The sequence below is a fragment of the uncultured Phycicoccus sp. genome, assembly GCF_947495705.1.
Taxonomy (GTDB): domain Bacteria; phylum Actinomycetota; class Actinomycetes; order Actinomycetales; family Dermatophilaceae; genus Phycicoccus.
Genome location: NZ_CANLZR010000005.1, coordinates 54778 through 111584 on the forward strand (window position 1 = coordinate 54778; position 56807 = coordinate 111584).

52 protein-coding genes and 1 tRNA gene (2 of these 53 only partly in view) are annotated in these 56807 nt (G+C 73.2%); 12 read left to right on the forward strand and 41 right to left on the reverse strand.

Translation table 11 applies throughout. The features are described 5' to 3' along the window. The 4 genes from Q0963_RS08885 to Q0963_RS08900 form a co-directional block, all read left to right on the forward strand. Nucleotides 1–1109, forward strand: partial view of an alpha/beta fold hydrolase gene (locus tag Q0963_RS08885; RefSeq protein WP_299445068.1) — the 3' portion only. The gene continues 262 nt to the left of window position 1, outside the view; the window shows 1109 of its 1371 coding nt (coding positions 263–1371); its start codon lies beyond the left edge, outside the window; its stop codon occupies nt 1107–1109. A 106-nt stretch (nt 1110–1215) separates the two neighbouring features. Then, nucleotides 1216–2667, forward strand: coding sequence for a DUF4389 domain-containing protein (locus Q0963_RS08890; RefSeq protein WP_299445069.1), 1452 nt, complete (start codon nt 1216–1218; stop codon nt 2665–2667). A gap of 4 nt (nt 2668–2671) precedes the next feature. Further along, nucleotides 2672–3274: a hypothetical protein gene (locus Q0963_RS08895; RefSeq protein ID WP_299445070.1), complete on the forward strand. Its 603-nt coding sequence runs from the start codon at nt 2672–2674 to the stop codon at nt 3272–3274. Continuing rightward, nucleotides 3271–3633, forward strand: coding sequence for a hypothetical protein (locus Q0963_RS08900; RefSeq protein ID WP_299445071.1), 363 nt, complete (start codon nt 3271–3273; stop codon nt 3631–3633). The genes Q0963_RS08895 and Q0963_RS08900 overlap by 4 nt, the downstream gene beginning before the upstream one ends. 103 nt (nt 3634–3736) lie before the next feature. Here Q0963_RS08900 and Q0963_RS08905 read toward each other — a convergent pair. From Q0963_RS08905 to ald, 10 genes are all read right to left on the reverse strand, one after another. Next, a tRNA-Pro gene (locus Q0963_RS08905) sits at nt 3737–3810 on the reverse strand. 85 nt (nt 3811–3895) lie between these two features. Then, nucleotides 3896–5365: a ribosome biogenesis GTPase Der gene (gene der / locus Q0963_RS08910; RefSeq protein WP_299445072.1), complete on the reverse strand. Its 1470-nt coding sequence runs from the start codon at nt 5363–5365 to the stop codon at nt 3896–3898. Nucleotides 5366–5406: 41 nt separating this feature from the next. After that, nucleotides 5407–6108, reverse strand: a complete 702-nt coding sequence (gene cmk / locus Q0963_RS08915; RefSeq protein WP_299445073.1) for a (d)CMP kinase — start codon at nt 6106–6108, stop codon at nt 5407–5409. Nucleotides 6109–6131: 23 nt separating this feature from the next. Then, the gene (locus tag Q0963_RS08920) at nt 6132–7214 is read right to left on the reverse strand and encodes a prephenate dehydrogenase (RefSeq protein WP_299445074.1); all 1083 of its coding nucleotides are present in this window, start codon (nt 7212–7214) and stop codon (nt 6132–6134) included. Then, complete coding sequence (locus tag Q0963_RS08925; protein WP_299445075.1) at nt 7214–8113, reverse strand: pseudouridine synthase; 900 nt, start codon at nt 8111–8113, stop codon at nt 7214–7216. Before Q0963_RS08925 ends, Q0963_RS08920 begins: the two co-directional genes overlap by 1 nt. Continuing rightward, entirely contained in the window at nt 8110–8739 is a 630-nt protein-coding gene (gene scpB / locus Q0963_RS08930) for an SMC-Scp complex subunit ScpB (RefSeq protein WP_299445076.1), read from the reverse strand. The genes Q0963_RS08925 and scpB overlap by 4 nt, the downstream gene beginning before the upstream one ends. Continuing rightward, on the reverse strand, nt 8732–9631 hold the full coding sequence (locus Q0963_RS08935; RefSeq protein WP_299445077.1) for a ScpA family protein: 900 nt from the start codon (nt 9629–9631) through the stop codon (nt 8732–8734). The genes scpB and Q0963_RS08935 overlap by 8 nt, the downstream gene beginning before the upstream one ends. A gap of 4 nt (nt 9632–9635) precedes the next feature. Continuing rightward, nucleotides 9636–10490 carry a ParA family protein gene (locus tag Q0963_RS08940; RefSeq protein WP_299445258.1) on the reverse strand — a complete coding sequence of 285 codons (855 nt, stop codon included), beginning with the start codon at nt 10488–10490 and terminating at the stop codon, nt 9636–9638. 115 nt (nt 10491–10605) lie between these two features. Beyond that, on the reverse strand, nt 10606–11466 hold the full coding sequence (xerD, locus tag Q0963_RS08945; protein WP_299445260.1) for a site-specific tyrosine recombinase XerD: 861 nt from the start codon (nt 11464–11466) through the stop codon (nt 10606–10608). Between the two features lie 89 nt (nt 11467–11555). Then, entirely contained in the window at nt 11556–12671 is a 1116-nt protein-coding gene (ald, locus tag Q0963_RS08950) for an alanine dehydrogenase (RefSeq protein WP_299445078.1), read from the reverse strand. Between the two features lie 120 nt (nt 12672–12791). On the opposite strand from ald, the gene Q0963_RS08955 reads away from it, so the two are divergent. Beyond that, nucleotides 12792–13418, forward strand: coding sequence for a hypothetical protein (locus Q0963_RS08955; RefSeq protein ID WP_299445079.1), 627 nt, complete (start codon nt 12792–12794; stop codon nt 13416–13418). Here Q0963_RS08955 and hisS read toward each other — a convergent pair. Together hisS and Q0963_RS08965 are read right to left on the reverse strand one after the other, a co-directional pair. Further along, nucleotides 13402–14751, reverse strand: a complete 1350-nt coding sequence (gene hisS / locus Q0963_RS08960; RefSeq protein WP_299445080.1) for a histidine--tRNA ligase — start codon at nt 14749–14751, stop codon at nt 13402–13404. The genes Q0963_RS08955 and hisS overlap by 17 nt on opposite strands. Further along, complete coding sequence (locus tag Q0963_RS08965) at nt 14748–15449, reverse strand: MBL fold metallo-hydrolase (protein WP_299445081.1); 702 nt, start codon at nt 15447–15449, stop codon at nt 14748–14750. Before Q0963_RS08965 ends, hisS begins: the two co-directional genes overlap by 4 nt. A 66-nt stretch (nt 15450–15515) precedes the next feature. On the opposite strand from Q0963_RS08965, the gene Q0963_RS08970 reads away from it, so the two are divergent. After that, entirely contained in the window at nt 15516–16331 is an 816-nt protein-coding gene (locus tag Q0963_RS08970) for a peptidylprolyl isomerase (protein ID WP_299445082.1), read from the forward strand. Between the two features lie 2 nt (nt 16332–16333). Further along, a complete protein-coding gene (locus tag Q0963_RS08975) occupies nt 16334–17692 on the forward strand; it encodes a DUF349 domain-containing protein (RefSeq protein ID WP_299445083.1) in 1359 nt (452 codons plus the stop codon). A gap of 170 nt (nt 17693–17862) precedes the next feature. Here the strand turns inward: Q0963_RS08975 and Q0963_RS08980 are convergent, their stop codons facing one another. The 10 genes from Q0963_RS08980 to pdxT form a co-directional block, all read right to left on the reverse strand. Next, nucleotides 17863–20211 (reverse strand): bifunctional (p)ppGpp synthetase/guanosine-3',5'-bis(diphosphate) 3'-pyrophosphohydrolase, encoded by a 2349-nt coding sequence (locus Q0963_RS08980; RefSeq protein ID WP_299445084.1) that lies wholly within the window; start codon nt 20209–20211, stop codon nt 17863–17865. A 20-nt stretch (nt 20212–20231) separates the two neighbouring features. Beyond that, nucleotides 20232–20771, reverse strand: a complete 540-nt coding sequence (locus tag Q0963_RS08985) for an adenine phosphoribosyltransferase (RefSeq protein WP_299445085.1) — start codon at nt 20769–20771, stop codon at nt 20232–20234. 7 nt (nt 20772–20778) lie between these two features. Continuing rightward, on the reverse strand, nt 20779–21936 hold the full coding sequence (gene secF / locus Q0963_RS08990) for a protein translocase subunit SecF (RefSeq protein ID WP_299445086.1): 1158 nt from the start codon (nt 21934–21936) through the stop codon (nt 20779–20781). Continuing rightward, nucleotides 21933–23705 carry a protein translocase subunit SecD gene (gene secD, locus Q0963_RS08995; RefSeq protein WP_299445087.1) on the reverse strand — a complete coding sequence of 591 codons (1773 nt, stop codon included), beginning with the start codon at nt 23703–23705 and terminating at the stop codon, nt 21933–21935. Before secD ends, secF begins: the two co-directional genes overlap by 4 nt. Further along, a complete protein-coding gene (yajC, locus tag Q0963_RS09000; RefSeq protein WP_299445088.1) occupies nt 23705–23983 on the reverse strand; it encodes a preprotein translocase subunit YajC in 279 nt (92 codons plus the stop codon). The genes secD and yajC overlap by 1 nt, the downstream gene beginning before the upstream one ends. A 173-nt stretch (nt 23984–24156) precedes the next feature. Further along, nucleotides 24157–25278: a Holliday junction branch migration DNA helicase RuvB gene (ruvB, locus tag Q0963_RS09005; protein ID WP_299445089.1), complete on the reverse strand. Its 1122-nt coding sequence runs from the start codon at nt 25276–25278 to the stop codon at nt 24157–24159. Beyond that, nucleotides 25275–25880: a Holliday junction branch migration protein RuvA gene (ruvA, locus tag Q0963_RS09010; RefSeq protein ID WP_299445090.1), complete on the reverse strand. Its 606-nt coding sequence runs from the start codon at nt 25878–25880 to the stop codon at nt 25275–25277. Before ruvA ends, ruvB begins: the two co-directional genes overlap by 4 nt. Next, the gene (gene ruvC / locus Q0963_RS09015) at nt 25877–26389 is read right to left on the reverse strand and encodes a crossover junction endodeoxyribonuclease RuvC (protein WP_299445091.1); all 513 of its coding nucleotides are present in this window, start codon (nt 26387–26389) and stop codon (nt 25877–25879) included. The genes ruvA and ruvC overlap by 4 nt, the downstream gene beginning before the upstream one ends. Nucleotides 26390–26513: 124 nt before the next feature. Then, complete coding sequence (locus Q0963_RS09020) at nt 26514–27272, reverse strand: YebC/PmpR family DNA-binding transcriptional regulator (RefSeq protein ID WP_299445092.1); 759 nt, start codon at nt 27270–27272, stop codon at nt 26514–26516. Further along, complete coding sequence (gene pdxT, locus Q0963_RS09025; protein ID WP_299445093.1) at nt 27269–27889, reverse strand: pyridoxal 5'-phosphate synthase glutaminase subunit PdxT; 621 nt, start codon at nt 27887–27889, stop codon at nt 27269–27271. Before pdxT ends, Q0963_RS09020 begins: the two co-directional genes overlap by 4 nt. 42 nt (nt 27890–27931) lie before the next feature. Between pdxT and Q0963_RS09030 the strand changes: the two genes are divergently transcribed. Further along, nucleotides 27932–28459, forward strand: a complete 528-nt coding sequence (locus Q0963_RS09030) for a GNAT family N-acetyltransferase (protein ID WP_299445094.1) — start codon at nt 27932–27934, stop codon at nt 28457–28459. 38 nt (nt 28460–28497) lie between these two features. Here the strand turns inward: Q0963_RS09030 and Q0963_RS09035 are convergent, their stop codons facing one another. Beyond that, complete coding sequence (locus tag Q0963_RS09035; RefSeq protein ID WP_299445095.1) at nt 28498–32337, reverse strand: CARDB domain-containing protein; 3840 nt, start codon at nt 32335–32337, stop codon at nt 28498–28500. 228 nt (nt 32338–32565) lie between these two features. On the opposite strand from Q0963_RS09035, the gene Q0963_RS09040 reads away from it, so the two are divergent. Beyond that, nucleotides 32566–34170: a LuxR family transcriptional regulator gene (locus Q0963_RS09040; protein ID WP_299445096.1), complete on the forward strand. Its 1605-nt coding sequence runs from the start codon at nt 32566–32568 to the stop codon at nt 34168–34170. 13 nt (nt 34171–34183) lie between these two features. On the opposite strand, the gene Q0963_RS09045 is transcribed toward Q0963_RS09040, so the two are convergent. From Q0963_RS09045 to Q0963_RS09055, 3 genes are all read right to left on the reverse strand, one after another. After that, entirely contained in the window at nt 34184–35284 is a 1101-nt protein-coding gene (locus Q0963_RS09045) for a class I SAM-dependent methyltransferase (protein ID WP_299445097.1), read from the reverse strand. A 101-nt stretch (nt 35285–35385) separates the two neighbouring features. After that, nucleotides 35386–37023, reverse strand: coding sequence for a LuxR C-terminal-related transcriptional regulator (locus Q0963_RS09050; protein ID WP_299445098.1), 1638 nt, complete (start codon nt 37021–37023; stop codon nt 35386–35388). A 79-nt stretch (nt 37024–37102) separates the two neighbouring features. After that, nucleotides 37103–38677 (reverse strand): GGDEF domain-containing protein, encoded by a 1575-nt coding sequence (locus Q0963_RS09055; RefSeq protein WP_299445099.1) that lies wholly within the window; start codon nt 38675–38677, stop codon nt 37103–37105. A 116-nt stretch (nt 38678–38793) separates the two neighbouring features. On the opposite strand from Q0963_RS09055, the gene kynU reads away from it, so the two are divergent. After that, complete coding sequence (kynU, locus tag Q0963_RS09060; protein WP_299445100.1) at nt 38794–40032, forward strand: kynureninase; 1239 nt, start codon at nt 38794–38796, stop codon at nt 40030–40032. 18 nt (nt 40033–40050) lie between these two features. Here kynU and pdxS read toward each other — a convergent pair whose 3' ends face one another. The 5 genes from pdxS to pgsA are packed head-to-tail and all read right to left on the reverse strand — an operon-like array spanning nt 40051 to nt 44329. Continuing rightward, a complete protein-coding gene (gene pdxS / locus Q0963_RS09065) occupies nt 40051–40953 on the reverse strand; it encodes a pyridoxal 5'-phosphate synthase lyase subunit PdxS (protein WP_299445101.1) in 903 nt (300 codons plus the stop codon). Nucleotides 40954–41005: 52 nt separating this feature from the next. Next, nucleotides 41006–41599, reverse strand: coding sequence for a hypothetical protein (locus Q0963_RS09070; RefSeq protein ID WP_299445262.1), 594 nt, complete (start codon nt 41597–41599; stop codon nt 41006–41008). A 2-nt stretch (nt 41600–41601) separates the two neighbouring features. Then, complete coding sequence (locus Q0963_RS09075) at nt 41602–42786, reverse strand: glycosyltransferase family 4 protein (protein WP_299445102.1); 1185 nt, start codon at nt 42784–42786, stop codon at nt 41602–41604. Continuing rightward, the gene (locus Q0963_RS09080; protein WP_299445103.1) at nt 42783–43718 is read right to left on the reverse strand and encodes a phosphatidylinositol mannoside acyltransferase; all 936 of its coding nucleotides are present in this window, start codon (nt 43716–43718) and stop codon (nt 42783–42785) included. Before Q0963_RS09080 ends, Q0963_RS09075 begins: the two co-directional genes overlap by 4 nt. Continuing rightward, nucleotides 43715–44329: a phosphatidylinositol phosphate synthase gene (pgsA, locus tag Q0963_RS09085; protein ID WP_299445104.1), complete on the reverse strand. Its 615-nt coding sequence runs from the start codon at nt 44327–44329 to the stop codon at nt 43715–43717. Before pgsA ends, Q0963_RS09080 begins: the two co-directional genes overlap by 4 nt. Nucleotides 44330–44415: 86 nt before the next feature. Between pgsA and Q0963_RS09090 the strand changes: the two genes are divergently transcribed. Then, the gene (locus tag Q0963_RS09090) at nt 44416–46521 is read left to right on the forward strand and encodes an elongation factor G (protein ID WP_299445105.1); all 2106 of its coding nucleotides are present in this window, start codon (nt 44416–44418) and stop codon (nt 46519–46521) included. Between the two features lie 14 nt (nt 46522–46535). On the opposite strand, the gene Q0963_RS09095 is transcribed toward Q0963_RS09090, so the two are convergent. The 10 genes from Q0963_RS09095 to Q0963_RS09140 form a co-directional block, all read right to left on the reverse strand. After that, on the reverse strand, nt 46536–47075 hold the full coding sequence (locus Q0963_RS09095) for an HIT domain-containing protein (RefSeq protein WP_299445106.1): 540 nt from the start codon (nt 47073–47075) through the stop codon (nt 46536–46538). A gap of 31 nt (nt 47076–47106) precedes the next feature. Beyond that, nucleotides 47107–47928: an SDR family NAD(P)-dependent oxidoreductase gene (locus tag Q0963_RS09100; RefSeq protein WP_299445107.1), complete on the reverse strand. Its 822-nt coding sequence runs from the start codon at nt 47926–47928 to the stop codon at nt 47107–47109. 10 nt (nt 47929–47938) lie between these two features. Further along, entirely contained in the window at nt 47939–48379 is a 441-nt protein-coding gene (locus tag Q0963_RS09105; protein ID WP_299445108.1) for an SRPBCC family protein, read from the reverse strand. A 46-nt stretch (nt 48380–48425) separates the two neighbouring features. Continuing rightward, a complete protein-coding gene (locus tag Q0963_RS09110) occupies nt 48426–48905 on the reverse strand; it encodes a GNAT family N-acetyltransferase (protein WP_299445109.1) in 480 nt (159 codons plus the stop codon). Nucleotides 48906–49281: 376 nt separating this feature from the next. Then, the gene (thrS, locus tag Q0963_RS09115; protein WP_299445110.1) at nt 49282–51267 is read right to left on the reverse strand and encodes a threonine--tRNA ligase; all 1986 of its coding nucleotides are present in this window, start codon (nt 51265–51267) and stop codon (nt 49282–49284) included. Nucleotides 51268–51373: 106 nt separating this feature from the next. Next, nucleotides 51374–52552 (reverse strand): PP2C family protein-serine/threonine phosphatase, encoded by a 1179-nt coding sequence (locus Q0963_RS09120; protein WP_299445111.1) that lies wholly within the window; start codon nt 52550–52552, stop codon nt 51374–51376. A 7-nt stretch (nt 52553–52559) separates the two neighbouring features. Beyond that, nucleotides 52560–53360 (reverse strand): alpha/beta fold hydrolase, encoded by an 801-nt coding sequence (locus tag Q0963_RS09125; protein WP_299445112.1) that lies wholly within the window; start codon nt 53358–53360, stop codon nt 52560–52562. A gap of 75 nt (nt 53361–53435) precedes the next feature. Next, on the reverse strand, nt 53436–54449 hold the full coding sequence (locus Q0963_RS09130) for a phosphotransferase enzyme family protein (RefSeq protein WP_299445113.1): 1014 nt from the start codon (nt 54447–54449) through the stop codon (nt 53436–53438). 70 nt (nt 54450–54519) lie between these two features. Then, nucleotides 54520–54840, reverse strand: a complete 321-nt coding sequence (locus Q0963_RS09135) for a hypothetical protein (RefSeq protein WP_299445114.1) — start codon at nt 54838–54840, stop codon at nt 54520–54522. 178 nt (nt 54841–55018) lie between these two features. After that, nucleotides 55019–55828, reverse strand: a complete 810-nt coding sequence (locus tag Q0963_RS09140; protein WP_299445115.1) for an MBL fold metallo-hydrolase — start codon at nt 55826–55828, stop codon at nt 55019–55021. Nucleotides 55829–55946: 118 nt separating this feature from the next. On the opposite strand from Q0963_RS09140, the gene Q0963_RS09145 reads away from it, so the two are divergent. Continuing rightward, nucleotides 55947–56807, forward strand: the 5' portion of a protein-coding gene (locus Q0963_RS09145; protein WP_299445116.1) for an adenylate/guanylate cyclase domain-containing protein. The gene runs 2907 nt beyond the window's last position; 861 of the gene's 3768 nt are visible here — the first part of the coding sequence; it begins with the start codon at nt 55947–55949; its stop codon lies beyond the right edge, outside the window.

The following is a 56807-nucleotide window of genomic DNA, read 5'->3' on the forward strand; positions in this document are numbered from 1 at the left end:
GCCGCCGTCGTGGGCCCGGTCAGGTCGAGCCGCGCCCACACCTCGTCAGGCGCACCGGACTGGGGATCGCCACCGTGGCCGTGCTGGCGCTGCTGGCCGGTCTGCTGCGTCCCGCCTCGACCACCCCCGTCGTGGATGCCGACGGCGATCCGATCCCCGGGAGCATCGCCGAGCTCGTCGATGTGCCGATCGGCGGGCACGACCAGTCGATCATGCTCCGCGGGGTCTCGGCCGACATGCCGGTGCTCTTGTACCTCGAGGGTGGACCGGGCGGGACCGGCATCGGCCGGATCCGGAACTCCGGGGAGAACCTGGAGCAGTCGTTCGTCGTGGCCACCTGGGACCAGCGCGGCACCGGGAAGTCGTACGACGCCCTGGAGCCGGCCGTCACGTTGACCCTGGACCAGATGGTGCAGGACACCATCGCGGTCACGGCCTACCTGCGTGAGCGCTTCGACGAGGACAAGATCTACCTGGTCGGCAGCTCCTGGGGCACCGTCATCGGCACCCTCGCGGTGCAGCGCTCCCCCGAGCTCTTCCACGCCTACGTCGGCACCGGCCAGATGGTCGATCCGTTCGCCACCGACAGGCTGATGTATGCCGAGTCCATCGCCGACGCCGACGCACGAGGCGACACCGGCACCGCCGACACGCTCAGGGCGATGGGGCCACCGCCCTACGACGACACCCTGGACTACCCGGTCGCGATCGCGTCGAACCCGAGGTGGATGAACTTCGACCACGGAGCCGACTACCACGCCGACTCGGAGTACCCGATGAGCCTGTTCGTCTCCGAGTACGCCCTCATCGAGCAGCTGCGCGGGATGGCCGCGATCGCCGAGACGTACGCCGTGCTCTACCCGCAGCTGTCCGAGATCGACTTCCGCAGCCAGGTGACACGACTCGACGTCCCGGTCTACCTCGTCCAAGGACGCCACGAGGCTGCCGGCCGCGGGACCTTGGCCGACGAGTGGTTCGAGCTCCTGTCCGCCCCGCGCAAGGAGTACGTCTCCTTCGACCGTTCCGGCCACACCCCGCCCTACGACGAGCCGGGCCGGTTCGCCGACCTGATGTCCGGCGTGCGTGCCGCGACCGAGGGCGAACCGTGATGAGCCTCGTGCGTGAGCTGACGGCCAGGACTCCCCCACCTCACCGGGCCGCCAGGACGGTTGCACCTCTCGAGCTTCATCGACAACACCCAGGAAGGTGATCATCATGCGACCGGCACGCATCGCTGCGCTCATCGTGGGGTGCCTCCTCGCACCTCTCGCGTTCGCGCTCTTCCTCGGGGGAGGTGCTCTCGGCCTGGGATATCTCACCCAGCGCGACGCCGACGGCTATGTCACCACTGACACCAGGCCCCTTGGCACCGGCACTGCCGCCGTCACCGCGGAGAACGTCACGCTGATCTCAGACGGCGACGCCCCTCGCTGGCTGCTGCGCGTGCTCGACAGCGATCTGCGGGTGACGGTCACAGGACCGGAGTCAGCAGCCGTGTTCGTCGGCTTGGCGTCCACCGCGGACGTCGCCGCCTATCTCGACGGCGTCGCCCACGACCGCGTCGTCGAGCTCGGCCCCGACGCGACCCCGGTCTACGAACGGGTCGCGGGTGACGCCACGGCCGCGCCTCCCCTCGAGCAGTCCTTCTGGGTGGCGCAGGCGAGCGGGCCAGGAGAACAGCAGCTCGAGTGGCAGCCTCGGGCCGGCAGCTGGGCGCTGGTCGTCATGAACCCGGACGGCCGCACACCGGTGAGCGCCGATGCCAGCGTGGCGGTCGCATCTGGCGCCATCGCTCCCTTGCTCACCAGCATGGTGGTCGCCGGCATCCTGCTGACGATCTCCGCGGTCTGGCTGGTCCTCTGGGGAGCCACCGGTGCCGGCTCCCTTCCGCCCGCAGATGCCTCCGCGTCGGCATCTGCCACGGGGCAGGCCACGGCACCGGCCACCGCCGGCCGCTACCCCCTGACCCTCAACGCGCGTCTCGACCCCGACCTCTCCCGGTGGCTCTGGCTGGTCAAGTGGTTCCTCGCGATCCCCCACTTCGTCCTGCTGGCGTTCCTCTGGATGGCGTTCCTGCTGCTGACCGCCGTCGCCGGGGTCGCCATCCTCTTCACCGGACGCTATCCGCGGGGGATCTTCACCTTCAACGTCGGAGTGTTGCGGTGGTCCTGGCGCGTCGCGCACTACGCCACGACCGGAGGGATCGGCACCGACCGCTATCCGCCCTTCACCCTCGAGCCGATGCCGAACGACCCGGCCACCCTCGACGTCGTCTACCCCGAACGGCTCTCCAGGAGCCTGGTGCTGGTCAAGTGGTGGCTGCTGGCGATCCCGCACTACCTGATCGTGGCACTGCTGGTGGGCTCGGTGCGGTGGACCCGGCTCGGAGACAACCCGCTCAATGTCGACGCCACCGGCGGCGCAGGGATCCTCGGTCTGCTGGTCCTGGTCGCCGGCGTCGTGCTGCTCGTCACGGCGCGGTACCCGCACGCGCTGTTCGACCTGATCGTCGGGCTGAACCGCTGGGTCTACCGGGTGATCGCCTACGCCGCCCTCATGACCGACGAGTACCCACCCTTCCGGCTCGATCAAGGCGGGACCGAGCCGCCACCGAGCCTGTCTCCTTCCCCGACCCAGGGCGCGTCGTTGGTCGAGCGAGCGAGGTGAGGCGGTGAACACAGGCAGCGCCGTCCACCTCTTCTGGATCCCACTCGGCGCCGGAGGGCACGTGGTCCGCTGGAACGGCCGGATCTACGAAGCCATCGCGGCCAGGGCGGCCCACCGGCCCCCGCGCGACATCTACCATGCAGCGCTCACCGTCGGCCTCGACGGCATCACCACGAGCATCGAGATGGGCCCGGTCTGGAACGTCCCGGACGCGGACCGTGGGGTCGTCGGCACAGGACCGGTCGGCTCACCGCTGCTCGGTCGCGTCCGGATGTTCCGGTACGAGATCCGCTGCTGGCCGGGCGGACGCATCCCGGACCTCGACGACGCCGTCGAGTCGTCGCAGGTGAGCGCGGACCCAGCGCGTGCCACCCGAGTGCTGGAACTCACCCGCGAGGTCCCCCTGGCCACGTGGGGTCGGGACGAACACCGAGCGGGCGAGATGTGGAACTCCAACTCCATGATCTCGTGGCTCCTCTCGCGCAGCGGACACGACCTCTCCCGGGTGCACCCACCGGCCCGCGGACGAGCCCCGGGCTGGGACGCCGGCCTGGTCGTCGCCGCCAGAGCCACATCAGCCGGTCAACGGGAAAGGGAGACGTCATGAAGGTGACCGAAGCACTGAGCACGACGAGGGACACCCTCACCGTCAAGCGGGTGTTCGCCGAGCCCTACGAGCGGGACGGCATCACCCTCATCGCAGCCGCAGCCGTGCTCGGTGGTGCTGGCGGGGGCCATGGCACGGACCCGAAGGGTCAGGAGGGCGAGGGCGGCGGCTATGCCGTCCACGCTCGACCCGTCGGCGCCTACATCCTCGAGAACGGGCGGGTCGCCTGGAGGCCGGCACTCGATCTGAACAGGCTTCTGACGCTCCTCGGCGTGGTGGCCCTCGCGTTCGTCCTGCGTCGGCCACGCTCAGGAGGCAGCGTGCGCCGAGCCTCTGCCGACGCGAGCTCGGATTCGTAGGCCTCGAAGTCGTTCACGCCCAGTCCCGACCATGCTGAGGATCCCCGTCAAGACCGGAACTGCCTCTGACCCGCGTTTCTGCAGGTCAGAGGCAGTTCTTCGGTCGGGCTGACAGGATTTGAACCTGCGACCCCTTGACCCCCAGTCAAGTGCGCTACCAAGCTGCGCCACAGCCCGTGGCTCGCTCCCGGAGGAGCGGTGGAAACCATATCCCACGCCCTCGGGCCGGACCCAATCGCCCGGACCCCGACGGCGGCTGGCCTCAGCGGCGGGCGCTGCGCTTCTCCCGGACCCGCACCGAGATCTCGATCGGGGTGCCCTCGAAGCCGAACTCCTCACGCAGCCGGCGCTCGATGAAGCGCCGGTACCCGGCCTCGATGAACCCCGACGCGAAGAGGACGAACCGGGGCGGTCGGGTGCCCGCCTGGGTGGCGAAGAGGATGCGGGGCTGCTTGCCGCCGCGCACCGGGTGCGGGTGGCCCGCGACGACCTCGCCGAGGAACGCGTTGAGCCGGCCGGTGGAGATCCGGCTCTCCCAGGACTCCAGCGCCCGGTCGATCGCCGGCACGAGCCGCTCGAGGTGGCGCCCGGTGCGGGCCGACACGTTGACCCGCGGGGCCCACGGCACCTGGACCAGGTCGCGCTCGATCTCGCGCTCGAGGAAGTGCCGCCGCTCCTCGTCGGTGAGGTCCCACTTGTTGTAGGCGATGACGAGGGCGCGCCCGGCGTCGATGACCTGCTGGATGACCCGGACGTCCTGCTCGGCGATCCGGTCGCTCGCGTCGACGAGGACGACCGCGACCTCGGCCTTCTCGAGGGCCGTCTGGGTGCGCAGCGAGGCGTAGAAGTCGGCGCCACGGGTCTGGTGGACCCGGCGGCGGATGCCCGCGGTGTCGACGAAGCGCCACGTGCGCCCGCCGAGCTCGACGACCTCGTCGACGGGGTCGCGGGTGGTGCCCGCGACGTCGTCGACGACGACCCGGTCGGTGCCCGTGAGCTTGTTGAGCATCGAGGACTTGCCGACGTTCGGCCGGCCCAGCAGGGCGACCCGTCGCGGCCCGCCCGGCTGGTACTCCGAGACCTGCGAGACCTCCGGCAGCACCTCGAGCAGCGCGTCGAGGACGTCGCCGCTGCCGCGCCCGTGCAGGGCGGACACGGGCCACGGCTGACCGAGGCCGAGGTTCCACAGCGCCGCCGCGTCGGCCTCGGTGCGCTGGTCGTCGACCTTGTTCGCCACGAGGATGACGGGCTTGCCCGACCTCCGCAGCATCTTGACGACGGCCTCGTCGTCGTCGGTCGCGCCGACGGTGGCGTCGACGACGAACATGACGGCGTCGGCGAGCTCGACGGCGATCTCGGCCTGCTCGGCCACCCGCAGGTGGATGCCGGTGGCGTCGACCTCCCAGCCGCCGGTGTCGACGACGGTGAAGCGGTGACCCGTCCACTCGGCGTCGTAGGCGACCCGGTCACGGGTGACCCCCGGCACGTCCTCGACGACGGCCTCGCGGCGGCCGAGGACCCGGTTGACGAAGGTGGACTTGCCGACGTTGGGGCGCCCGACGATGGCGACGACCGGGACCGGGCCGCGCGGCTGTCCGTCGTCGTCGAGCAGGCCCTCGGAGTCGAGCAGCGAACGGTCCTCGTCGCTGAGCTCGAAGTCGTCGAGACCGGCCCGCAGGGCTCGCTCGACCGCGGCGGGGTCCTGGGTCTGGGTCGGGTCGTCGGTGCTCACCGGGCCATCCTCCCGCACCGGGGCCCACTCCCCCGAATCGCTCAGTGGGCGGCGTCGTCCGCGGTGGCGCCCGCGACGACGTCGAGCACCGCCTCGATGCTGCCCTCCAGGGACAGGTCGGAGGTGTCGACGACGACGACGCCCTCGGCCGCGTCGGTGAAGTCCGAGACCGTGGAGTCGTCGCGGTCGCGCCGGAGCACCTGGTCACGGGTCGCCTCGACGGCTGCGGCGTCGGCGGTGCCGTGCAGCTCGGTGGAGCGGCGCCGCAGCCGCGCCTCCTCGGAGGCCGTCAGCAGGATGCGCACCCGGGCGTCCGGGGCGACCACCGTCGTGATGTCGCGCCCTTCGGCCACGACTCCCCCGGTCTCGGCCGCGATCCGCGTCACCTCCTCGCGCTGCAGCTGCTGCAGGATGCCGCGGACCTCCTGGTTCGTCGCGACCGTGGACACCGCCGTGCTGACCTCGGAGGTGCGGATCGCCGCGGTCACGTCGGTCCCGCCCACGACGACCACCGGATGCGCCGGGTCGGTGCCGAGCTCGAGCGGCATGGTGCGAGCGGCGGCGGCGACCTCGGCCCGGTCCTCGAGGTCGACGCCCTGGTCGACGCACCACCAGGTGAGCGCCCGGTACATCGCACCGGTGTCGAGGTACCCGATGCCGAGACGCTGCGCGGCGGCGCGCGCGACGCTGCTCTTCCCGGATCCGGAGGGGCCGTCGATGGCGATCGTGAGGGCGGCGGTCATGGCCGAGAAGCCTAGTGGCGGTCTCAGCCGTGGATGCGCCACCCCCGGGTGGCGAGGGCGTCGGCGAGCCCGGCCGCGGCGGCGGGGACGACGTCGACCTCGGCGAGCCCGAAGTCCTGGCCGAGCCCGTGGTCGAGGTGGAACTCCTCGATGTTCGTCCCGATCTCCCCGATGTCCGCGAAGAGCCGCCCCAGCTGCCCGGGCTCGTCGGGAACGAGGACGCGCACGGTCTCGTAGATGGTCGGTGCCGCACCGTGCTTGCCCGGGATCCGGGCGTGCCCGGCGTTGCCCGCGGCGATCGTCGTGGCCAGGGTGCCGCGGGCACCCGGGGCGTCCGCGCCCGCCTCCAGCGCCGCGAGGGCGTCGACGACGGCGCCGAGGTCGGCCGCCAGCCCGTCGAGGACCTCCCGGACGGCGCCCGCGTTGCCCGCGAGGATCTGGGTCCAGAGGTGGGGGTCGCTCTCGGCGATGCGGGTGACGTCGCGCAGGCCCTGGCCGGCCAGCGCGACGGCGGCCTCGTCGAGCGCCTCGAGGCGGGCCGCGACGAGGCTCGCGGCGAGCTGGGGCACGTGCGAGACGGCGGCCACGGCCCGGTCGTGCTCCGCCGGCGGCAGGCGGCGCACCGCGGCGCCGGCGGCGCGGGCGACGTCGCTGACCAGGGCCGTCACCTCGGGCAGCGTCTCGGGGGTCGGAGTGACGACCCACGCGCGGCCGTCGAACAGGTCATGGCGCCCGGACACCGCCCCGGAGCGCTCGCGCCCCGCCATCGGGTGCGACCCGCAGTACCGCGCCAGCTCGGCCCCCGAGGCGCGCACCGCGGCGAGCACGGAGCCCTTGACCGACGCGACGTCGGTGACCGCCGCCCCGGGGAAGCGCGCCAGGGCCGCGACGACGCAGCCGGCGGTGACGTCCGGCGGTGCGGCGACGACGACGAGGTCGGGCTCGAGCACCTCGTCGGGGCCGGGCAGTCGCCCCGCCCCGAGGTCCCGGGCCAGGGCGGCGTGGGTCGGGACGGCGTCCTCGAGGGTCACCTCGTCGCCGTGCCGCGTCAGGGCGAGCCCGAGGCTCGTCCCGATGAGGCCCGTGCCGACCAGGTGGACCCGCATCAGAGGCCCGCGGCCTTGTAGAGCGCCGCGACCTCCGCCGACGACAGCGCCCGCCACTTGCCGGGCTTGGTCTCACCGAGCCGGACCGGCCCGACCTCGGTGCGCACGAGCGAGATGACCGGGTGCCCGACCTCCGCGAGCAGCCGCCGGACGATGTGCTTGCGCCCCTCGTGCAGGACGACCTCGACGATGGCCTTGCCCGGCTGGGAGTCGACGATCTTGAACGAGTCGACGACGACGGGTCCGTCCTCGAGCTCGACACCCTCGCGGAGCCGGCGGCCGAGGTCGCGCGGCACCGGGCCGGGGATCTGCGCGAGGTAGGTCTTCAGCACCCCGTACCGCGGGTGCTGGAGCCGGTGCGCGAGGTCGCCGTCGTTGGTGAGCAGCAGCAGGCCCTCGGTGTCGGCGTCCAGCCGGCCCACGTGGAAGAGCCGCTCCTTGCGCGCGCCGAGGTAGTCGCCGATGTCGACCCGCCCGAGGTCGTCGCTCATCGACGTCACGACGTTGAGCGGCTTGTTGAACGCGAGGTACACCCGCGACTCGTCGAGCTGGACGCGCTCGCCGTCGACGTGAACGACCTGCGTAGGCCGGATCCGGACGCCGAGCTCGGTGACGACCTGGCCGTCGACCTGCACCCGGCCCTGGGTGATGAGGTCCTCGCACACCCGCCGCGAGCCGACGCCGGCAGCGGCGAGCAGCTTCTGCAGCCGGACGCCGTCGGGGTCGTGCACGTCGGTGCCGGGCCGGACGGGCTCGCGCTTGGTCTGGGTCGGCTGGCTGGGACGGGTCGTCCCGGTACCCCGGGCCCGCTGCTGCGGCCCGGCGGTGGGTCGTCCACGGCCTGCTGCTGGGCGCTTGGGGCCCTTGCCCCGCGCACCTCGGTCCTTCGGCGGTGTCATCCGCGGCCTCCTTCGGCGATCTCGTCGAGCACGTCGACCTCGGGCAGGTACGGCGCGAGGGCGGGCAGCTCGTCGATGCCCTGGAGCCCCAGCCGTTCGAGGAAGTAGGACGTCGTTCCGTACAGGATGGCAGTGGACTCCTCGTCGTGGCCGACCTCCTCGATGAGCCCCCGGCTCAGGAGGGTCCGGATGACGCCGTCGACGTTGACGCCACGGACCGCGGCGACCCGCGAGCGGGACACCGGCTGCCGGTAGGCGATGACGGCGAGGGTCTCGAGCGAGGCCTGGGTGAGTCGGGCCTGCTGGCCGTCGAGGACGAACCGCTCGACGACCGGGGCGTACTCGTGCCGGCTGTACATCCGCCAGCCGCCGCCGACCTGGCGCAGGGTGAAGCCGCGGCGCTGCTCCTCGTACCCGGCCTCGAGGTCGGCGAGGGCGGCCTCGACGTCCTGCACCGGCTGCTCCAGCGCGGACGCCAGCGACGCCGTCGTGACCGGCTCGTCGACGACCATGAGCACGGCCTCCACGGCCCCGTGGATCCCGCCGGGGAAGTCGGCGACGTCGAACGCGAGCTGCTCCTCGGGCAAGGGGGGCTCGGGCGGGGCGAGCTCGGGGGGCTCACTCATCGGGGGTCTCCTCGGGGGTGGGCTGGGGGGCGGCGTCCTGCGGCTCGTCGAACTCGTCGGTGACCTCGATGTCACCCTCCTCGGGCCCGGTCCACCGGACGGTGAGCTCGCCGAGCGCCTCGGCCTGCTCGAAGCCGATGGCCGACTCCCGGAACAGCTCGAGCAGGGCCAGGAACCGCGCGACGACGACGAGGGTGCTGTCGGCGTCCGCCACGAGGGTACGGAACGACGCGACCCGCTCGCGCCGGAGCCGGGCCCCGATGATCGTCGCCTGCTCGCGCACGCTGACCGCGGGGGCGTGCAGGTGGCCGAGCCCGACGGTGGGCGGGATCTTCGGGGTGAGGGCCGAGGCCGCGATCATCGCGAGCTGCTCGGGCGAGACGGTCATGACGAGCTCGGGCAGCAGCGCGGCCAGGTGCGGCTCCAGGGCGACCGACCGCGGATGGCGGCGGCCGGCCGTGGCCATCCGCTCCGCGAAGGTGTGGGCGATGTCCTTGAAGGCCCGGTACTGCAGCAGCCGGGCGAAGAGGATGTCGCGGGCCTCGATGAGCGCGAGGTCGTCCTCGTCCTCGGGGCCGCTCTGCGGCAGGAGCCGCGCGGCCTTGAGGTCGAGCAGCGTCGAGGCGACGACGAGGAACTCCGTGGCCTGCGACAGGTCCCACTCGCCGCTGGCGTCGCGGGCCGTGCGGATGTGCGCGATGAACTCGTCGGTGACCGTGGCCAGGGCGATCTCGGTGATGTCGAGCTTGTGCTTGCTGATGAGCCCGAGGAGCAGGTCGAAGGGACCGGAGAAGACGTCGAGGTGCACCTCGAACGGGGTGGCCGCGGCCCGCCGGGTGATGACCCCGCCGGGGACGGCGGTCTCCTGCCGGGCCCCGGGGGGCGTGGTCACCGGCTCAGGCCGCCCCGCCGCGCGCGATGAGCTCGCGAGCGAGCTGGCGGTAGGCGTCGGCCCCCTTGTGGCGTGACTCGTACGTCGTGATCGGCTCGGCGGCCAGGCTCGCGTCGGGGAACTTCACGGTGCGCGAGATGACGGTGTGGAAGACCCGGTCGTCGAAGTGCTCGACGACGCTCGCGACGACCTCGCGCGAGTGCAGCGTGCGGCCGTCGTACATCGTCGCGAGGATGCCGTCGACGACGAGGCGCGGGTTGAGCCGGTCGGTGATCTTCTCGATGGTCTCGACGAGCAGGGCCACCCCGCGCATGGCGAAGAACTCGCACTCGAGCGGGATGATGACGCCGTGCGCGGCCGTGAGGGCGTTGATGGTGAGCAGGCCGAGGGAGGGCTGGCAGTCGACGAGGATGACGTCGTAGTCGTCCATGACCGGGCGCAGGACGCGGGCGAGGATCTGCTCGCGGGCGACCTCCCCGACGAGCTGGACCTCGGCCGCGGACAGGTCGATGTTGGCGGGAAGGACGTCGAGGCCCTCGACCCTCGTGTGCTGGATGACGTCGCGCACGTCGTGCCCGCGCTCGACGAGCAGGGTGTAGACGGTGACGTCGAGCTCGTGGGTGGGGATGCCGAGCCCGACGGACAGGGCCCCCTGGGGGTCGAAGTCGACGAGCAGCACCCGGCGACCGATCTCGGCCAGCGCCGCCCCGAGGTTGATCGTGGTCGTCGTCTTGCCGACGCCGCCCTTCTGGTTGCACATCGCGATGATGCGCGCGGGCCCGTGGCTCGTCAGAGGCGCGGGGTCCGGAAAGTCTGGGAGGGGTCGGCCGGTGGGCCCGACCTGCCCGTCGATGCGGATACTGAACGCCGCCTCGGTCTCGCCCAACTCGTCTCTCCCCGGTGCCAGTGCTGCCACGGTCAGCCTCCCGCTGATCGGGCTCGACCCTATCAGCGGTGGGGGCCCACTCCGGGGATCACCGGGCCCGGGGGTGGGACTGCGCGTACACCTCACGAAGCTGCTGCACCGTGACGCGGGTGTAGATCTGGGTCGTCGTCACCGAGGCGTGCCCCAGGAGCTCCTGGACGACCCGGACGTCGGCACCCCCCTCGAGCAGGTGGGTGGCGAAGGAGTGGCGCAGCGTGTGCGGCGACAGATGGCCCTGCAGCCCGGCCCGTTCGGCGCTCTCGCGCAACGCCGCCCAGGCGCTCTGCCGCGACATCCGCGCCCCCCGGACGCCGAGGAAGACCGCCGGCGTGCCCCTCCCCCGGCGGGCCAGCTGCGGCCGGGCCCGGACCGTCCAGGCCTCCAGGGCCCGGGACGCGTAGGACCCGAGCGGGACGATGCGCTCCTTGCCGCCCTTGCCCCGCAGGCGCACGACCCCCTCGTCGGTGTCGAGGTCGTCGACGTCGAGCCCGACGGCCTCGGAGATCCGGGCTCCCGTGCCGTACAGGACCTCGAGCAGGGCGCGGTCGCGCAGGGATGTCGGGGTGTCGCCCAGCGACGCGGCCTCCAGGAGCCGTTCGACCTCGTCGACGGAGATCGCCTTCGGCAGCCGGTCCGGGGTGCGCGGCGGGGCGACGTCCCGGGACGGGTCGGCGTCCAGGACGCCCTCGAGGGCGAGGAAGCGGTGCAGCCCGCGGACCGCGACGAGGGTACGGGCCGCGGACGAGGCCGCGAGCGGGCCGTGGGTGTCGTCGCCCTCCCGGAGCCGGGCGAGGAACTCGGCGACGTGAGCGGGGGTGACGTCCTCGGGCCGGTCGACCGCCTGGGTGGCGAGGAACCCGGTCCACCGGGCGAGGTCCCGGCGGTACGCCGCCAGGGTGTTCGGCGACATGCCCCGTTCGACGTCGAGATGGGTGAGCCAGGCGTCGGCGGCCCGCCCCACGGGGGTGGGAGGGGCCGCCGGCCGGGGAGCCTGCTCGGTCAGGACAGGACCTCGTCGAGGCCGACCGAGTCCATCCCGAAGGCCTCGGCGACCGCGGCGTAGGTGACCTGCCCGCCCTGGGTGTTCAGGCCCAGCGCGAGGGCCGGGTCGTCCTGCATGGCGTCCTTCCAGCCCTTCTCGGCCAGCTTCGTCGCGTAGGCGAGCGTCGCGTTGGTCAGCGCCCAGGTCGAGGTGTGCGGGACCGCGCCGGGCATGTTGGCGACGCAGTAGTAGATCGAGTCGTGGACCTCGAAGATCGGGTCGGCGTGCGTCGTCGGCCGGGAGTGCTCGAAGCAGCCGCCCTGGTCGATCGCGACGTCGACGAGCACCGAGCCCGGCTTCATCTCGGCGACCATGTCGTCGGTGACCAGCTTGGGCGCCTTGGCGCCCGGGATGAGGACGGTGCCGATGACGAGGTCCGCCTGCAGCACCTGCTCACGCACCGACATCGCCGACGAGGCGATCTGGGCGACCCGGTTGTCGTAGCGCCAGAAGCTCATCCGGAGCTTGTCGAGGTCGGTGTCGAGCAGGGTGACGTCGGCTCCCATCCCGAGGGCGATGTTCGCGGCGTTCTGCCCCGCCACACCGGCGCCGAGGACGACGACCTTGGCGTTGGCGACGCCGCCGATCCCGCCCATGAGGACGCCGCGCCCGCCCTGCGCCTTCATCATCGAGTGGGCGCCCACCTGGGGGGCGAGGCAGCCCGCCACCTCGGACATCGGGTAGAGCAGCGGCAGGAGCCCGGACGGCAGCTGCACCGTCTCGTAGGCGATCGAGGTGACCTTCTTGGCCACGAGCTCCTCGGTGAGCGGCTGGTCGGCCGCGAGGTGGAGGTAGGTGAAGAGGGTGAGGTCCTCACGGAGGCGGTGATACTCCTCGGCGACCGGCTCCTTGACCTTCATCACCATGTCGGCCTCGCCCCACACGTCGTCGGCCGAGTCGAGGATGCGGGCACCCTGCGAGACGTACTCGTCGTCGGTGATGGAGGACCCGAGCCCGGCGCCCTGCTGCACGAACACCTCGTGCCCGCGACGGGTGAGCTCGTTGACACCAACGGGGGTGATGCCGACCCGGAACTCGTTGTTCTTGACCTCGGTGGGGATTCCGACCTTCACAGATATCTGCCTGTCTCGTGTCGAGATCCGGGGCGTCGTTGCCTCGGAGCCGCCTCCTGGAGGAGGGCGATGGAAGTCTAGTGGCGGGCGACCCGCGCCCCTACCCCCCAGGAGGTCACCGTGAGGCTCTACAGCGACATCACCGGTCGTCGGCTCGCTCAGGTGGCCGCCGACCTCGGGGTCGTGCTGTGGGTGTGGCTGTGGGTCCGGATCGCGATGCGCGTCCACGAGACCACGCTGCTGCTGGCCGAACCCGGCCGGCGTCTCGAGGAGGCGGGGGCCGGGTTCCGGGGGCGGATGACCGACGCCGGCGACTCGGTCAGCGGCCTGCCGCTCCTCGAGGACCGCATCGCGGCCCCGTTCCGGTCCGCGGCCGGTGTCGGTGCGGACTTCGAGACAGCCGGCCAGGACCTCGTGACGGCCGTCGAGCGCTTCGCCCTCGTCCTCGGCCTCACGACGGGGCTGGCGCCGATTCTCCTCGTCGCCGGGACGTGGCTGCTGCTGCGCCTGCGCTTCGTCCGGCGAGCGAGCGCGGCCCAGCGGTTCATCGACGCCGACCCCGACCTCGACCTGTTCGCGCTGCGGGCGATGGCGAACCAGCCGATGCCGCGGCTCGCCGCGATCAGCGAGGACCCCGCCGGGGCGTGGCGGCGCGGCGACCGCGACGTCGTCCGGGCCCTGGCCGTCCTCGAGCTCAAGGAGGCGGGCCTACGCCCCCCGCCCCCGGGGGTCAGCCCTGCGACGTGAGCAGGGTGGGGCGGAGGTCTGCGGCCGGGCAGTCCCAGGTCGTCGCGTCGGCGTCGGCCTGCTCGCCCGAGCGGATGTCCTTGACCTGGTCCTGGCCGCTCTCGCCCGCGCCGGGGAACCAGACGTAGGGGATCCCGCGACGGTCCGCGTACCGGATCTGCTTGCCGAACTTCGCGGCGGTCGGGGCCACCTCGCATGGCACCCCGCGGGACCGTAGCGCCGCCGCCACCGCGTCGGAGCGTGTCCGGGACTCCTCGTCGACGACGGCGACGAGGACGGCGGCCGGGGTGGACCGGCTCGCGGTGAGTCCGCGCTTGGTGACGAGCAGGTGCACGAGCCGGGTCAGCCCGATGGAGATGCCGACGCCGGGGTAGGTCGTGCGCCCGTCGGAGGCGAGGGAGTCGTAGCGGCCGCCGGAGCACACCGAGCCCCAGTCCTCGGAACCGACGAGCTGGGTCTCGTACACCGTGCCGGTGTAGTAGTCGAGGCCGCGGGCGATCCGCAGGTCGGCGACGAGCGTGCCGGGCGCTCGCTGCATCCCGACGGTGATGACGGCGGCCAGCGCCTCGAGCCCGGCGTCGAGCGTCGGGTGCGACACCCCGAGGGCGCGGACCTCGTCGACGAAGGACAGGTCGCTGCTGCGGATGTCGGCCAGGGCCAGGGCGAGCCGCGCCTGCTCCGGCGTCGCTCCCGCCTCGACGAGCAGGGCGGCGACCTTCTCGGGGCCGATCTTGTCGAGCTTGTCGACGATGCGCAGCGTGCCGGCCACGTCGGTGAGGCCGATGCCGAGGTAGAAGCCCTCGGGCACCTGGCGGTTGTTCACCTGGATGCGGAACTCCCCGACGGGCAGGCGACGGAAGGCCTCGGCGATGACGAGCGGCATCTCGGCCTCGAGGTGCGGGGCGAGCTCGCCGACGTCGACGACGTCGATGTCGGCCTGGGTGAACTCACGGAACCTGCCCTCCTGCGGGCGCTCACCACGCCAGACCTTCTGGATCTGGTAGCGGCGGAACGGGAACTGGAGCCGGCCCGCGTGCTCGAGGACGTAGCGGGCGAACGGCACGGTGAGGTCGAAGTGGAGGCCGAGCGCGGCATCCCGGCCGCTGTCGTCCCCGGCCAGCCGGCTGACGCCGTAGATCTCCTTCTCGGCGTCCCCGCCCTTGCCGAGGAGGCGCTCCACCGGCTCGACGGCTCGGGTCTCCAGCGGCGCGAACCCGTGCAGCTCGAAGACCTCGCGGATCGTGTCGAGGAAGTGCAGCTCGGCGAGCCGCTCGGCGGGCAGGAGCTCGGGGAAGCCCGAGATGGGGGTCACCTTGTCGGCGGGAGGTCTCACGCACCCAATCCTTGCAGGTACGGGTTGGTCGCCCGCTCCCGGCGCATCGTCGTGGCGGGGCCGTGGCCGGTGAGCACGAGCGTGGAGTCGGGCAGCGGCAGCACGACGTCCCGCAGCGACGCCCGCATCGCCACGTCGTCGCCACCGGCGAGGTCGGTGCGCCCGATCGAGCCGGCGAACAGGACGTCCCCGGACACGACGGTCCGGTCCAAGCCCTCCTCGTCGGGCAGGCCGGCCGGCACGACGTCGAGGGTGAACATCACCGAGCCCTCGGTGTGCCCGGGGGCGTGCAGGACCTCCAGGGACAGCCCGGCGAGCTCCAGGTGCTGCCGGTCGGCGAGGTCGACGAGGTGCTCGGGCTCGCTCCACGTGGCCGCCCGCCCGAACTGCGCCTCGAGCATGGCGAGCATCGCGGGGTCGACGCTCCCCAGCGGGTCCGCCATCCGGTACCGGTCGTCGGTGTGGATGTACGCCGCGGTGTCGCCCCCGCACACCGGGGTGACGGAGTACACGTGGTCGAGGTGCCCGTGGGTGAGCAGGACGGCGGCGGGCCGCAGCCGGTGCTCGCTCAGCACGGTGGCCAGGGTGTCCTCGACCCCGATGCCGGGGTCGACGACGAGGCACTCCTCCCCCGGCCCTGGGGCGAGGACGTAGCAGTTGGTCCCGAAGGCGGCAGCGGGGAAGGCGACGGCGAGCACCCGGCGAGCCTAACGAGCGCGATGCCTACACTGGGCCCGGCCGGACCGACGACGAAGGACCTCGGGGTGACGAAACAGCAGGAACGGGCCCGCGCGCGGCGCCGATGGGAGAAGCGCCAGGCGGCGCTCGCCCGCAAGGAGGAGCAGCGCGCCCGGGTGCGCCGGGTCGGCGCCGTCGTCGGCGTCGTGGCGCTCGTCGTCGGGCTCCTGGCCGTCCTCGGCGTCACCCTCGGCAACCTCGGCACCGACGAGGCAGCCCCCGCGGCCACCCCGTCGCCGGGCGGCACCACGCTCGCCGGCTGCGAGCAGCCGCCGCAGCCGCTCGGCACCGGTGCCGAGCTCGAGCTGCCGGACGCGTCGGCCGCCGAGGGCAAGACCTTCGAGGCGACGCTCACGACGAACTGCGGCGACATCGTCCTGGCCCTGGACGGCACCAAGGCCCCGCAGGCCGTCGCCGCGTTCACCGAGCTGGCGCGCACGAACTACTACCAGGACTCCCCCTGCCACCGCCTGACGACCACCGACGCGCTCAAGGTCCTCCAGTGCGGTGACCCCACCGGCACCGGCCAGGGGAACCCCGGCTTCGGCTACGGCGTCGAGAACGCCCCCGCGGACGGGACCTACCCCCGCGGCACGGTCGCGATGGCTCGGACCTCCGATCCCGAGGAGGGCACCGGGGCCCAGTTCTTCCTCGTCTACGGCGACTCGACCCTGCCCGACCCCGACGGGTACACCGTGGTCGGCACGGTGACCTCCGGGTTGGATATCGTCGACCGGGTCGCCGCTCAAGGCGTCGCGCCGAACGCGGCAAGTCCGCAGGACGGCGCGCCCGCCGCACCGATCAGCATCCTCCGGGTTGCTGTCACCGAGGAGAAGTCCTGACCGTGTCCGAGGACCAGCCCACACCCCGTCCCCCCATCCCCTCGCCCGCCGCTCTCGCCGGACGGGTGGCCCCCCGGCCCCCGGCCGCCGCGGCGCCCGAGTCGCACTCGGAGTCGGCTCGCTTCGGCCGCGTCGACGAACAGGGGCACGTCTTCGTCACCGTCGGCGACGAGGAGCGCGAGGTCGGCGCGTACCCGGGCGCCACGCCCGAGGAGGCGCTGCAGTACTTCGCCCGCAAGTACGACGAGCTCGCGGCGTCCGCCGACCTCCTCGAGACCCGGCTGGCCAGCCCCGAGGTCTCCGCCAAGGAGGTGGCCGACGGTCTGAAGACGCTCAAGGAGCACATCGAGCAGGCCAACGTCGTCGGGGACATCCCCGCGCTGCTCGCCACGGTCGAGCGGGTCGAGGCCGGGCTCGGCGCCAAGCGGGCCACCGAGACCGCTCAGCGTCAGGCGGCGCGTGCTGCGGCGGCCGCCGAGCGCGAGGCCATCGTCGCCGAGGCCGAGGCGATCGCCGACCAGCCCCCGGGCAGCACCCAGTGGAAGCAGAGCGGCGACCGGATGCGCGCCCTGCTCGAGGACTGGAAGCGGCACCAGCGCACCGCCGCGAAGCTCGACAAGCCCACCGAGTCGGCGCTCTGGCACCGCTTCAGCCACGCGCGCAACACCTTCGACAAGGCGCGCCGGGTGTGGTTCGCCGAGCTCGAGACGACCCGCGCCGACGCCAAGCACGACAAGCAGCAGCTCGTGGCCGAGGCGGAGGCCCTGTCCAGGTCCACCGACTGGGGCCCCACCGCGCGGGCCTACAAGCAGCTCATGGACCGGTGGCGCGCCGCCGGGCGGGCGTCCCGCTCGGACGACGATGCGCTGTGGGAGCGGTTCCGCGCCGCCCAGGACGCGTTCTTCACCGCGAAGGACGAGGCCGCTGCCGCCGAGGACGAGGCCTTCCGGGGCAACCTCGCGGTCAAGGAGGAGCTCCTCGTCGAGGCCGAGGCGATCCTGCCGATCACCGATCTCGAGGCGGCCAAGGCCGCGCTGCGCTCGGTCCAGGACCGCTGGGAGGCGGCGGGCAAGGTCCCGCGCGCCGACCTCGAGCGGGTCGAGAAGCGGATGCGCCGGGTCGAGAACGCGGTCCGCGAGGCCGAGGACGCCAAGTGGAAGACCTCGAACCCCGAGGTCGCTGCCCGGGCCCGCTCGATGGTCGACCAGCTCGAGGCCTCCGTGACCGCCACCGAGGCCGAGGTCGCCAAGGCCGAGGCCGCCGGCAACGAGAAGAAGGCGTCGGCGGCGCGCGACCGGCTCGCGGCTCAGCAGCAGTGGCTCGAGCAGGCCCGAGCGGGCCTCGACGAGTTCGGCGGCTGACGCCGGGTCTCACTGGTGCGCCGGCCCGGCCCCTCCCCGGGCCGGGTGCGCTTTCTCGGGTCACCCGAGAAACCCTCGCCTCACCCGGGAAGCGTTCCCGGGTGAGGTGATGGGTTCTCGGGTGAAGCGGCGCGTCAGGACCAAGCGGCGCGTCAGGACCAAGCGGCGCGTCAGGACCCGGCGCGGTCGGCGTCGCGACGCCCGCCGGTGACCCGCTCGGCGTCCAGGACGCCGTCGACCTTCTGGACCGCCCGGATGACGTGCCCGAGGTGCCCGGGGTCGCCCATCTCGAAGGTGAACCGCAGGATCGCGACCCGGTCCCGTGACGTCTGCACCGACGCGGACAGGATGTTGACCCCGTGGTCGGAGATGACCCGGGTGACGTCCGAGAGCAGGCGCGACCGGTCGAGGGCCTCGACCTGGAGCTGGACGAGGAACAGGCTGCCGGAGGTCGGCGCCCACTCGACCTCGATGATCTTCTCGGGCTGCGCGAGGAGCGAGGAGGCGTTCGTGCAGTCGCGGCGGTGCACCGAGACCCCGTTGCCGCGGGTGACGAAGCCGAGGATCTCGTCACCGGGGACGGGCGTGCAGCAGCGGGCGAGCTTGACCCACACGTCCGACATGTCCTTGACGACGACCCCGGGGTCACCGGAGCGCCGGGACGTCGGCCGGGTGAGCACCGGGGAGGCCGCCTCGGCGATGTCCTCGCTCGCGCCGTCCTCGCCGCCCATGGAGGCCACGAGCCGCGCCACGACGTGCTGGGCGGAGACGTGCCCCTCCCCCACGGCGGCGTAGAGCGCGTCGATCCCGGGGTAGCGCAGCTCCTCGGCGACGCCGGTGAGCGACTCGACCGAGGTCATCCGCTGCAGGGGCAGGCCCTGCTTGCGCATGACCTTCGCGAGGGCGTCCTTGCCCTCCTCGATCATCTCCTCGCGGCGTTCCTTGGTGAACCAGTGCTTGATCTTGTTGCGGGCGCGCGCCGAGCGGACGAAGTTGAGCCAGTCGCGGGAGGGCCCGGCCGAGTCGGCCTTGGAGGTGAGGACCTCGACGACGTCGCCGTTGTCGAGCCGGCTCTCGAGCGGGACGAGCCGGCCGTTGACGCGGGCGCCGATGCAGTGGTGGCCGACCTCGGTGTGCACCGCGTAGGCGAAGTCGACCGGGGTGGCGCCGGCGGGCAGGCCGACGAGCTGGCCCTTGGGGGTGAAGACGTAGACCTCGCTCGCCGTGATCTCGAAGCGCAGCGACTCCAGGAACTCGCCCGGGTCGGAGGTCTCCTTCTGCCAGTCGAGCAGCTGGCGCAGCCACGCCATGTCGTTGACCGGCCCGGTCTGCCCGTCGCGCACCTGGGCACCCGGAGTGGCACCGGCGCCCTTGGTGGCCGGGTCCTCCTTGTACTTCCAGTGCGCCGCGACGCCGTACTCGGCGCGCCGGTGCATCGTGTGGGTGCGGATCTGGATCTCGACGGCCTTGCCGCCCGGGCCGATGACCGTCGTGTGCAGCGACTGGTACATGTTGAATTTCGGCATCGCGATGTAGTCCTTGAACCGCCCCGGGACGGGGTTCCATCGCGCGTGGAGGGCGCCGAGCGCCGCGTAGCAGTCGCGCACCGTGTCGACGAGCACGCGGACCGCGACGAGGTCGTAGATCTGCTCGAAGTCGCGGCCGCCGACGATCATCTTCTGGTAGACGGAGTAGTAGTGCTTGGGCCGCCCGGTGACGGTGGCCTTGATCTTCGCCGCCCGCAGGTCGGCGCCGACCTCGTCGCGGACCCCGGCGAGGTACTCCTCGCGGGCGGGGGCACGCTCGGCGACGAGCCGGACGATCTCGTCGTACACCTTGGGGTACAGGGCCTGGAAGGACAGGTCCTCGAGCTCCCACTTGATGGTGTTCATGCCGAGCCGGTGCGCGAGCGGCGCGTAGATCTCGAGGGTCTCCTTGGCCTTGCGCTGGGCGCTCTCCTGGGAGACGTACCGCCAGGTGCGGGCGTTGTGGAGCCGGTCGGCGAGCTTGATGACGAGGACCCGGATGTCGCGGGCCATCGCGACGACCATCTTGCGCACGGTCTCGGCCTGGGCGGCCTGGCCGTAGGTGACCTTGTCGAGCTTGGTCACCCCGTCGACGAGCATCGCGATCTCCTCGCCGAAGTCGCGGCGGAGGGCCTCGAGGCTGTACGCCGTGTCCTCGACGGTGTCGTGGAGGAGCGCCGCGGCCAGGGTGGTGGGCGTCATGCCGAGCTCGGCGAGGATCGTGGTGACGGCGAGCGGGTGCGTGATGTAGTCGTCGCCGCTGCGGCGCTTCTGGCCCTCGTGCGCGCGCTCGGCCACGGCGTACGCCCGCTCGACGAGGGCGATGTCGGCCTTGGGATGGGTCGTGCGGACCACCTGGAGCAGCGGTTCGAGCACGGGGTTGGTGGGCGGCTTGTTGCGCCCGACGCGCGAGAGCGCAGCCCGGGCCCTGGCCCGGGACCCCGCTCCGGTGGGGGTTCCCCCGGCAGCGGCGGTCGTCACGTTCTCCGCCATGAAGGGAGTCTAGTCGCGGGTCAGTCCACCCGATGCAGCGACCGGACCGGGCGGCCGGCCAGGCGCTCACGGCCGCCGAGGAAGGCCAGCTCGACGATGCAGTCGAACCCGACGACCTCCGCCCCGACCCGCTCGAGCAGCTCCCAGGCCGCCAGCGCGGTCCCCCCGGTGGCGAGGACGTCGTCGACGAGCACGACCCGGGCCCCGGCGCCGACGGCGTCGGCGTGCACCTCGATGGTCGCCGAGCCGTACTCGAGGTCGTAGGAGGCGGCGACGGTGTCGCCCGGCAGCTTGCCCGCCTTGCGGACCGGGACGAAGCCGACCCCCATGGCGTGCGCCAGGGCCGCACCCACGACGAAGCCGCGAGCCTCGACGCCCGCGACGAGGTCGACCTCGCCTCGACGGCCCGTCGCGAGGGCCGCGACGACGGCACCGAACGCGACGGGGTCGGCCAGCAGCGGCGTGATGTCCTTGAAGACCACGCCCGGCTGCGGGAAGTCGGCGATGTCGCGCAGCGACCGGCCGACGACGCCGGAAACGTCGTCAGTGGGCGGTGTCATCGCCCGCCTAGCGCTTGGACTTCGGGGGGCGTGTCGGCTGGTTGCGCGGGCCACGGGAGGCGTACTGGTGGACGGCCCGCCCGGTGAGGGTGGACCCCTCCTCGCGCTCGGCCGGCTGGCCCGTCCCGACGCCCGCGCCCGCGGGCGCGTTCTCCCCAGCTCTCGCGCCCCGCTCCTTGGCCATCCTGGCCTGGTACCGGGCGGACCGCTTGTCGAGCTCGAGGACCGCGGGGTCGTTGCGGCGCAGCGTGACGAGGAACGGGGTGGCGATGAAGATCGAGGAGTACGCGCCGACGAGGATGCCGACGAACAGCACGAGCGAGAGGTCGAGCAGCACGCCCGGGCCGAGGAAGATCGACCCGACGACGAGCACCGCCGTGATCGGCAGCAGGCCGATGACGGTGGTGTTGATCGACCGGACGATGGTCTGGTTGACGGCGAGGTTCGCGGCCTGCGCGTAGCTCATCCGCCCGTTCGCGAACGCCTCCGTCGTGTTCTCACGCACCTTGTCGAAGACGACGACCGTGTCGTACAGGCTGTAGCCGAGCACGGTGAGGAAGCCGATCAGTGTGGCTGGCGACACCTCGAAGCCGCTCAGCGCGTAGACGCCGACGGTGATGAACAGGTCGTGCGCCAGCGCGAAGAGCGCCGCCATCGCCATCTTCCAGTTGCGGAAGTAGATGCTGAGCAGCACGACGACCGCGATGAGGAAGATGACCAGCGCTCGCAACGCCTGCTGGCTCACCGACGCACCCCACGACGGGCCGATGAAGGTCGCGCTGACGTCCTGGGTGGGCACGTCGAACGCCTCGGCGAGCGAGGCGCGCACGTCCTGGCTGTCGGTGTCCGAGAGGCGCTCGGTCTGGACCCGGACCGTGTCGTTGCCGACGAGGGTGACATTGACGCCGCGCTGGTCCTCGGCGGCCCCGACGGCCTGCCGGGCGGTCTGCTCGTAGTCCTGCGGGGCGACGCTCGTGGCGACCCGGAACTCCGAGCCGCCCCGGAACTCCAGCCCGAGGTTGAGCTGCTGGACCGCCAGGCCCAGCATCGCCACGAGGAAGAGGACGACGGAGCCGGCGTAGAAGCGGCGGCGGTGGGCGACGACGGGGACCGAGCGCCGGCCGGTGTAGAGGTCGTTGCCGAGGTCGGAGAAGCTGCGGCTCATGCCCGGCTCCCTTCGGGCTCGCGGACGGAGGAGGGCGGGGTCGTCTCGAACCTCCCGCGGCCGAGGTACCGGGTCGTGGTCGACCCGAGACGGCGCGGGTCCAGACCGGACCAGGGGTGGCCCTCACGGAAGAACTTGCGGCGTGCCAGCAGCGTGAGCATCGGGTGGGTGAACCAGAAGACGATGAGCACGTCGATGATCGTCGTGAGGCCGAGGGTGAACGCGAAGCCCCGCACGCTCGAGCTCGCGAGCACGTAGAGGACGATCGCGGCCAGGAAGTTGACGGCGTCGGCGATGAGGACGGTCCGCTTGGCCCGCGCCCATCCCGTCTGCACGGCGCTCTCGAGCGAGCGGCCCTCGCGCAGCTCGTCCCGGACCCGCTCGAAGTAGACGATGAACGAGTCCGCGGTGAAGCCGATGGCGACGATGAGGCCGGTGACGCCCGCCATGTCGAGGCGGTAGTTCTGCGCCCAGCCGAGCACCGTGATGGTGAGGTAGGTGAGGAGGCCCGCGACGAGGATCGAGGCGATCGTCACGAACCCGAGCGCCCGGTACTGGAGCAGCGAGTACACGACGACGAGCAGCATGCCGAAGAGACCGGCGATGACGCCGTAGCGCAGCTGCTCGCTGCCGAGGGTGGGGCTGATGTCGACGCTCGACTGCTCCTCGAAGGACAGCGGCAGGGCGCCGAACTTCAGCTGGTCGGCGAGGGCGCGCGCCGACTCGAGGGTGAAGCTGCCCGTGATGCTCGCCTGGCCGTTGGGGATCGCCTCGTTGAACTGGGGGGCCACGATGACCCGCGAGTCGAGTGTGGCGGCCAGCTGGTTCTGCGGCGAGGGCAGCGGCACCATCTTGCGGCTGATGTCGGCGTACTGGCGGCTGCCCTCGCCGTTGAAGGACAGGGCGATCTCGACGGTGCCGGTGACGGCGCCCTGCTGGTTGGCCTGGTAGCCGGCGGTGGCGTCGTCGATCTTGTCGCCGGAGACGACGACCGGCCCGAGGATGAACTTCGCCGTGCCGGTGTCGTCACACGTGACGAGCGGGGCCTCGGGGTCGTCCTGGAGGTTCTCCAGGGCCGTGGGGTCCGAGCAGTCGAGCTCGGTGAAGCGCTGCTCGATCTCGGGGGTGATCCAGGCGAGGTCGGTGGCGTCAGTGGGCGTCGCGCCGTCGCCACCGGTGGCCGACGGGGGCGGGCTGGCCGTCGCGGACGGGCTCGGCGACGGGGACTCGGCAGTCAGCACCTCGTTGACGGCGCTGTTACTCGTCGAGGTGGGGCTCGGGGCCGGGGACGCGGACGACTCCGCGCTCGCCGACGGGCTCGGGCCGGCGCTGGGCTCCTCGGACGGCGACGGGCTCGGCTCCGGCTGCGGGACGCCGTCGGCCACGGCCAGGACCGGCCGGAACTGCATCTGGGAGGACTTGCTGATCGCGTCGCGGACCTGCTGCGTCGGGATCTCGGGGATGCTCACGACGATGTTGCGGTCGCCCTGGGTCGTCACCTCGGCGCCGGAGACGCCGTTGGAGTCGACGCGCTGGACGATGATGTCGCGCGCCTGGTTCAGCTGCTCGGCCGACACGCTCTGGCCCGAGTTGCTCTTCGGCTCGAGGATGATCTGGGTCCCGCCCTCGAGGTCGAGCCCGAGCTTGGGGGCGGCCTGCCCGTCGCTCCACACGATCGACCCGGTGAGCAGCCCGCCGAGGGTGACGGTGAGGACGGTCAGGGCGATGAGCGCCCGCCGCGCCAGGACCTTGGGGGCCGTCGCCGCCATCAGACGACCTCGGTGGCGCGCATACCGACCGCGCGGCGGTCGAAGCGCAGCGTGACGCCGTTGCCCACGTCGAGGGTGGCGACCGCGTCGTCCAGGGCCGTGATGGTCCCGTACAGCCCCGAGGTGGTCACGACCTCGTCACCGACCTCGAGCGACGCCTGGAGGGTCTGGACCTGCTTGGCCCGCTGCCGCTGGGTGAAGAACAGCCAGAGGATGAGGAGGAACGGCAGTCCCAGGATGAGGAGGTAGGCGAGGCCGGAGCCGGAGCCGTCAGACATCGGAGTTGGTCCTTCTGATGCGGGTGGTCCCGCGGTGGCGGGCAGTGGTGCGGCCCGGATGGTTCCCCGGGCCGAGGCCCCACTGTAGGCGAGAGCCGGACACGTCACCAACGAAGGAGAGCGGCCTGTCGTGCCCGGTCTCGTGCCCCGGACGGCCCCGGCACCCGAGGCGCTCAGGCTCCGAAGCGCCCGGGGCCCTCGTCCTCGAGCGGCAGCGCTGCCTGCTGGGCCGCCTGCGGCGGCACCTGGAGGCCGAGATGACGCCAGGCCGCCGCCGTGGCCGCGCGCCCGCGGGGGGTGCGCTGCATGTAGCCCTCGCGCACGAGGTAGGGCTCGGCGACGGTCTCGACGGTGTCGGCCTCCTCCCCGACGGCGACGGCGAGCGTGGAGAGGCCGACGGGGCCGCCGCCGAAGCGGCGGCACAGGGCCTCGAGCACCGCGCGGTCGAGCCGGTCGAGGCCGGCCTCGTCGACGTCGAAGAGCGCGAGGGCCTCGCGAGCGGCGAACCGGTCGACGACGTCCTCGCCGTGCACCTGGGCCCAGTCGCGCACCCGTCGCAGCAGCCGGTTCGCGATGCGCGGGGTCCCCCGGGAGCGGCCCGCGACCTCGGCGACCCCCGGCTCGTCGGCGTGGACCCCGAGGAGGCCGGCGGACCGATGCAGGATCGTGATGAGGTCGTCGACCTCGTAGAAGTCGAGGTGACCGGTGAAGCCGAAGCGGTCGCGCAGGGGCGCCGGCAGCAGCCCGGCACGGGTCGTGGCGCCGACGACGGTGAACGGGGGCAGCTCGAGCGGGATGGCCGTGGCTCCCGGCCCCTTGCCCACGATGACGTCGACCCGGAAGTCCTCCATCGCGAGGTAGAGCATCTCCTCGGCGGACCGGCTCATCCGGTGGATCTCGTCGAGGAACAGCACCTCGCCCTCGTCGAGCGAGGACAGCACCGCCGCGAGGTCGCCGGCATGCTGGATGGCCGGCCCGCTCGTGATGCGGATCGGGCGCTCGAGCTCGGCGGCGACGATCATCGCCAGGGTCGTCTTGCCGAGCCCGGGAGGCCCCGAGAGCAGGACGTGGTCCGGGGGGCTGCCGCGGCGGCGGGCCGCCTCGAGGACGAGGCCCAGCTGCTGGCGGACCCGCTGCTGGCCCGGGAACTCCGCGAGGCGCCGGGGGCGCAGGGCCGCCTCGACGACGCGCTCGTCGTCGGTGCCGCTCGGGTCGACCACCCGCGCGGTGGCGTCGAGCGAGCCGTCGGCCTCGCGCAGCTCGCTGCGGAAGCCGTCGGGCTGGGCGGCCGTCATCGGCGCATCTCCCGCAGCGCCAGCCGCAGGCGGGTGGCGACATCGGCATCGGCGGGCGCCGTGTCGGCGACCCGCTCGACGGCGTCGGCGGCCTGCTTGGCGCTCCACCCGAGGCCGACCAGGGCCTCGGCGACCTGCTCACGCCACGGCTCCCCGACCGGAGCGGGCGGCACCCGGCCGGTGCCGGGCCCGCTGCCGTGGATGGCCGCCACCTTGTCCTTGAGCTCGAGGACCAGCCGCTGGGCGGACTTGGCGCCGATGCCCGGGATGGCCGTGAGGGCCTTGGTGTCGCCGGTCGTGAGCGCCGCCGCGAGCTCGCCGGGACCCATGACCGAGAGCATCGCGAGGGCGAGCCGGGGGCCGACCCCCGAGACGGTCTGCACGGTCTCGAACATGTCCCGCTCCGAGGCGGCTGAGAAGCCGTACAGCGTCAGGGAGTCCTCGCGGACGACGAGGGTCGTCGCGAGAGTTGCCTCGCGGCCGCGGTGGCACGCCGCCGCGGTGGCCGGGGTCGTGTGCACGAGCATCCCGACGCCACCGACCTCGACGACCACGTGGTCGAGCCCGACGTGCCCGACCGGGCCGCGCACCGAGGCGATCATCGGCCGGGCCCCTCGACGAGCGCCGCGAGCCGGGCGGTCTGCGCGCCGCGCCAGGCGTGACAGATGGCCAGGGCCAGCGCGTCGGCGGCGTCCGCGGGCTTGGGCGCGGCGCCGAGCCCGAGGATGCGGGCGACCATCGCCGCGACCTGCGCCTTGTCGGCGCGCCCGGAGCCCGTCACGGCGGCCTTGACCTCGGTGGGGGTGTGGAAGACGACGGGGATCCCGCGCCGCGCCGCGCTGAGGAGGGCGACCGCGGTCGCGTGGGCCGTCGTCATGACGCTCGCGACGTTGACGTCGGCGAAGACCCGCTCGACGGCGACGACCTCGGGCGCGAAGCGGTCGAGCCAGGCCCCCATCTCCTGCTCGAGATAGAGGAGCCGCTCCCCCGGGTCGGCGCCTCCGGGGGTGCGGACCACCCCGACGGCCACCATCGAGGCCCGGCCGGGTCGGCCGTCGATGACCCCGAGACCGCACCGGGTGAGGCCGGGGTCGACGCCGAGGACGCGCACGCTGGACTCCTGCGAAGTGGGTTAGAACACCTGTTCGGAGGACACGCTACACATCGGACGCGGGCCTGCCGGGCAGCAACACGCGGGACGGCGCCGCTCCCCCGCTTCCCACTCCTGGGGCGTGCTACTCGTCGTTCTCGAGCTCGGCGAGGACCGCGTCGGGGATGTCGCCGTTGGCGTAGACGTCCTGGACGTCGTCGGAGTCCTCGAGCGCCTCGATGACCCGGATCATCTTCTTGGCCCCGTCGAGGTCGAGCGGGATCTGGAGGTTGGGGACCCACGACGCCTCGGCCGAGTCGTAGTCGACGCCGGCCTCCTGCAGCGCGGTGCGCACCGCGACGAAGTCGGTGGCCTCCGAGACGATCTCCCAGGTGTCGCCGTTGTCGTTGACCTCCTCGGCGCCGGCCTCGAGAACGATCTCGAGCAGCTCGTCCTCGGACTTCTCGCTCTTGGGGACCACGACCACGCCGCGGCGGTCGAAGACGTAGGACACCGACCCCGGGTCGGCGAGCTGGCCGCCGTTGCGGGTGAGGGCGGTGCGGACCTCGGCCGCGGCCCGGTTGCGGTTGTCGGTGAGGCACTCGATGAGCACCGCCACCCCGCCGGGCGCGTACCCCTCGTACGTGATGGTCTCCCAGTCGGCGCCACCCGCGGTGGCGCCGGAGCCGCGCTTGACCGCGTTGTCGATGTTGTTGTTGGGGACCGAGGACTTCTTCGCCTTTTGGATGGCGTCGTAGAGGGTCGGGTTGCCGGCGGGGTCCCCACCGCCCTGCCGGGCCGCGACCTCGATGTTCTTGATGAGCTTGGCGAAGAGCTTGCCGCGCTTGGCGTCGATCGCCGCCTTCTTGTGCTTGGTGGTCGCCCACTTGGAGTGGCCGCTCATGAACGCTCCCTCAGACTCTGTCTCACGATGTCGACGAACAGCTGGTGCACCCGGTGGTCACCGGTCACCTCCGGGTGGAAGGAGGTGACCAGCAGGTTCCGCTGACGCGCGGCGACGATCCTACCCGCGGCCGGGCCGTCCTCGACCCGGGCGAGGATCTCGACGGCCTCCCCCGCCTCCTCGACCCAGGGGGCCCGGATGAACACCGCGCGCACCGGCTCGCCGCCGAGCTCGCGGATGTGGAGGTCCTCCTCGAAGGAGTCGACCTGCCGACCGAAGGCGTTCCGGCGCACGAGGATGTCCATCCCGCCGAGCGTCTGCTGGCCCACCGCCCCGTCGGCGAGGCGGTCGGCGAGCAGGATCATCCCGGCGCACGAGCCGTAGACGGGCAGGCCGTCGGCGATGCGCTCCCGCAGCGGTTGCTGGAGGTCGAAGGCCCGCACGAGCTTGTCGATGGTCGTCGACTCCCCACCGGGGAGGACGAGCCCGTCCACGGCGGCGACCTCCGACGGGCGGCGTACCCGCACCGCCTGCGCGCCGCCGGCCTCGAGCGCGACGAGGTGCTCGCGCACGTCTCCCTGGACGGCGAGCACACCGATGGTGGGGGTCGTGGTCACGGGCACCGATGCTACGGGCGCGCACCGCCTACCCTCACGCAGGTGCCTTCCCTCGTGACGGTCCGCCCGCGACGCCCGACCGACCTGCCCGTCCTGCGCGAGCTCCTCGCGGCCCAGCAGGCCGGGTCGGGGTACCCGGTGCGGTGGCCGCTGCCGTTCCCGGTCGAGGAGTTCCTCGTGCGGCCTGGCGAGCTCGGCGGGTGGGTCGCGCTCGTCGGCACCCGCGTCGTCGGTCACGTGGCGCTCCTGGAGGTGCGACCCGGCTGGGAGGCGGACGGCTGGGCCGCCGGCACCGGCCGGCCGCCGGAACGGCTCGCGGCCGTCGCCGTCCTCTTCGTGGCACCGGGCCACGGCGGGCGAGGCATCGGCACCCGGCTGCTCGACACCGCGGTGGCGCGGGCCCGCCACCTCGGCCGGCTGCCCGTGCTCGACGTCGTGCAGGAGCACTCGATCGCGGCGGACCTCTATCGGCGCCGCGGCTGGACGGTGGTGGGCGAGGCACGCCCGCCCTGGCTGCCGCCGGACCGCCGCCCGGTGCTGCTCATGGCCCTCGACGGGCCACCCGGCTGACGGCCCGACCCCCTGCGGGCGGGCCGTCAGCCGGGACGTCACCAGACCCAGACGTCGTCCAGCCAGATCGTCGTCCCGGGCGCCTGCGTCGCGGGTGCGGCCAGGGTGAGCCGCATCGTGCTCGCGCCCGCCGGGACCGCCAGGGTGCCGCTGATCTTGCTCACCGTCCCGTCGATCTTGCTCACCGACGAGCCGATCTTGCTCACCGACGCGTCGATCTTGCTCACCACGACGTCCACGGAGTCGATCTTGCTGACGACCGACCCGGTCTTGTCGAGGAAGGTGACCGCCACGGCCGGCGTCCCGTCGACCGCCGTGAGGGCCAGGTCGTACGTCGTCCCGCCCTCGACGGGGACGTCGGAGCGCCACGCCCCGCCGGTGAGACCGCCCGTGACGCCGACCGCGTCGGTGCCGTCGCTCGCCCGGTCCCCGGAGGTGTCGTACGCCGTGCCACCGGAGCCCGTCCAGCCGTCGGGAGCCGCGCCGCCGGCCGACGCCTCGTACGAGCCGTTGGTCACCCGGTTGCCCCGCACGGTGATGGTGCGGGTCAGGCTGTTGTCGGTCTCGTCCGATTCCGAAACGGCGTCCTGCGGGTCGACGTCGACCCGGATCTTCCGGTCGCCGTTGACCCCTCGGGTGTCCCAGGCGAGCGTGACGACCCGGCTCGCGCCGGCCGCCACCTTCACCGGAGCGGTGGTCCCGAGGACGGTGCTCCCGTCGAGGACCTTGACGGCGACGCCGTCGGCGTCCGCCGAGCCGGCGTTCTCGACCGTGACCGACAGGGTCGTCTGCTTCCGCTCGGGCTGGGCGCTCTCGACCGCCGTCGGACGCAGCTGGGCCTTCGCGGCCGGCCGGCCGTCCCCCTGCGGGTTGACGGTGAAGTAGAAGACCTGACCGGCCTCGACGAGCTTGGGCGCCGAGGTGTTGGCCGCGGTCTGCGGCACGCCCCGGGCGGCGAGGGCCGCGTTGCGGGCGGCGTACTCGGCGTGCAGGTAGTCCCCGGCGCGGAACAGCGTCCCGGCCTGGGCGCGCCAGTCCTTCATCCGCGCGAAGTCCGCCGACCACGCCGACGAGGGCGAGGTCCGGCCGCCGGCGGCCTCCTTCGCGAGCCGGTCGCCGAGAGCCTCCTGGGCGCCGATGAGGTACTCGGCGACGTGCCCGCGCTGGAGGTTGTCCTGGTCCTCGACCTCGTAGGGCCGGTAGGACATGGCGTACGTCGTCGGCGCCGCCGACACGTCGTACATCCAGCCCAGGCCACTCCAGTAGCACTCCCACTTACCGGCCTGCGGGTGACCCGCCGGGCAGCGGTCCACGCCGTACGAGCCGTCGTGCGGGTGGGACAGGCCGAGGTTGTGCGCGGCCTCGTGCTCGATCGTGTAGCTGAACCCGCCACCGCTGTCCTGGGTGGGCAGCGAGGCGTCGGTGAGCGAGCGCTTCGACCCGGGCGCGTCGCCCGGCTGCACGCCGGGGTAGTGGGAGTCGCTGGACTTGAAGCGGTCGTTGACGTTGTTCATCACGCCCCAGGCCTCACCGTCCTCGGTGCCCACCGCGATGCCCCCGACGATCGCCGGCAGGGCCCACGTGTAGGCCTTCTCGAAGACGACGTTGATGGCCGGGATCGTGTTGACCCCGTCGACCTGGTCGGCGATGCCGTCGGGGTTGGCGTCGATGAAGTCGCGGAACGACTCGTGCGAGACCGCGCCGTCGTAGCCGGGCCCCAGACCAGAGCCCGTGGCCTTGGCCTTCTCGAGCGCCTCCTGCACGGCCTCGAGGTCGACGGTCTTGTCGCCGTACGTCACCTCGTGGTCGTGGTCGTGGCCGTCCTCGTGCAGCGGCTCGGGGACGAGCTCGGTGCCGTCGTTGGTGACGACGTGGTGCGAGGGGGCCGGCAGGTCCTCGTACTTCGGGGAGGTGTCGAGCACCTCGCCGGTGGGGAGGTTGTTCGTCGGGTCGTAGAGCGGGATCGTCTCGCCCTTGCGCCCGACCCAGCGGGCGTACGGGGTGGCCGAGGACAGCCAGCGCAGGGTGTCGTCCTGCTGGGTGCCGCCGGACACGTCGCCGATCTTGTACAGCTTGTCCATGTCGGTCCACCACGACCCGTACCAGGGCGCGTTGGTGAGTGCCCCGTTCACCCACTGCGGGCGGGAGTAGAAGTCGGTCCAGTTGGACACGGCGAGCCAGTACGTGTCGCCCCGCGGGATCGGCCGGTAGAGGTAGCCGGCGGTCGAGCGGAAGAACAGGCCGTAGGCGACGTCACGGGCCAGGCGCGGCATCATCCGGCACGGCGTCGTGTTGTTGTACGGCAGGTCCATCCCGGCGATCTTCGTGCCGTCGGTGGCGCAGGTGTCGCCCGACTGCTTCCACAAGGGGTCGGCCGTGTAGTGCCACACCGGCGGGTCGCCGTGCGGGTAGTCGCTCGACATCCCGAGGCCCTTGCCGGCCCACGTCGCGGACTCGAAGTCGTTGGGCGCCGCGCCCAGGTCGATGAAGTGGAACCGATAGCGGCCACCCCAGGTGCGGCCGAAGTCGATGCCGTCCCAGTCACCGGTGTCGGGGTCGGTGATCCGCCAGGAGCCGCCGTCCTCGACCGCCTTGGGGACGATGGCCCCGTCGATCACCTTGTCGGTGCCGTAGGTGTGGTACGCGCCGGGACGGAAGTAGTCCTTGGCGTACCCGGGGGTGAAGGTGTCCAGGAAGAAGAACGACGAGCCCTGGTTGGGGCCCTGCGGCATCCGGTCCAGGTTGAGGCCCGACTTGTCGTAGTACGGGTCGTGGTAGGCCCCGGCGTCGGGGTTGACCACGGCCGGGGAGGAGCACTCGCCGGTCTCGAGGTTCGTGAACGCGCACGCCCAGCGGTCGTCGTAGCGCGTCTCGAAGATCCAGTCCTCGACCGCGTACGCGTCGACGAGGTCGGTCTTCGTGGGGTCGGCGACCTTGTAGGAGAGGTCGCCGTCCTTGGCCGCGACGCGCAGCGCGCCGTAGGCCTGGTCGTACTTGACCTGGTTGGCGGTGCGGGTGGTGCCGCCGTGGTAGGTCTGGGCCTTGGCGGTGGCGTTCTCCGCGACCTGGAAGAGCGCCTTGGCGTACTCCTCGGACGCGGCGAGCACCGAGATGTCGTAGCGGTAGGTCATGCCCTCGAAGTAGGGCGTGCCGTTGACATGGTCCTTGTTCCAGTTGAGCAGCCCCGCCCCCACCTGGGTCAGCTCGCCGGAGGCCGTCGTCTTCGTCGCGACGGTCGGCTTGTACGTGTCGGGTGTCCACTCCCGGAGCTCGGCGACCTCCGCCGCGGTCGGCGTCCGACCGACGAACACCACGTTGAGGGGGTAGTCGACGACGAGCTCGTCCTCGACGGCCTTGCGGGTCTCGGGGTAGAGCATCCCCGTCGGGACGGCGGTCCCGGTGAGGGTGGCGGTGCCCGAGTACGTCGACCCGGCCGTCGTGTAGGGCACGACCCGCACGGTGTAGGTGCCCGGCGCCAGCGTCCCGAGGTCGACCTTCTCGGACGTCGTGTTGCCGGCGGCGCTCGACCCGATCTGGCGTCCCGCGGAGTCGTCGACGTAGAGGTCGTAGTCGTCGGCGGAGGACGCCCATGCGATCGCGACCTCGACGCCGCCCCGGTGGCTGCTCCAGTAGTCGGCCGGGATGGTCAGCTCGACGGCGTGCGTGTCACACGTCGTCGCGGTGCAGGTGCTCGGGTCGAGGACGGCTCCGGTGTACGGGCCCCCCGACCACTGCGCCGTCGCCGTGTCACCGCTGGTGGGGGCGGCGAGGGTCGACGAGGCCGGCGTCGACGCCCCGGCACCGCCGGCGGCGACGAGGGTCGCGGCCACGCAGGCGAGGGTCGAGACGGCCACCATCCGGGGGGTGATGGATCGCATGGGCTTCCTCCAGGACAAGGGGCACCGACGGGGTGGGGGCGCCCGGGGACAAGCCAAGCCCTTCGGCGTCGTCCGTGCGCCCGTAGAAACTGCCGATATCCTCGGCACGTGACCGTGACCCCGCCCTCCCGACCAGGGCGGACGGCACCCCCGACCCGGCGACGCCGGGTGTCGTCGAGGTCCGCCTTCGCCTCCTTCGCCACCGTCGTTTCCGCTCCCCTCGTGCCGGTGCTGCGCCAGGCGGAGCGGCTCGGCCTCGCCGGCGAGACCCGGGCCGCCCTGGACCTGCTCGTCGAGACCGCGGCCGCGCTGCCGGACGACGGCCCCGACGGGGACCGGGTCGCGATCGGTGAGCTCGCCATCGTCGTGTCCGCCTGGGGCAGCGAGCTCCTCGACGCCCACCCATTCCTCGAGCGCCTCGCGGCGGAGGTCCGCGAGCCGGGGGCCCGCGGAGCGCTCCTGTTCAGCCGGGGCCGGGCGGGCACGGCGCAGGAGACCCCGGAGATCCTCACCCGGGCACTCGCCGAGTTCCGGCTGGCGGGCGACATCCGCGGGCAGGCCGTGACCCTCGGCGAGCTGTGCTGGCCCCGCGAGGACGGGCTGGGGGCGGAGTACCGCGTCACCGTCGGCCGGGAGGGTCTGGCCCTCGCGCGACGGACCGGCGACCCGTGGGCCATCGCCTTCTGCGCGGGTCGCCTCGCCGGCTGTGAGACCTACCTCGACCGCCCCGACGCCCTGGAGCACTGGCGCGAGGCGGCCGAGGTGCTGCCGTCGAGCCCGGACGCGGTGACCGCCGAGATCGCCAGCCTCAACCAGTTCAACTGGGCCCACACGGCGTACGGGCACGGTGACTACGCGCTGGCCGCCCGGGTGGCCCGCGAGGGCAAGCTGCTGGCACACGGCGCGACGTGGGCCCGCAAGTTCGCCGCTGTCGAGGCGCTCGTCCACTGGCGCACCGGCGACCTCGAGGCGGCGGTCGCGTCGGCTCGCACCGCGCGCGCCGGACGCCCGCAGATGGCCACCGGCATGGCGGGCATCGTCCTGGCGGCGGTCGGGCTGGAGCGGGAGGGGCACCCGGACACCCGGGTGCTCGAGGACGCGCTCGGGCTCATCGAGTTCGACGAGCAGATGCTGTGGCTGGGCCTCGCCGTCCGGGCGGCCCTGCGTGACGCCCGGCGGGAGCCGAACCCGCTGCGGGAGGTCGTCGCGGCACTCGAGCAGGCGGCCCGGATGCAGGTGCGGTTCGGCTGGGAGGACCTCGTCCTCCTCGTCGCCCGCGCCGACCGCACCGTCGGCGCGTCCGCGGCCGCGACCATCGAGGGCCTGTGGCCCGGCAACCCCCGCGGGCAGGCCGTGCGGATGGCCGTCGAGGGGCTCCTCCTCGGCGCCGAGGGGTACTCGCTGCTCCTCGAGTCGGCCGAGCGCTTCGCCGCGCTCCCGGAGCCGCTGAGCGCGGCCCAGGTCCTGCACGACGCCGCCCAGGTGGCGCCCGACACCGCCACCGGGAACACCCTGCGCCGGCGCGCGATCGCGGTGTTCAGCGCCCACGGAGCCGACCGGTCGCTGGCCGCCGTGCTGCGGGACCGGCGCCTGCACCGCGGGCCGGACCTGCCGCCGGTGCCGCAGAGCCAGCGTCTCGTCGCCACCGCCGGGCTGACCCGGCGGGAGCGCGAGGTGGCCACGCTCGCGGCACAGGGGCTGACCGCCCAGGAGATCGCCGACCAGCTGCACATCTCGCTCGGGACCGCCCGCACCCACATCCTGCGGGTGCGGGAGAAGTTCGGCGGCGTCCCGAAGCGCAAGCTCGCCCAGCTCCTGGCCGAGGGTGGCTGAGGGGTCCGGCCGCTCAGGGGCGGGCCACGACGTAGACGTTGAACGGGTCCTGCTCGAGCTCGTGCACGGTGACCCGCTCGAAGCCCGCCTCCCGGATCATCCGCTCGGCGAGCTGGACGCCCCAGACGGTGCCGAGACCGTCGCCGCCCTGCCCGAGGGAGACGCTCATGCAGTGCAGGGTGGACACTGCGTAGAGGAAGGCGCCCCACGGCAGATCGGCGTTGTCCTCGAGCCGGCTCGAGGCGTTGATGTCGACCATGAGGAACGTCCCGTCCGCGCGCAGGGCCCGGCGAACCGCTCCCAGGACGGTGGCGGGGTGGGCCTGGTCGTGGACGGTGTCGAAGGCGGTGACGAGGTCCCACCGGCCCTCGGGCAGCGTGGCGACGTCGTGCTCGGCGAAGGTGACGTTCGTCAGGCCCCACGCGGAGGCCTCGGCCCGGGCGGCCTGCAGCGCCTCGGCGCTGAGGTCGTACCCGGTGAGCCGGCTCGCGGGGTACGCCCGGCCCAGGAGGTTCACGGCGTGTCCCTCACCGCACCCGATGTCGAGGACGTCGATCCCGGCCCGGAGGCGTTCCGTCAGCCCGGTGAGGGGGACGATCGCGTCCAGGAGGGCGACGTCGTGCACCGCCCCGGAGTCCTCGGCCTGGACGTCGTGGAAGCCCGGGTAGTCCTCGTAGCGGAGGCCGCCGCCGGTGCGGAAGCAGGCGGTGATCCTGGGCGCCACCGCCCCCATGAGCGAGACGATCCGCATCGTGCGGGCGAGGTTGTCCGGGCCGGGCCCCGTGACGAGGGGCCCGACCTCCTCGCGGAGCGCGTACGTGCCCGCGGTCGGGTCGTACCCGACGAGCCCGCCGCACACGACGCCGCCGAGCCACTCGCGGACGTAGCGCTCGTCGAGGCCGGCCGCGTCGGCGATCTGGCGGCTCGTCGCCGGGGGCAGTGTCACGAGGGTCTCGAAGAGCCCGGTGTCGTACCCGATGCCGAGGAGGACGGCGACGGAGCCGTCCTCGAGCACCTGCACGAGGCGGTCGGCGGCAGCGGTGTCGCTGACGGGCGGCCCGGCTGCGGGCCCGGTGACGGCCGTCGTGGTCCTGGTCGTGGTCGTGGTGGTCATGGCGTGCTCCTCTCGGCGGCGGGCGAAGGCCCGATGCCTCGCACGCTAGGAGCCCGGGCCGGCCGCGCGCGTCGGCCGGATCGTGCATCCCGGCCGAGCCGTCATGGGCCCTTCGGTGCAGGACCCTCCGCCTCGATGCCGCGTCGCCGGGCCCAGGCGGCCGCCGCCGTGCGCCCGGAGACGCCGATCTTGAGGTAGATGTTCGCGAGATGACGGCTCACCGTCTTCTCGCTGATGACGAGCGCGTGGGCCACCTCCCGGTTGCTCGCCCCGTCCAGGACGCACCGGAGGACCTCGACCTCACGCTCGGTCAGGCCGCCGGGAGGTCGCTGTGGCGCGAGCCGGGCGACGTCGGGGGCCGCCCCCAGCCGGTCGTAGATCGCGGCGGCCGTGGCGCGCTCGACCGCCGCGAGGTCGACGCGGCCGAGGCCGTCCGCTGCCTGGGCCATCAGCTCGTGCACCCGGGCCAGGGCGTACCGGGACCGCTGCGCCCGGTAGGTCGTGGCGGCGTCCTCGAGCAGGCGCAGGGCCCGGGCCCACTCCCGGTCGGCCAGGAGGAGGCAGGCGCGGGCCTGGTGCGCCCATGCCCGGAGCCCGGGCCCGGGGTACCGGGCGGCGGTGTCCTCCAGCTCGGCGCACGCGGTCTCGGCCTGCGCCCGGTCCCCGGCCCGGGTTGCGATCTCGACCGTCGCGAGGAGCAGCCGGGCCCGCCCGAGCCGGGTGGTCTCCGCCGCAGCCGCCCGCAGGCCCGCCAGCGCCTCGGCGCGCTGGCCCGCCTCCTCCTCGAGGTACGCGGCCCCGGGCTGCGGACTGACCGACAGGTCGGCGGCGTGGGCGTACGCCCGGCGGGCCCCGGTGACGTCGCCGCGGAGCCGGAGGACGTCGCCGAGCTCGCGGTACCCCTCGCCCGCCACCCACCCGTGCGACCCGACGAGGGAGCGGCTGCGCTCGCCGACCTCCTGCTCGACGACGTCCCAGCTGCCCTCGGCGGCGAGCAGCTGGAGCTGGTGGACGCGGGTGACCCCGACATAGAGGAAGGTCCGTGACAGGGCCGACGCCCAGCGGTCCAGCGCGTCGGTCCAGGCCCGCATCCGGGCGAGGTCGCCGAGCTCGTGGCACAGGTGGACCACGGTGCAGTGGACGTCGCCGGCCCACTGCGGGGGCAGCCCGTCGGAGATGACCGCGAGCATGGCCTCGTCCAGGTCGCCGAACCCCTCCTCGGTCCGCCCGGCCCGCAGGGACGTCAGACCTGACAGGACGAGGGCGAGCGCACCGACCGCCTCGTCGTCGAGCCGCTGCGCCAGTCCACCGAGCATCTCGGCGGCCCGAGCAGCCGGACCGTCGTCGTCGTCGACCTCGATCGCCAGCCCGCTCTCGAGGTAGGCGAGGTAGCCCACGGCGGGGCACTCCCCGACGTCCCGCAGGGTGCGCCGGGCCCGGTTGAGCCAGGCCCTGCCGATGACGAGGTCCCCCTCGGTCGTCCACGACAGCGCGAGCTCGAGGGCGACCATGGCGGCCGCGTGCGTGTCTCCCGCGTCGGCGCGAACTCGGTAGACGTCGGCGGCGACGTCGCGGAACGCCGCGGAGTCCCCCAGCCACCAGGCACTGCGGGCGAGGAGGTCCAGGTCGTCGGGCCCGAGACCCGCCTCGGCGCGCTCACGCTCGAGCAGCGCGCGGGCCGCCGACCAGTCCCCGTCGGCGGACGCCTCGCGTGCCCGCTCGACCGCGACGGACCCCATCGGCGCCTCCTGGGGGGAGGTTACGCCGGAGCCGCCGCTGCCGGAAGCCGTCTCGCAGCCGGCGCCGGTGTCCGCGCGTTCAGGTGCAGACCTGGTCCCGGCCACGCTCCTTCGCCCGGTAGAGCGCCCGGTCGGCCGCGTGGCGGAGCGCATCGAGATCCTCGAGGTCGCCCAGGGCGACGCCGATGCTGACCGTCACGTGCAGCCCCGTGGCGAGATCGGCCCAGTAGTCGCCGCGCACCATCTCGACGAGCTGGGCGCACCGCCGTTCCGCGACCTCGAGATGGTCGGTGTCCAAAAGCAGGAGGAACTCGTCGCCGCCCCAGCGCGCGACGATGTCGGTCCCCCGGACGATCATCCGCAGGGAGGCGGCCACCCGGACGAGCACCTCGTCGCCGACCTCGTGACCGTAGGTGTCGTTGACCGTCTTGAAGTGGTCGACGTCCACGAGCACGAGCGTGGCGGCGTCGCGGTGACCTCCGTGCGCGCCTCCGAGGAGCGCATCGATGTGCGCGGCGAGCCCACGGCGGTTGGCGACCCCGGTCAGGGCGTCGCGCTCGGCGGCGACCCGGAGGCGCGCGTGCTCTGCGGTCATCTGGGCGTTCTCGATGAGCGACTCCATCGCCTCGGCGGCCGCGAGCCGGGCCTCCTGCCGGCGGCCGGCCAGCTCACGGGCCACCCGCAGGCCGGCGGTCTCGTGCCCGACCTCGGCGGCCTCCAGCTCGGCGTCCCGGGTCAGGGCCAGCAGGTACAGCTCGGGCTGCCGCACCCGGTCCCAGGCCTCGACGGCGCGGGCGGCGTGTCGACGCGCGCTCGCGAGGTCCGGGTCGCCGAAGGCGGCGGCCAGCTCGAGGTGGGTGGCGTACTCGGCGCCGGCCGGGTCGGCCGCCGGCCGCGGGCTCCCCTCGGGCGGAGGCACGATGGCGTCCACGAGGTTCTCGAAGATGTGGAGGTCCTGCCGCCAGCCCTCGGGCAGCAGGTCGACCGGCACGCGGTGGATGGCCTCCCGGGCCCGCGCCCCGAGCTCCGCCAGGGACGCGTCGTCGCCCAGCTGCCGCGTCACGCACAGGCGGCGCAGCTCGATCTCGGCCCGGTTGTACATCGCCGTCGCGTGACGCCAGGCGTCGCCGTCGGCCTGGAGGAAGGTCGTGGAGGCGGCGGTGTGCTCCAGGGCGAGGTCCCACATGTCCCGCTCCAGGTAGCCCGTCGCGCACTCGACGTGGGCCGACGCGAGCATGTCGTGGACCGGCGGGGGGTCACGCAGGAGCACCGTCGCCAGGGCGAGGTCGCGGTCCGCGGCGAGGCGCGGCCGGTTGTCCTGAACGGCGTCGGTCGCCCCCATCGCCAGCGCCAGCGCCTCCCAGACGCGGTCGCCCTCGCTCCGGGCGCGTTCGAGGAGCCTGGTCCAGGCGGTGCGGCCGTCGATGGAGGTGTCGTAGCTCGAGGCGAGGACCCGGACGTACTCGGCGACCATGGCGACGTCGGCCCACCCGTGCGCGTCCGCCACCCCCACCGCGGTGTCGAGCCACTCCGTGTCCACCGAGCCGGGCGTCTGCGCGGGAAGGATGAGTGACCTGACCTCGTCCAGCAGGTCCTGATGCTCCCCCGAGCGCGGCCGGGACGTCTGCTGCGTCACCGTCATCGCGATAGTCATGGCTGGAGTGTGGAGCGCCTCGGCGCCCGGTGTGGGCCGGTTCGCGAGAACTCGCACCCTTCGGACGAGGGCGCCCACCCGTGCGGTCCACCCGGCCCGGGCACTACCGTCGGGGCATGTCGTCAGCGCTGACCGAGCGGGCCCGAGAGCTCGACGCCCACCACGCCGGCACCGACCTCCGGGGCCGGTTCCGGTTGCCGGCGGGCCTGGTCTACCTCGACGGCAACTCCCTCGGCCCGCTGCCGGCCGGGGTCTCCGAGGCCGTCGCCGACGTCGTGCACCGCCAGTGGGGGTCCCGGCTCATCGCCAGCTGGAACGAGTCGGACTGGTGGGGCGCCCCGACGCGGGTGGGTGACCTCATCGGCCGGCTCGTCGGCGCCGCCGACGGCCAGGTGGTGTGCACCGACTCCACGACCGTCAACCTCTACAAGTGCGTCGTCGCGGCGGCGCGGATGCGACCCGGCCGGTCGGTGGTCCTCACCGACCCGGCCTCCTTCCCCACCGACCTCTACATCACCGCGGCGGCCGCCCGCGACGCCGGCCTCACCGTCGAGTACGTCGCACCGGTCGACGCCCCGGCCCGCATCGCCGCGCTCGGCGAGGCCGTCGCGCTCGTCTCGTACAGCTCGGTCGACTACCGCACCGGCGAGCTGTGGGACCTGCCGGCCATCACCCGCGCCGCCCACGCCGTCGGGGCGCTCGCCTGCTGGGACCTCTGCCACTCGGCGGGGGTGCTCGAGGTGGGGCTCGACGAGCACCGCGCCGACCTCGCCGTCGGCTGTGGCTACAAGTACCTCAACGGCGGGCCCGGGGCTCCGGCCTTCCTGTACGTCGCCCACCGCCACCAGGACGCCTTCGACCAGCCGCTGGCCGGCTGGAACGGCCACGCCACCCCCTTCGCGATGGCCCCGGAGTACGAGCCCGCCCCCGGGGTCGCCCGCGGCCGGGTGGGCACTCCCCCGCTGCTCTCGATGCTGGCCCTCGAGGCCGCGCTCCACGCCTACGACGGCGAGTCGGTCGCGGACCTGCGCGCCCGGTCGCTCTCGCTCACCGGGTTCTTCCTCGAATGCCTCGACGCCCTCCTGCCCGACGTCGAGGTCGTCACGCCCCGCGACGACGCTCGGCGCGGCTCGCAGGTGAGCCTGCGGCACCCGCACGCCTACGGCGTCGTCCAGGCCCTCATCGCCCGCGACGTCGTCGGGGACTTCCGCGAGGCCGACATCGTGCGGCTGGGGTTCGCCCCGATGTACCTCACCCACGCCGACGTGCTCCGGGCCGCCGAGCAGCTGCACGCCGTCCTCGACGGTGCCGAGCACGAGCGGCCGGAGTTCGCCGCGCGCGCGACCGTCACGTGAGCGGACGGCCGCCGCCGGTCACCAGCCGCGCTCGGCGAGGCGGTGCGGCTGCGGGATCTCGTCGACGTTGATCCCGACCATGGCCTCACCGAGACCGCGGGACACCTTGGCGACGACGTCCGGGTCGTCGTAGAAGGTCGTCGCCTTGACGATGGCGTCGGCCCGCTCGGCGGGGTTGCCGGACTTGAAGATGCCGGAGCCGACGAAGACGCCCTCGGCGCCGAGCTGCATCATCATCGCGGCGTCGGCCGGGGTGGCGATGCCACCGGCGGTGAAGAGGACGACGGGCAGCTTGCCGGTCTCGGCGACCTCCTTGACGAGGTCGTACGGGGCCTGCAGCTCCTTGGCCGCGACGTAGATCTCGTCGGGGCTCATCGACCGGAGCCGGTTGAGCTCGGCGCGCAGCGTGCGCATGTGGGTCGTCGCGTTGGAGACGTCGCCGGTGCCGGCCTCACCCTTGGAGCGGATCATCGCCGCGCCCTCGGTGATGCGTCGCAGCGCCTCGCCGAGGTTGGTCGCGCCGCAGACGAACGGCACGGTGAACTGCCACTTGTCGATGTGGTTGGCGTAGTCGGCCGGGGTGAGGACCTCGGACTCGTCGATGTAGTCGACGCCGAGGCTCTGCAGCACCTGGGCCTCGACGAAGTGACCGATGCGCGCCTTGGCCATGACCGGGATGGACACGGCCTCGATGATGCTGTCGATCATGTCGGGGTCGCTCATCCGCGACACCCCGCCCTGAGCGCGGATGTCGGCCGGGACCCGCTCGAGGGCCATGACGGCGACGGCCCCGGCGTCCTCGGCGATCTTCGCCTGCTCGGCGGTGACGACGTCCATGATGACGCCGCCCTTGAGCATCTCGGCCATCCCCCGCTTCACGCGGGTGGTGCCGGTCGTGGGGGCCTTCTGCTGATCGGTCATGGAGCCGATTCTAGGACGGCCGCGGCGCCGCCTCGACCACGGTCCGGCGGGGTCAGCGGGCGAGGGCCGGCGGCAGTGCGTCGTCGAACTCGACCCGGGCGGGGAGGGCCGCGTGCCCGGCGAGCCGGAACCAGCGCACGACCCGCTTCTGCCGGACCCGGCGCACCTCGCGCACGGCGTCGTTGTGGAACCGGCGGGCCATCCGCACCCGGAGGGCACTGGCCGCGATCCGGTCGAGGGAGTCGGCCACGAGCTCGTCGTCCTGGGCGAGCAGGCGGGCCACGACGTCGTCGGTCAGGGTCACCGCGAGGATCTCCGTGAGGACGGCCTCGGTCTCCTCCCGGCCGCCGAAGTGCTGCCCGTCGAGCAGGTCCTCCGCCAGCGGGTGCTCGGTCGTCCGCTCGATCGACTCGGTCGCGGCGTCGGCCAGCAGCAGGGCGGTCGCGGGGTCGAGGGCCCCGCTGTTCGCGAGCTCGAGGGTGGCCTCGGCCCGGCGGACGAGCTGGGCGTCGAGCGCCGACATCGCGCCCTCGACCTTGGCGTGCAGCCGGTCGAGCCGAGCCGCCGAGTACGACAGGTACCACGCGACGCCGATGACGACGATGACGAGGAAGGTCGCCACCTGCAGGACGTCGATGTCGAGCATGCTCACGCGCCACCTCCGGGGACGTTGCGGACGATCCGGCCCCACAGCCCGCGCGGAGCGTCGGCCAGCTCGGCGTGCGCCCCGGCCAGGACCGTCTCGTACACCGCCATCACCTGACGCGAGACCGGTCGCCAGTCGAAGATCCGCGCGCGTTCGCTCCCCGCCCGGCGCAGCGCGTTCCGCCGGTCCTCGTCCGCGAGGAGGTCCACGAGGGCAGCCGCGAGCGAGGCCGACGAGCCGGCCTCGTGGAGCACCCCGGTCCGCCCGTCGTCGAGCACCCGCACGAACGCCGGCAGGTCCGAGGCCAGCACCGGGGCGCAGGCCGCCATCGCCTCGACGAGGACGATGCCGAAGCTCTCACCACCCAGGTGCGGTGCGACGTAGACGTCGACGGAGCGGAGCAGCGACTGCTTGTCGGTGTCGCTCACCGCGCCGAGCACCTCCGTGGCGGCTGCCGCGCGGGGGTCGGCGCGGCGCAGCAGTTCCGTGGCGTCCCCCGGGCCGGCGACGAGGAGCCGCGTGCCCGGCCGAGCGTCGAGCACCGACGGCAGGGCGCGCAGCAGCACCCCGAGGCCCTTGCGCGGCTCGTCGACCCGGCCGAGGAAGGCCAGCGTCGGACGCTCGGCCGTGCCGACCCAGTCGGCCCGGGTCGGGGCTTGGGCGAACCGGTCGACGTGGACCCCGTTGGGGATGATGTAGGTGTCCCCGCCGAGGTGCCTGCGGACCGTGGCGGCGGCGTCCTCGGACACCGAGATCCGGGCCCGGATCTTCTCGAGCGAAGGACGGAGCAGCGGGTTCGCGGCGTGCATCGCGCGGGAGCGCACGGTGGAGGTGTGGAAGGTCGCGACGACGGGCTCCTCCGCCGCCCACAGCGCCATGAGCGACACCGACGGGGTCACCGGCTCGTGCAGGTGCACGACGTCGAAGCTGCCGTTCTCGAGCCACCGGGTCACCCTGGCCGAGGTGACCGGCCCGAAGGTCAGCCGGGCCACCGACCCGTTGTACCGCACCGGGACGGCCTTGCCGCAGGAGACGAGGTAGGGCGGGACGTCGGCGTCCTCGTCGGCCGGGGCGAGGACCGAGACGTCGTGGCCCTGCGCGATGAACACCTCGGCGAGGTCGCGCACGTGGAACTGGACGCCCCCCGGCACGTCGAACGAGTAGGGACACACCATCCCGATCCTCATCGCGCCGACTCCGGGGCGCGGGCGGGGTCGAGGTCCTCGACGAAGACCCGCTGCAGCATGTGCCAGTCGGCGGTGTGCTCGCGCACCGCGGCGCCGAGCACGTCGGCGCACGCCTGGGTCATCGCGACGACCTTCTCGCGGGTGGCACCGGCCGTGGGGGCCTCGACCGGGGGGTGGAAGGTGATGACGATGCCCCAGCCGCGGCCACGGCGCTCGTGCCGGATCGACACGGGGAAGAGGGGCCGGCGTTCGGCGAGGGCCAGCGCGGCGGGGCCGGGGGCCATCCGGGCCGGGTGGCCGCAGAAGTCGACGGTGACGCCGTGCCGGGTGAGGTCGCGGTCGGCGAGCAGCGGGATGATGCCCGGCCGGCGGGCCGCCTCACGCAGCGACCCGAAGACGTCGGGCCCGCCGGTGAGCGGCAGGATCGTCATGCCGAGGCCCTCCCGGAACTCGAGGAACTCACGGAACACCTTCTCCGGCTCCAGTCGCTCGGCGACGGTCGTGACGTGGCCGAGGTTGACCCCGCCCCACGCCCCGGCGAGGTCCCAGTTGCCGAGGTGGCCGAGGAAGCAGACCACCGAGCCCCCCGCGTCGATGGTCTCGCGGACCGGGCCGTCGCCCTCGGCGCGCACCCGGGCGGCCAGGTCCGCAGGACCGAGGTCCGCGAGCCGGAACGCCTCGCAGTAGTACCGCAGGTAGGCGCGCATGCCCTCCCGGACGAGGGCGTCGAGGGCGGCGTCGTCGAGCTCGGGCCGGACCCGTGCGTAGTTGGCGCGCAGCCGCGCGGCGCCGCCCCGGGCGACGGTCAGGTCGGCAGCGCGGTCGAACCACCGGTAGGCGGCGCGCTCGGGCAGCCTGCGCACGGCGGCGAACCCCGCCCGGTGCCCGGCCACCGTGAGCGCACCGGCGAGCGAGGGCGGGAGGCTTCTCACCCCGCGCCCAGTGCCTGCTGCCGGACCACGAGGATCCGCTGCACCACGGTGACGAGACTCGCGACGGCGAGCAGGGCGAGCACGACGCCGAGGAAGATCGTCGGCAGCCCGAAGAGCCCCGTGAGGCCGGTGGCGACGAGCACGGCGACGAGCCGGTCGGCGCGCTCGGCGATGCCGACGTTGGCCGTCATGCCGAGCCCCTCGGCCCGCGCCTTCGCGTACGAGACGACGCTGCCGAGGATGAGGCACGCGAGCGCCAGGGCGGCCATGTACGCGTGCCCGCCGTCACCGGCGTACCAGAGGACGAGGCCGCCGAAGATCGCCGCGTCCCCGACGCGGTCCAGGGTGGAGTCGAGGTAGGCGCCCCAGTTGCTGGAGCGGCCGAGGCGGCGCGCCATGATGCCGTCGACGGTGTCGGAGAACACGAACGCCGTGATGACCAGCGTCCCGACGAGGAACTCCCCGCGTGGGTAGAAGACCAGCGCGCCCGCGGCGACGCCGATGGTGCCGATGACCGTCACGACGTCCGGGCTGATGCCCAGCCGGATCAGCAGGGAGGCGATCGGGGTGAGGATCCTCGTGAAGAGGGCGCGCGCGTATCGGTTCAGCATGGTGCGGTCAGCGTAGTGGGGCCGGGGCCCCACCGCGTCGACGCCCGGCCCTTGCGCGCCGGGCCGAACGGGAGTTGATTGGGGGTATGAGCGCCACTGTGGGCAGTGCTCCCTCCGTCGACGACGTCACCCGGCTCCGCAACGTGGTCCTCGTCGGACCCAGCGGGGCCGGCACCTCCCGCCTCTTCGACCACGTCGTCGATGCCCTCGCACCGCATCGCGGCGCCAAGGGCCGGTCGGAGCCGGCGGGTGGCCTGCGCGCGGCCGGCCTCGAGCTCGGGGAGGTGGTGCTCACCCTCATCGACGCACCGGGTAACCCCGACTTCGTCGGGCAGGTGAGGGCGGGTCTGCGCGCTGCGGACGCCGCCCTCTTCGTCGTCTCGGCGGCCGACGGCGCCGACGCCCGCAGCCGGTCCCTCTGGCACGAGTGCGAGCTGGTCGGCATGCCCCGTGCCGTCGTCGTCACCCAGCTGGACGCCCGGGACGCCGACTTCGAGGCGACCCTGGAGGACTGCCGCCTCCACTTCGGCCCGGGCATCCAGCCGCTGGGGGTGCCGGTGCCGGGGTCCGAGGGCGCGGTGTCCTCGATCGCCGACCTGCTCCTCGGGGAGATCCACGCGTACGCGGGGTCCGAGCGCACCGTCCGGCCCGCGGGTCCGGAGCACTCCGACCTCTTCGACCGGCACCGCCCCGGCCTCGTCGAGGGCATCATCGAGGAGTCCGAGGACCCCGACCTCATGGAGCGCTACCTCGCGGGCGAGGACCTGGACTTCCGGACCCTCGAACGTGACCTCCTCGCCGCCATCGCCCGCGGCTCGTTCCACCCGGTGCTCCCGGTGTCGGGTGAGACCGGGGCCGGCGTGCCGGTCCTGCTCCACCTCGTCGAGGCCGCCTTCCCGCACCCGGGGCTGCGCCCCCTGCCCACCGTCACCCCGGTCGAGGGTGGGAGCCCGGTCGCCCTCACCGTCGACCCGGCAGGCCCCCTGGTCGCCGAGATCATCCACACCGAGTCCGACCCGTACGTGGGTCACCTCTCGCTCGTCCGGGTGTTCAGCGGCACGCTGCGGGCCGACCGCCCGGTGCACGTCTCGGGTCACCTGGACCGCCTCGACACCCCTACGGGTGAAGGGCACGAGGGGCACGACGACGACATCCGCCCGGGGTCGCTCGGCTCACCCCTGGACGGCGAGGTCCTGCCGAAGGCGCACGCGGTGGCCGGCGAGATCGTCGTCCTCACCAAGCTCGCCGGGGCGCAGACCTCGGACACCCTCTCGGACCCGGCGCGGCCGCTGCTCGTCACCCCGTGGGCGCTGCCCGAGGCCCTCCTGCCGGCCGCGGTCGAGGCGACGAGCCGGGCCGACGAGGACCGGATGCCGGTCGCCTTCCGCGAGCTGGTCGCCGAGGACCCCGCGCTGCGGATCGAGCACGACCCCGACACCGGCCAGGTGGTGCTCTGGACGACGGGCCCGGCCCATCTGGACCTCGTCCTGCACCGGCTGCAGAACCGGTTCGGGGTCGCGGTCACGCAGGTCCCGGTGCGGGTCGGGCTGCGGGAGACCGCACTCACCCGCAGCGAGGCCCAGGGGCGGCACGTCAAGCAGTCCGGCGGGCACGGGCAGTTCGCCGTCTGCCACCTGGTCCTGGAGCCCCTCCCCCGCGGGTCGGGCATCCAGTTCGACGAGGTCGTCGTGGGCGGAGCCGTCCCCCGCCAGTTCATCGGCAGCGTCGAGAAGGGCGTGCATGCCCAGCTCGCGAAGGGCCTGCTCGCGGGCTGGCCGGTCACCGACGTCAAGGTCACCCTCACCGACGGCAAGGCGCACAGCGTCGACTCCTCCGACGTCGCCTTCCAGACCGCCGCCGGGCTGGCGCTCCGCGAGCTCGCGTCGCCCTCGTCCCTCTGCCTGCTCGAGCCGGTCGACACCGTCACAGTCACCGTCGACGACGAGTACCTCGGCGCGGTGATGACCGACATCGGCTCGCGCCGGGGCCAGATCGTCGGGTCGGTGCCGTGCGAGGACGCGCCGGGGCGCTCGGTGCTCACCGCCGCCGTCCCCCGCCTCGAGCTGCTCGACTACGCGGTGGCGCTGCGCTCGCTCGCCCGGGGCACGGGCACCGTCCACCGCGAGCCCCAGGGGTACGACGTGCTGCCCGAGCGGATCGCACGCGAGCACCTCGCCGCCGCGTCCCGCTGACCGGCGGCTCGCGATCAGGCGGGCCAGTGCTCGACGAGCCGGGTCCGGACGTCCTCGAGCAGGACGGGCAGGGCCTTGGTGCGGGCGATGATCGGGAGGAAGTTGCTGTCGCCGCCCCAGCGCGGCACGACGTGCTGGTGCAGGTGTGCCGCCACCCCCGCTCCGGCGACGGCGCCCTGGTTCATCCCGAGGTTGAAGCCCATCGGCGCGGACGCCGCCTCGAGCGCCCGGACGGCGGCCTTGGTGAGCGCCGTGAACTCGGCGGTCTCCTCGGCGGTGAGGTCGAGGTAGGAGGCGACGTGCCGGTACGGGCACACGAGGAGGTGCCCCGGGTTGTACGGGAAGAGGTTGAGGACGACGTAGCCGAGGCCGCCGCGGTGGACGACGAGCCCCTCGGCGTCGCCCTTGCCCGGCGCGGCGCAGAACGGGCAGCCGTCCCCGCCGTTCGGGTCGGGGCGCTCCCCCTCGATGTACGCCATCCGGTGCGGCGTCCACAGCCGCTCGAACCCGTCGGCCTCCCCGACGAAGTCGGCAGCGTCCTCGTACTCCGGCATGCCCCGATCCTAGGGTCGGGGCATGCCGGGCTCAGCGCAGGTGGCTCGCGCCGTTGAAGTCCAGGACGGCGCCCGAGGCCCACTCGGCGCCGGGCTCGGCCAGCGTGACGACGGCGGCCGCGACCTCCTCGGGGGTGGCCACCCGGTGGAACGGGCTCTGCGCGCGGGTCGCCTCGGCGGCGGCCGGGTCGGCCATGGCGTAGCCGGCCATCTCGGTGGCGATGAACCCCGGGGCGATCGAGGTGACGGCGATGCCGTGCGGGGCGAGGTGCTGGGCCATGGACTGACCGAACGCGTGCAGCCCCGCCTTGCTGGCGCCGTACGCGGGGATGTCGGGCTCGCCGCGGTAGGCGCCGCGCGACCCGACGTTGACGACCCGGCCGACGGGAACGCCCTCGGCCGGGGGCGTGTCGATCATCTGCCGGGCGACGCACCACGTGAGGGTCGCGGGCCCCATGAGGTTGGTGGCCAGGGTGCGCTGCCACACCTGCACCCAGTCCTCGTAGGACGTCGCGTCGAGGGGATGGTCCCCGCGACGGCTGCCCGCCGACCCGGGCGGGACGATCATCGCCGCGTTGTTGACGAGGACGTCGACCCGGCCCAGCACGTCGACGGCCCGGGCGGCGAGCCCGGGGACCGCGTCGGGGTCCCCGAGGTCGGCCGCCGCTCGCCCGTGGCCGACGCCGTCGAGGGAGTCGAGGACGGCGTGGGCGAGGTCGAGGCTGTGGGGGCCGCTGTGGTGGACCAGGACCCGGTCGCCGCGAGCCGCGAAGGCCCGCGCCACGGCGGCCCCGACCCCACGGGAGGCGCCGGTGACGAGGACACCACGGGACCGGGGCTCGTGCTCGCTCATGGCGGCCACCCTAGTGACCGGCGCGCACTCCCCCGGCCTCGCACCGGGCCTTGAGCCCGGCGGCCTCGGCGGCGAGGTAGCGGTCGGTGAGGCCGGCGTAGAGGCGGCCCGTCACCGACCCGAGCCAGCCGCTCTGGTCGACGGCCAGCCGGACCCGGCTGCCACCGTCGGGGAGGGCCTCGATCTCGTGCCGTGCGGTGGTCCTGACCCCGGGTCCGGTCGCGACCCAGGTGAACGCCCGCCCCGGCTCCAGGTCGGTGACGACGTACTCGGTCTGCGGCACCTTGGGCTGGCTGATCCTGGCTCGTGACCCGGTCCGCAGCGGCCCCTCGTCGAGGCGGCGCACCGACGTCACCGTCTCGGTCCACTCCGACCATCGCTCGACGTCGACGAGCACCTCCCACACGCGGTCCGTGGGTGCCGCGATCTCCACCGTGGTGCTCTGCTCCATCCCTGCATCGTCGCGCAACGGGCCCGGTGCCGTCGACGGGTGCGGCTCACCCCGAGGCGGGCGGGTCCAGCCGGACCTCCACGTGCCGCTCGGACGGCGGGCCGAAGCCCACCCGCTCGTAGAGCGCGCGCGCCTCCGGGACGGCGATGAGCTGGATGCGCGTCACTCCGTCGCCCTCGGCCCAGCCCAGCAGGGTGCGCAGCAGCCGCTCACCGATGCCGTGGTTCCTCGCATCGACGCTCACGTACACGAGGCTGATGTGGAACCACGCGGTGGCCGGCCGGCCGGCGCTGGGCAGCTGCTGGACCCGGGTGCCGTGCAGCACCCCGAGCGGCCGGCCGGACCCGGACTCAGCGAGCCAGGTACGACGCGCCCGGTCTCGCAGCCACGCGTCGGCGAAGGTGTCGAGGAAGCCCGGCGGCACGGCGACGCCGCGTTCGCGCTCGTCCTGGATGTGCAGCGCCGCGACCGAGAACGCGTCCGTGGGCACGGCCTCGCGGACGCGCACCGCCTGGGTGGTCTCCACGGTCCCAGCATGGCCTAGATGCCCCACACATGGGTGAGGCCCCGGCAAAGTATGAGTTTGCCGGGGCCTCGTCGACATGGGGTGATGCTCCACGCCTTCACGAGTCGGATGTCGGTCGCCACCACCCGCATCACCGGGTAGCTCCTCGCGGCGAAACCGCGTGGCCTGGCGGCCTCTTCCGTCTCGGTCCCTCCATCACCGAAGTGGTGGAGTGGGATATTTCTAGTCCTGCCCGGACCCCCTTCGCAAGGGGTTTGCGGACCTCGTCGTCACCCGTTCCGGCGACGGCGGCGTGTCGTCGGCGTGTCGTGTGACGGGCGGGACGTCGGCTCGTCAGGTGGCCGCACGTCCCGCCATCCGGACGTCTCCGGGCGGGTCAGACCTGCCGCTTGTCGCGGACGGCGGCGACGACCTCGGCGACGGCGTCGGCGACCGGCACCCCGTTCTTCTGGGTCCCGTCGCGGTACCGGAAGGACACCGCTCCGGCGGAGCGGTCGTCCTCCCCCGCGATGAGGACGAACGGGACCTTCGCCTTGGAGGCGTTGCGGATCTTCTTCGGGAACCGGTCGTCGGACTCGTCGAGCTCGAAGCGCAGACCCTCGGCCGCCAGCCGCTCGCCGACGTCGCGCAGGTAGGGCGCGAACTCGTCGGCGACGGGGACCCCGAGCACCTGCACCGGCGAGAGCCAGGGCGGGAAGGCGCCGGCGTAGTGCTCGACGAGGACCCCGATGAACCGCTCGATAGACCCGAACTTCGCCGAGTGGATCATCACCGGTTGCTGGCGGGTCCCGTCGGCGGCCTGGTACTCGAGGCCGAAGCGCTCGGGCTGGTTGAAGTCGTACTGGATCGTCGACATCTGCCAGGTACGCCCGATGGCGTCCTTGGCCTGCACCGAGATCTTCGGGCCGTAGAAGGCCGCCCCGCCGGGGTCGTCGACGAGCGCCACCCCGAACTTCTCGGCCGTCGTGCGGAGCACCTCGGTGGCCTCGTCCCACTGCTCCTGCGACCCGATGAACTTGTCCTTCTTCTCGCCATCGGTGGCGCGGGTCGACAGCTCGAAGTAGTAGTCGTCGAGCCCGAAGTCCTCGAGCAGGCCCACGACGAACCGCAGGAGGTGCTCGATCTCCGCCGGAGCCTGCTCCGGGGTGACGTACGAGTGCGAGTCGTCCTGGGTCATCGCGCGGACCCGGGTCAGGCCGTGGACGACGCCGGACTTCTCGAACCGGTACACCGAGCCGAACTCGAAGAGCCGCATCGGCAGCTCGCGGTACGAGCGGCCGCGCGAGCGGAAGATGAGGTTGTGCATCGGGCAGTTCATCGCCTTGAGGCGGTACTCCGAGTGCTCCAGCTCCATCGGGGGGAACATCGTGTCGGCGTAGTACGGCAGGTGCCCCGAGGTGTGGAAGAGCCCCTCCTTGCTGATGTGCGGGGTCCCGACGTACTGGAACCCCTCCTCGATGTGCCGGCGGCGGACGTAGTCCTCCATCTCGCGCTTGATGACCCCGCCCTTGGGGTGGAAGACGACCATCCCGGAGCCGAGCTCGTCGGGGAAGGAGTAGAGGTCGAGCTCGGACCCGAGCTTGCGGTGGTCGCGCTTCTCGGCCTCCGCGAGGCGCTCGAGGTAGGCCTTGAGCTCGTCCTTGGACGGCCAGGCGGTGCCGTAGATGCGCTGGAGCTGGGGGTTCTTCTCGGACCCGCGCCAGTACGCGGCAGCGCTGCGCATCAGCTTGAAGGCGTTGCCGAGGACCTTGGTGGTCGGGACGTGCGGGCCCCGGCACAGGTCGCCCCAGGCCACCGTGCCGTCGCGACGCACGTTGTCGTAGATCGTCAGCTGCGACCCGCCGACCTCGACCTCGGCGCCCTCGGCGGCGTCCTCGGCGGCCCCGCCCTTGAGCCCGATGAGCTCGATCTTGTACGGCTCGCCCGCCAGCTCGACGGCGGCGTCCTCGTCGGACACCTCGCGCCGGTGGAAGGTCTGGCCCTCGTTGACGATGCGCTGCATGACCTTCTCGAGGGCCTTCAGGTCCTCGGGTGTGAACGGGGTCTCGACGTCGAAGTCGTAGTAGAAGCCGTCCCGCACGGGCGGACCGATGCCGAGCTTCGCGGACGGGTGGACCTCCTGCACCGCCTGGGCCAGGACGTGCGCGGCCGAGTGGCGCAGCACGTCGAGGCCGTCCTGCTCGGCGGCGGTGACGGGTTCGACGACCTCGCCGTCGGCGGCCGGCAGGTGGAGGTCGCGCAGCTCGCCGCCGACCCGGGCGACGAGGACGCTGCGGTCCTCGCCGAGGAGGTCGCCGTAGGTCGTGCCCTCGGCCACCGCTCGCTCGCTCCCGGCGACGTGGACGGTGATCTGGGCAGACATGTGCGGCGCTCCTGGGGTCGGGACACGCGCCGGTGACTCCGGCACGCGCGACGATGCTATCGAGCGCGCCGGGCCCCGGTCGCCCGAGTTCCCCGGCGGAGCCGCGTCACCCGGTCGACGGGTGCAGCGCGATCATCGCGATGTCGTCACGGGGCACGCCCCCCTGGAAGCGCAGGACGTCGTCCAGCACGCGGGCGACGAGTGTCCCCACGTCGCCGGAGGCACCCGCGAGGAGCTGCATGAGCCGACCCTCGCCGTAGAAGCCCTCCGGGCCGCGGGCCTCGGTGACACCGTCGGTGTACAGGAGGAGCGTGCTGCGCGGGCCGAGGTCGATCCGCACGTCCTCGTAGACCGCGTCGTCGAACGCGCCCACCAGACACGTGGGTTCGTCGACCGGCCGGGGCGGGTGCGAGCGCTCGAGCAGCACGGCGGGTGGGTGGCCGCCGTTGGCCATGGTGACCTGCCAGTGCCCGTCGACGTGTCGCAGGCGGAGCACGACGGTGGTGCAGAAGCGCTCGGTGGGGTGGTGGATGAGCACCTGGTTGAGCTGGCGGAGGATCTCGGCAGGACTGCCCTCGGACACGGCCAGGGCCCGGATCGAGTGCCGGGCCAGGGTCGCGACGACCGCTGCCCCGACACCCTTGCCGGAGACGTCGCCGAGGGTGACCACCCAGTCGCGGTCGGCGAGCTGGAAGACGTCGTGGAAGTCGCCACCGATCTCGTGGCCGTCGCCCGCAGGTCGGTACGCGGTCGCGACGTCCATCCCCTCGATCCGCGGGCTCCGCGGCGGCATGAGCGTCTCCTGCAGGGTGCGGGCGAGTTCGGCCGAGTGCCGCTCGGACTTCTCGGCCCGGCGCTTGGCCGCCAGCAGCTCCTGCTCGTAGTGCCGACGCTCGGTCGCGTCGAACACCGCCACCCGAGTGACGTGCGGGGCTCCGTCCGTGCTGCGTTCGAGGACGGCGTTGACGAGCACCGGGAGCACCGAGCCGTCCGTCCGCACGAGATCCAGCGCGATCTCCTTGACGGTGCCCTGCCCGTGGAGCAGCGGCTGGTAGTGGGTCTCGTGGAACAGCCGCGATCCCGCCGTGAGCAGGTCGGTGAACGGGTGACCCGTCACCCCCCGGTCCTCGTCGTCGCCGAGCCAGGTGAGGAAGGTCCGGTTGGCCTTGGCGACGCGGCCGTCGGGCAGGACCGAGAGATAACCGCACGGGGCCTGCTCGTACAGCGCCTCGGGGTCGTCCTCGAGCAGCGCTCTCTCGAACGCCAGCATCGCCGCCGCGCGCATGGCGGTGTCAGCCCCGCACGGCGAGGAAGGTGTCGATGGCGTCCACGACCGCCTCGGGCGCGCTCAGGTGCGGGCAGTGCCCGGTGGCGTCCAGGACGACCAGGCTCGCGTCGGGGAGGTGGTCGGCGACGTACGCCCCCACCTGTGGCGCGGCGATGACGTCCTCCCGGCACTGCAGGACGAGGCTGGGCGCGGAGACGCGAGCCAGGTCGTCGCGGTTGTCCGAGAGGAACGTGGCCCGGGCGAACCGCTCCGCGATGTCGGGGTCCACGGTGCAGAAGCTGGCCTCGAGCTCCCGGCCCAGCTCGGGGCGGTCCGGGTTGCCCATGATGGCCGGGGCCATCGACGCGGACCAGCCCAGGTAGTTGCTGGCCAGGGAGTCGAGGAGGCCGTCGATGTCGTCGGGGTCGAAGCCGCCCCGGTAGTCGGCGTCGTTGAGGTAGCACGGGGACGGTCCCACCATCACGTGGGCCGCGAACAGGTCCGGTGCCTGGATCTCGGCCAGCACGCCGATCATCGCCGAGACCGAGTGCCCCACGAAGACGACCCGGGTGAGACCCAGCTCGCGCAGGATCCGGACGACGTCGTCGGCGTAGCCGGTCAGGCTCGCGTAGCGCTCCGGGTCGTAGGGGGCCCGGGCTCTGCCGGAGCCGACGTAGTCGAACTGGATGACGCGGTACCGGTCCTCGAAGTGGGGGGCCACGTGGCGCCACATGGTCTGGTCGCAGCCGAAACCGTGGGCGAACACCATCGCCGGTCCGTTGGCTTTCCCGCCGTCGGACACGTTGAAGGCCTCGCGGATCCCCATTCGGCGAACGGTACGGCACGCGGACCCACCGTCGGTACCCGTTCACGTCATCGGGGTCGGCGGACCCCGATGACCTCAGCCGGGCACGTCGAGCCGGAAGACGCCGGTCTCGAGCCAGTGCCGCAGCCGCACCACGGTGGTGCGGAGGTACTCCTGCGCCATGGCCCGCAGCGACGCCGTCCGGGACCCGAGCAGGTCGTTGGCGAGAAGCAGCTGCCGGGAGGCGACGAGCGCCTCGAGGTCGGCGGGATCGACCTCGGGCAGCGGTGACACCTCGGCGTAGCCGGCACGCAGGGCGGCCTCGGCCCCGTCGGCTGCGCTGCGGCGCAGGTAGAAGCTCGTGATCGCGAGGTCGAGGACGGGCACCCCGAGACCGGCGTCGTCGAAGTCGAAGACGGCGATCCGCCCCTGATGCCATTTGAGGTTGCCGCCGTGGAGGTCGGCGTGCAGCGGGAGGACGGCGGCGTCCGCGTACACCCGGGCGAAGGCCTCGCGAGCGCGGCCCAGCCCCTCCTCGACGACCCCGCGCTCGGCGCGCGACAGGCCCGCCGCGCTCGGGAGCACCTCGGGGTCCCCGAAGAGCGGGTCGTCGAAACGCGGCAGCGTGGCGCCGGCCGGCAGGGACCAGTCGGTCGCGTGGCGGTGCAGCAGGGCGGTCGTCCGGCCGAGGGAGTGCGCCCACTCCGTCCCCGCGTGGTCGCGGGCGTCCTCCCCCTCGAGCCAGGAGGCGGCGGTGACGAGCACCGGCCGGTCGAGACCGGCGGGCGAGGTGGTGACGAACCAGTCCCCGGACCCGGTCCGCAGCGGCCGTGGCACTGCGACGTCGGTCTCGGTGGCGATCGCCTCCTGCCAGGCCTGCTGGGCGGTGACGTTGGCCGGCGTGCTCTTGGAGTTCGTTCCCACCCGCAGCGCCACCCGGCGCCCGTCGACGGTGTCGACCCGGAAGGTCGTGTTGTACGCGTGCAGGACCGGCTCCAGGCGCTGCACCTCGAGACCGAACGCCGTCGCGGCCTCGCGGGCGACCGGGCGCAGCGCCTCGATCTGCGCGGCCTCGTCGAGCTCGTCGTACCCCGGGGCGTGCGTCGTCACGGGACCCAGTGCACCAGAACACCGGAGGCGGCCGCCACGCGCGATGCGTGACGGCCGCCCGGGGTGCTGGTCAGGAGCCGTAGCTCCCGTTGCACGTGATGACGTGGCTGATGGACTTGGTCGAGGTGTAGACCCAAGGTTCGAAGCCCATCAACTCCATGGTGCTGGACGTCCCGGCCTTGAAGACGTAGAAGCCGGACCCCTGCTCGATCGTCCAGGACTTGACACCGTCGGCCAGCTCGACCTTGGTGCAGGTGACGCCGTACTCGTTCTCCCAGTAGGACGTGTGGTTGAGCCGCGGGTCGACGCCCGCGGAGGCGGGCCCGACGACGGCGATGCCGGCGACGGCTGCCGCCGCGGCGGCAGCCAGAACTCGGGTGGTGAGGCGCATGGTGGTACTCCCTTGGTCGTGGAATCGGTTGCCCTCTGCAATCAACCGGCCCGACCGGACCGGACTCGTCACGGTAGTCCTGCCCGTGTCGCGCGGGAAGACCCCGGCGGGGCGACGTCGTCGCAGGTCCGGGGCCCCTGGGGCGGGAGAAACCGGAGGCCACTCGTGGGGCGATTCGTCACACGACGAACCCGAGGCCCTCCCGGGCCGTGAGCACCTCGACCCCTGTGGGGACGAGCCCCGCGACGGCGTCGAGGTCGTCGTCGCTCCGGTGCGGGCCGTGGTGGAAGAGCACGAGGCGGCCGGACCCCACGCGCTCGGCCAGCCGCACCGCGTCCGCCACCGTCGCATGCCCGTACGCGTCGGCCCGGTCGCGCTCGCCCTCCAGGAACTGGGCGTCGTGGACGAGGACGTCGACCCCCTGCAGGGCCCCGAGCAGGGCCGCGGAGACCCCTGCGGCGGGTGCGTGGTCCGGCAGGTACGCCAGCCTGCGGCCGTATTCCTCGAGGACGTAGCCGTAGGTGCGCCCGCCCTTGTGCTCGACGTCGACCGCGGTGACGCCGAGACCGTCGACGACGACGGCACCGTCCTCCACGGCGTCGAAGGACCAGTCGCCGAGAAGACCCTCGGGCTCGATCGGGAAGCCCGGCGGAGCCATGAGCTGCGCCAGCAGGTCGCGGCCGCTGGAACCTCCCTGGGCCGGGACGACCACCCGCACCGCCGACCCCGGGCGGTCCCCGGCGGCGAAGAACGGCAGTCCCTGGACGTGGTCCCAGTGCAGATGGCTGACGAGGACGGTGCCCCGGAACGGCTCGCCCTCGAGCAGAGCCGTGGCGCCGCGGATGCCGGTGCCCGCGTCCAGCAGGACCGTCGGCCGGTCACGACCGGTGAGGGTCACGGCGACGCACGAGGTGTTGCCCCCGTAACGGACGAAGTCACGCCCGGGAGCGCAGGTGGACCCCCGCACGCCGAGGAACGTCGCTCTCACCCGGGTCCTCCGTCCGCGCCGGCCGGGGCCACAGGCCTTCCAGGCGTCGCCGGACTGTGGGATCCTACCGGCGCCGGGCCGCCCCGGGTAGGCCATTGGGGACGAGCGGAGGACCGCCGTGCACGACCTGCGCCGCCACGTCCCGCCGATCGCCCTCGGCTGGGACGACGAGGCCCCCGACACGACGTGGCGCGTCCTCGACGGGACCCTCGTCTTCGCCGACGTCTCGGGGTTCACCGCCCTCACCGAGCGGCTGTCGCGCCGCGGCCGGATCGGCGCGGAGGACATCGTCGAGACCCTCAACGGGGTGTTCTCCCCGATGATCGGCGTGTGCGCCGGCCGTGGCGGCGAGCTGCTGAAGTTCGGCGGGGACGCGCTGCTGTTCCTCTTCCGCGGCCCGGACCACGCCGAGCAGGCGTGTGACGCCGCCGTCGAGATGCGCAGCGGCCTCGCCCGGGCCCGGCAGGTCACGGCGTCGGGAGTCCGGCTGCGGCTGTCCATGTCGGTGGGCATCCACTCCGGCGACCTGCATCTGTTCCTCGTCGGGTCGCCGACCCGCGAGCTCCTCGTCCTCGGTCCCGGGGCGTCCAGCACCGCCCGGGCCGAGAAGGCGGCCGGGGCCGGTGAGATCGTCCTCTCCCCCGGCACGGTGGCCCGGCTCGCCGACGGGGCGTCGCGGCCCCGGGCCGACGGCGCCCTGCTGCTGCGGCGGCGCAGGTCCCGCTCGGCGCCGGGGTCGCCGACGGCCGGCCCGGAGGCCACCTCCGCCCGGCTCGCGACCCTGTTCCCGCACACGCTCGGAGCCCACCTGGCCCCCGGCCCCCCGGACCCGGAGCACCGCACCGCGACGATCGCCTTCGCCTCCTTCTGCGGCACCGACGCCGTGCTCGCCGAGCACGGCCCACAGGTGCTCGCCGACCGTCTCGCCGAGGTCACCGCCGCTGTGGAGGACGCGCTGGCCCCCGAGGGCGTGAGCCTG

Coding starts and splice junctions, on each gene's coding strand:
- Q0963_RS08890 (WP_299445069.1), top strand. CDS start 1,216: ATGCGACCGGCACGCATCGCTGCGCTCATCGTGGGGTGCCTCCTCGCA.
- Q0963_RS08900 (WP_299445071.1), top strand. CDS start 3,271: ATGAAGGTGACCGAAGCACTGAGCACGACGAGGGACACCCTCACCGTC.
- cmk (WP_299445073.1), bottom strand. CDS start 6,108: ATGACCGCCGCCCTCACGATCGCCATCGACGGCCCCTCCGGATCCGGG.
- Q0963_RS08920 (WP_299445074.1), bottom strand. CDS start 7,214: ATGCGGGTCCACCTGGTCGGCACGGGCCTCATCGGGACGAGCCTCGGG.
- Q0963_RS08925 (WP_299445075.1), bottom strand. CDS start 8,113: ATGACACCGCCGAAGGACCGAGGTGCGCGGGGCAAGGGCCCCAAGCGC.
- scpB (WP_299445076.1), bottom strand. CDS start 8,739: ATGAGTGAGCCCCCCGAGCTCGCCCCGCCCGAGCCCCCCTTGCCCGAG.
- xerD (WP_299445260.1), bottom strand. CDS start 11,466: ATGTCGCCGAACACCCTGGCGGCGTACCGCCGGGACCTCGCCCGGTGG.
- Q0963_RS08980 (WP_299445084.1), bottom strand. CDS start 20,211: ATGGCGGAGAACGTGACGACCGCCGCTGCCGGGGGAACCCCCACCGGA.
- Q0963_RS08985 (WP_299445085.1), bottom strand. CDS start 20,771: ATGACACCGCCCACTGACGACGTTTCCGGCGTCGTCGGCCGGTCGCTG.
- secF (WP_299445086.1), bottom strand. CDS start 21,936: ATGAGCCGCAGCTTCTCCGACCTCGGCAACGACCTCTACACCGGCCGG.
- secD (WP_299445087.1), bottom strand. CDS start 23,705: ATGGCGGCGACGGCCCCCAAGGTCCTGGCGCGGCGGGCGCTCATCGCC.
- yajC (WP_299445088.1), bottom strand. CDS start 23,983: ATGTCTGACGGCTCCGGCTCCGGCCTCGCCTACCTCCTCATCCTGGGA.
- ruvB (WP_299445089.1), bottom strand. CDS start 25,278: ATGACGGCCGCCCAGCCCGACGGCTTCCGCAGCGAGCTGCGCGAGGCC.
- ruvA (WP_299445090.1), bottom strand. CDS start 25,880: ATGATCGCCTCGGTGCGCGGCCCGGTCGGGCACGTCGGGCTCGACCAC.
- Q0963_RS09020 (WP_299445092.1), bottom strand. CDS start 27,272: ATGAGCGGCCACTCCAAGTGGGCGACCACCAAGCACAAGAAGGCGGCG.
- Q0963_RS09035 (WP_299445095.1), bottom strand. CDS start 32,337: ATGCGATCCATCACCCCCCGGATGGTGGCCGTCTCGACCCTCGCCTGC.
- Q0963_RS09045 (WP_299445097.1), bottom strand. CDS start 35,284: ATGACCACCACGACCACGACCAGGACCACGACGGCCGTCACCGGGCCC.
- Q0963_RS09050 (WP_299445098.1), bottom strand. CDS start 37,023: ATGGGGTCCGTCGCGGTCGAGCGGGCACGCGAGGCGTCCGCCGACGGG.
- Q0963_RS09055 (WP_299445099.1), bottom strand. CDS start 38,677: ATGACTATCGCGATGACGGTGACGCAGCAGACGTCCCGGCCGCGCTCG.
- kynU (WP_299445100.1), top strand. CDS start 38,794: ATGTCGTCAGCGCTGACCGAGCGGGCCCGAGAGCTCGACGCCCACCAC.
- pdxS (WP_299445101.1), bottom strand. CDS start 40,953: ATGACCGATCAGCAGAAGGCCCCCACGACCGGCACCACCCGCGTGAAG.
- Q0963_RS09070 (WP_299445262.1), bottom strand. CDS start 41,599: ATGCTCGACATCGACGTCCTGCAGGTGGCGACCTTCCTCGTCATCGTC.
- Q0963_RS09075 (WP_299445102.1), bottom strand. CDS start 42,786: ATGAGGATCGGGATGGTGTGTCCCTACTCGTTCGACGTGCCGGGGGGC.
- pgsA (WP_299445104.1), bottom strand. CDS start 44,329: ATGCTGAACCGATACGCGCGCGCCCTCTTCACGAGGATCCTCACCCCG.
- Q0963_RS09090 (WP_299445105.1), top strand. CDS start 44,416: ATGAGCGCCACTGTGGGCAGTGCTCCCTCCGTCGACGACGTCACCCGG.
- Q0963_RS09095 (WP_299445106.1), bottom strand. CDS start 47,075: ATGCCGGAGTACGAGGACGCTGCCGACTTCGTCGGGGAGGCCGACGGG.
- Q0963_RS09100 (WP_299445107.1), bottom strand. CDS start 47,928: ATGAGCGAGCACGAGCCCCGGTCCCGTGGTGTCCTCGTCACCGGCGCC.
- Q0963_RS09105 (WP_299445108.1), bottom strand. CDS start 48,379: ATGGAGCAGAGCACCACGGTGGAGATCGCGGCACCCACGGACCGCGTG.
- thrS (WP_299445110.1), bottom strand. CDS start 51,267: ATGTCTGCCCAGATCACCGTCCACGTCGCCGGGAGCGAGCGAGCGGTG.
- Q0963_RS09120 (WP_299445111.1), bottom strand. CDS start 52,552: ATGCGCGCGGCGGCGATGCTGGCGTTCGAGAGAGCGCTGCTCGAGGAC.
- Q0963_RS09125 (WP_299445112.1), bottom strand. CDS start 53,360: ATGGGGATCCGCGAGGCCTTCAACGTGTCCGACGGCGGGAAAGCCAAC.
- Q0963_RS09135 (WP_299445114.1), bottom strand. CDS start 54,840: ATGCGCCTCACCACCCGAGTTCTGGCTGCCGCCGCGGCGGCAGCCGTC.